Origin of the sequence: Paenibacillus sp. FSL H7-0735, assembly GCF_038008505.1 — a bacterium.
GTDB lineage: Bacteria > Bacillota > Bacilli > Paenibacillales > Paenibacillaceae > Paenibacillus_AQ > Paenibacillus_AQ odorifer.
On the sequence record NZ_JBBOZH010000001.1, the window covers coordinates 5,536,469 to 5,594,139 of the forward strand.

Here is a 57,671-nt window from a genome sequence, read left to right on the forward strand (position 1 = left end):
TGGAAGCGCCCACCTATCTGGCAGCACTACAGGTACTCGGTTCTTACCGGGCTGCTATTCATACGATACCAAACGACGAACATGGCATTCTGCCAGATCAATTGGAGGAGCAGATTCGGGTACATCGGCCAAAACTGCTCTACGCAGTTCCGACCTTCAACAATCCGTCTGGAGCAACCTGGAGTAAAGAGCGCCGCGAGCAGGTGGTTGAAATCTGCCGCCGTTACAGTGTTCTTATTCTAGAGGACAATCCCTATGGAGAAATAACCTTTGATGAAGATAAAACTCTATATCCCCCCTCACTAGCCTCCATCGATAGAAGCTTCGGCGGGGATTATTGTGTAGTCTACACAGGGACCTTCTCCAAAATCGTCGCCCCTGCCCTGCGCACGGGTTGGATTATCGGCGATTCCGAACTAATCAAGACCATCGCCAAGGCGAAGCAAGCAGCCGATCTGCATTCCAGCACCATCGACCAGCGTGCTTTAGATGAACTGCTGTTACATTTTGATATTGAGCAGCATATCCGCCTCATCTCAAGAGAGTATCATTCGCGTATGAAGCTCCTGTCCGCGGAGCTCAGATCACATAACTGGGAAGGAGCATATTTCCTTGAACCAAGAGGCGGCATGTTCCTATGGCTTACACTTTCCGAAGAGATTAACACTAAGGAATTACTCCCGCTGGCAGTGGAAAACGGAGTAGCGTTTGTTCCAGGAGAGGTATTCTATTCAGCGGAGCCTCACAAAAGCAAAATGCGCCTTAACTTCACGCATACGCCACCCGAACTAGTTCCTGTTGCTGTTCAACGTCTAGAGAAAGCATTGGTTCAATGGCAGCAAAATCAAAACATCGTTCGGTCGTGAATAACTGCTCATAATCAATAGCCACGATAGCTAATTAAAACGGCTTCTCCATCCTTTATTGGACGGAGAAGCCATTTTTTGTGAGCAGATTTCTGCGTCTTCACTTTTGCGCATTTGCAGAATGTTACCTTTACGCATTTCTGCAAATCAAATTTTCGCATTTCTACTTTTAGCGTTTTTGCAAATCTCATTTCGCAATTCCACATTGAGCGTTTCTGCTCAGCTTATTTCGTATCTTCACATTTCACATTCAGCGATTTTCACACGTCATATTTCTGATTTCCACATTTCAGCGCCTCTACAGATCACATTTTCCTATTTCCACATTCAGCAATTTTTGCTCGTCATATATCGCATTCCACATTTCAGCCTCTCTACACATCTCATTTTCGTATTTCCCCATTCAGCAATTTTTACACATCACATATCGCATTCCCACATTTCGCCGTCGGCATCACCAAACATCCTTTAGTTACTCAACACATCTGCCATTCAACTAATCCGATTTCACAGCGAAGTTACAGCCAGAGGTTACAATTGATATTTTGCTACTAACTCCAATCTTCCCGCAGAAGATTAGCCAAGCTCCGCATTGCGCAGTTTGCTAGCTACTAATCTAATTCTGGCGTCAAAGTAACTATGGAGTTCTGGAGTTCTGGAGTTCTGGAGTTCTGGAGTTCTGGAGTTCTGGAGTTCTGGAGTTCTGGAGTTCTGGAGTTCTGGAGTTCTAGAGTTCTGGAGTTCTGGAGTTCTGGAGTTCTGGAGTTCTGGAGTTCTGGAGTTCTGGAGTTCTGAGTTCGGGAGTTCGGGAGGTTCGTATCGGACCCCAGCGCTCTTATTTGCATCAATTCCGCTCATTTAGTTTGCTATCGGACTCCATAGTCACTATTGGATTCAAAACGCCCGATATCCACCCTGTTTATGCCGAATAACGGCTCTCCAGTCCGAAACTCCTCCAAAAAGGCATAAAATACACAAATAGCTGCATCTCGGTCCGTTAGCATATCAGCTCATCAGCCCATCTGCCATCTGCCATCAGTCATCAACCATCAGCCATCAGCCATCAGCTCATCAACCACCAGTCATCAGCCCATCAGCTCATCAACCACCAGCCACCAGCCATCAACAATCAGCTCATCAACCACCAGCCACCAGTCATCAGCTCATCAACCACCAGCCATCAGCCATCAGCTCATCAACCACCAGTCATCAGCCCATCTGCCGCTAGCAATTCTTTTAAAAAATCCAATTTCTGCATATCACGTTACTAAACACCTGCATTTTCACGCATTCACTGCTTTATATATTTGCCTTATCCGCATTTGTTTGCAACAAAAAAGGCGGCGTAGCCGGGTTACCGGGATACGTCGCCGTTTGTATGGTGTTGTTATTATAACGTTGCAGTTAGGAAAGTTTGCCGTAAGCCGGGTTCTGTGCTCGTCGTGGTTCGATCGGGAACTACCCTCCCACCATAAGCGACAATCATCTATCTAGGCCATACATTACTGCACAGCTCCAGCGACCAACCTAGACGCGCCTCAGGCTAAGGCTGCTTATTCAGCTGCGTCTCATTAGGTCTTGCTCCAGATGGGGTTTACCAGGAACGAAGTCACCAGCGTTCCTCGGGGTCTCTTACACCTCGGTTCCATCCTTGCCTGTGCCGCCCTAAGGCGGCCATCGGCGGTCCATTTCTGTGGCACTATCCTTCAGCTCGCGCCGACTGGACGTTATCCAGCATCCTGCCTTATGGAGCCCGGACTTTCCTCCCGTGACGTCTTCACGTCACCGGCGATTGTCTGTCAAACTTTCCGAACAACATTATATATTATACAGACATCACATGTCTGGCACAAGCGTTATTAAATGGCAATTTTATAGGAACTTAAATGGCTCCGTATTCACCTGCGAAGCATGTACAGCTGTATCATACTTATGCTCGGCCAATTTTCCAGCCATCCACTCCGCTACTTTCTCTTTCATGATCTTCTCCGCATTATGTCCCGGATCAATCAGAGTGATTCCGGCGAGCGCAGCATCCTGAACTGTATGATAATCCAGATCCCCAGTAACCAGGACATCCGCACCACGGAAAATAGCACTGTTATAATACTTTCCACCCGAGCCACCGAGAACAGCGGCTTTACGAATCGGACGGTCCAAATCACCTACAACCCGTACATGGTCTACCTTCAGACCTTTTTTTACCGTCTCCACGAATTGTCCAAGGGTTGTAGGCTCTTTGAGCTTTCCTACCCGCCCAAGTCCTAAGCTGCGGCCCTTAAGATCCATTGAATATAAATCATAGGCAACCTCTTCATAAGGATGGGCCTTAAGCATAGCCTGCACCACTTTATTGCGGATGGAGTGCGGGACGATCGTCTCAATACGAATTTCCTCGGCACGTTCCATCTTACCTTTTTCCCCGATATAAGGATCCGTGCCTTCTCCTGGAATAAAAGTACCGTATCCCTCGATATTGAAGCTGCAATGACTATAGTTGCCAATTGCCCCTGCTCCAGCATTCAGGATAGCATCCAGAACCTTCTGATGATGATCCTTCGGCACAAATACTACCAGCTTTGATAATTGCTCTGAATGAATGTCTTTGATGGGTACTCCGTTTTCTATGCCAAGAGCTTCAGCCATCCAATCATTCATTCCACCCTCGGTAACATCCAGATTCGTGTGGCTGATGTACACCGCAATGTCATTCTTGATTAATTTTTCATACATTTTGCCCGCCGGTGTGTCTGTCTGGATTCCTTGCAATGGACGGAAAATAATCGCATGATGCGCAATAATCAAATTGCAGCCTAGACGAATCGCTTCTTCAACTACCTCATCATTCACATCTAAAGCAACTAATACATTAGTTATTTCTTTTTGCAGCGTGCCCAGTTGAAGGCCAATTTTGTCCCAATCCTCAGCTAAATGCTTAGGAGCCAGTTGCTCCATATACTGAATTACTGTTTGTCCCTTGGCAAACATTGTAGCACCTCCGTAATTTCCCTGATCTGACCTTGAATCTGTTTCCGTTTATTCTCAGCAGATTCTAGTTCTGAACGTGACAACGATGTTAAAATGCCTTCCAATTTCTGAATCTCACCCTGCCACTTAACAAAAAACACAGCATTTGGCGCTTGAAGCAACCATGGTCCCATTTGCAGCAAGGCCTCTTGCCCAAGGACCTTAGTGGAATCCCCCAAGGTTAAGTCACGATATACACTTTCATTTGTAATTCCAGCGTCCGTATTTTCTGGTACAGCCGTCAATACTTCATATAGCTTCCCGTCTTCTTCCAAAATTCTCTCAGCTACGAGTACCCATTTATTATTTAATAACCAGCGGCGCAAAATATCCTCGCCTACATTCGGCTGAAGTAAAAGGGTTGTAACATCTTTTAGCTTACCTTGGCTTTGACCCCGGTCCAGAATCGCGGCAATTAATGCGCCTCCCATGCCAGCAATCGTGATACAATTGACTTCACCAGGTTCCAGAACCTCAAGGCCGTCTCCTCGGCGCACCGAGATCACCTTCCCTAGTCCAGCCTCTGCAACGCCCTTACAAGCAGCATCAAAGGGACCCGGGTTTACTTCACCTGCAATTGCAAACACAGCCTTACCGCTTTCGACAGCGGCCACAGGAAGCAAGGCATGATCGGAACCGATATCTGCTAATCTGCTTCCTTGCGGAATTTGCTCCAGCAATTGCTGAAGCCGATCTGATAATTTCACATTGTTCATGTTGCCACCCACGTTATCCATTTTTTTCGAAACCCGAACAACAAAGCTAACCCTGCTGCAATCTTTAGGATCAGCATCAATGAAATCCACTGCGGATAATCCTGTCTTAATAAAAGAGCGTCAAGCTCTGGCATGATCCAAAGCGATACTCCCACTGCAAAATAAACACTGGCAACACCGCTTACCTTATGATGCAAAAGCCAGCTTAACCATACCATCAGCACACACAATGGCAGCCATAGGAACTCCAGTTCAAATATAGAGGCCTCCGGGCTTCTTCCACCGAAGAACCCTGCATACAGTAATGCCCAAAAAGCAAAACCACAGTACTGCAACAAACCTATCCGGAGTAAAAATCCCAAAATACACCATAACAAGCCGCAGCACCCAATTAGAATAGGCCTCCAGAGCTGAGGATCCAGATCATGCAAATTAATCAGCCATAGCCCAAAACCAAGCGTTAAAACACTGCCCAGCCCCGCTAGGATAAGACTGATAACATTGTTCCGGTCCTTATAAACGGCGGAGTATCCATAACAAATAATTAATACAGATAGTGCGGTTGCAAGTTGCAAAGGCCAAGGAAAAACGCTAAAATAAAGACTAATCAAGAAAATCAAGGAAATAATTCCAAAAGAAAACAGCCAAATTTTGATGCTTCCCTGCTGTAAATTTCTCAGCGAAATTGGATTGTTATCCTTATTCGCATCCTCATCGTCATACAGATTGGTTAAGAAATCGCAATACTGCTCTGGCAGCAACCGGCTTTTTCTCCAATACTGAATCTCTTTTATAATGATGTCGCGTTTTTCCAAATTCACTGGTTCATCCTTCTTTCCAGATACACAAGGTCAACACATTTTTTACCAGCGTAAATTCAAATAAAAGAACCTCCTGCCACTGAGCAGCAGAAGGTCCAGTTCATGAAATACTATTCAAGGAAATCCTTAAGCCGTTTACTGCGGCTAGGGTGACGAAGTTTGCGCAATGCTTTGGCTTCGATCTGGCGAATCCGTTCCCGGGTAACACCAAACACCTTGCCGACTTCTTCAAGCGTTCTTGTCCGTCCATCATCAAGGCCAAAACGCAGGCGAAGTACATTCTCTTCACGCTCCGTGAGCGTGTCCAGCACATCCTCCAGTTGTTCCTTCAGGAGTTCATAAGCCGCTGCATCCGCAGGAGCCAATGCTTCCTGATCCTCAATGAAATCTCCCAGATGAGAGTCATCTTCTTCACCAATTGGTGTTTCCAAGGATACAGGTTCTTGGGCAATCTTCATGATCTCTCTAACTTTCTCAACCGTCAGTTCCATCTCAGCCGCAATTTCCTCTGGGGAAGGTTCGCGTCCCAGTTCTTGCAGCAATTGGCGAGAAACCCGAATCAGCTTGTTGATCGTTTCCACCATGTGTACAGGAATACGAATGGTACGCGCCTGATCCGCAATCGCACGAGTGATGGCCTGGCGAATCCACCAAGTAGCATACGTACTAAATTTGAATCCCTTATTATGGTCAAATTTCTCTACTGCTTTGATCAGACCCATATTACCTTCCTGAATCAGATCCAGGAACAGCATACCGCGTCCGACATAACGTTTCGCGATACTTACTACGAGACGCAGGTTCGCTTCTGCAAGACGGCGTTTAGCTTCTTCATCGCCATTCTTAATCCGCATAGCAAGCTCAACTTCATCGTCAGCCGACAACAAAGGAACGCGTCCGATTTCTTTTAGATACATACGGACAGGGTCATTAATCTTGATCCCTGGTGGCAGTGACAGATCGTCATCAAAGCTGAAATCATCGCTGTCTTTATCCTCATTATCCTCGCTTGGTCGGAGGCTGTTAACCTCTTCATCGTTCTCGTTTACAACCTCAATTCCCAAATCACTGAGTTGCTCGTAGAACTCCTCCATTTGCTCGGGGTCTTGATCAAACGGCGATAATTTCTCCATAATATCTTTGTAATTTAATGATGATCTTTTCTTACCTTGCTCAATGAGCTGATCCTTCACCTGATCCAAAGTAAATTCTGCTTCCAATTCAGTATGCTGATCGTTCGCCATAATTCGACTCCCTCCTCCCTAGGTACATCCTGTCAACATGTCATTGTCTCTCTAGGGCTATAATCTCACTTGCTATTTGTGCCGCACGCAAAAAGTCACCTGACTTTTCAGCCTGAATCATCTCTTCACGCTTCTGTTCCATTTTGCGTTGCAGTGGGTATTTCCGCACTTCACGAATACAATCATCTAGAACCTGCATATTCCAGTCCGGAGGGGTATCCATCATGGATATTGATGTCGCAGTTTTTTCCAGACGATCATCCTGAAGTGATGATAGAAACCGACTAATGCCGGGTGGTTTGCCTTGCGCGTAATAGGCATATAGATAAGCAGCAATTGCCGCATGATCAACGATGTTGAAATCTTCTCCGAGGCGTTCGCCCACATACGTGGCGGCTTCCGGGTCCTGAATCATAAAGGACAATAGACGCCGTTCCGCGACATGATAAGCGGGTAGTAAGGTCGGTGTCTGCACCTGCCCTTTTTTATGCCTACCATTATTCCACCTTTTGTCGTTATTATCCCCTTCAGGGATGTTTTTTTGCATCGATGCCCTAAGTAAATTACAATCCTGCTTCAAACTATCATATGAAAGTTCGAGTTCAGCAGCGATTTCCTTCAGATAAACCTCTCGCTCTGTTGAGGAATGCAGTGAAGCAATAACTTCTAAGGCTTCCTTGACATAGGCGATTTTGCCATCTTCCTCTAGGAGTATATGGTTTTTTTTCAGATATATAAGCTTAAATTTTATGGATGAAACTGCTGAATCAATAACCTGATCTTTAAATCTTTCTCCTCCATGCTTGGAGATAAATTCATCCGGATCCACCCCGCTTGGCAGTAAGGCGATCTTTACACGCAGGCCGCTGCCTTCAAGCATCGGAATGGCCTTCATGGCTGCTGCTTGTCCCGCCCGGTCACCGTCGTAAGACAGTATAATTTCATCAGCCAGGCTCTTCATAAGTGCCACATGACCCTCCGTCAAGGACGTTCCCATCGTTGCTACGCCGTTATGCACACCCGCTTCCCAGGATGAGATGACATCTCCGTATCCTTCAAACAGGACGATTTGTCGAGTTTTGCGAATGGATGCTTTGGACTGGTGCAAATTGTACAATATCCGGCTTTTGTTAAACAATCTACTCTCCGGAGAATTTAAATACTTAGGTTGACCCTCTCCAAGTATTCTTCCGGCGAATGCGATTACCTTGCCTGTACGGTTGGCAATCGGAAAAATAATCCGGCCACGGAAACGATCCAAATAGCCTTTGCCCTCACCGCGGGCTGACAGAAGTCCGCCTTTCTCCATTTCCGCAAGGTCAAAATTTCGCTTCTCCAAAAACTGCAGCAAAGTATCCCAGCGGTCCGGAGCATATCCGATCTGAAACTGGTCAATCATTTTATCACTGAAGTTCCGGCCTCTTAAATAGTCCATAGCGGCTTTGCCGTGTTCCGTATTCTTCAGCAAGTAATGATAGAACTTTGCCGACCATTCATAAGCTTGAATCAACCGGTCGCGTTCCGGATCAGGGGGAGACATCATACCTCCCTTACCTTCTGGAACGGGAATATCACTTTCTTCAGCCATTATTCTGACAGCTTCGGGGAAGGTTAATCCTTCGATTTCCATCCTAAATTTGATGGCATTTCCACCCATACCGCAGCCAAAGCAATGAAATACTCCCCGGTCGGGGGTAACAGTAAAGGAAGGGGTTTTCTCCGAATGGAACGGGCAGAGGCCCCATAAATATTTCCCCTGCTTGGACAAATGAACAACCTTACCGACTGTATCGACTATATCATGACGCGCAAGCACGCTTTCGATAACCTCTTCCGGAATATTGCCGTGTCCGCTAGCCACTTCAACCACCTTCATCTCTTAACAAATAAATATAATTCGCTATTGCTACACATTCTCCTGCAAAAGTATTAAAAGTTTTGTCAGTTTATGTTGAAAATAAGTTTTTTCTTCTGCCGTTATGGGTTTTGGACCCTTGGAATAATGTCCCCGTCTTCGTTCCACGGCCCTGGCATGTCTTCCCTCCAACATAAAATCCATCTTGGAATTGTCGTATTCCTGACCACGAAATGAAAGCACACTGCATCGTTTACCTAGTGCAAGTGCCGCAAGACCATAATCTTGAGTCAGTACCACATCTCCTGCAGTAATATGATTGGCAATATATAGATCGGCACTCTGATCTCCTCGATCCACCTGCACAACCGTTACACCCTCTTCAGCTTTCAGTGCATGGTCATAAGAAGATACCATAAGTACCGGAACACCAAAGGTGCGACCTACCTCAGCGATCTCTTTTTTGACCGGACAAGCATCCCCATCCACCACTATCGTTCTAGACTGGGACTTCTCCATGATCATCACCAATTTCCCGTGTAATATATATACGCCCTCTCCGCAAGAAATCCTTCTTTCTAAGCATAAATACGGAACGGATGTCAAATGACGCATTGGCACCGTTCCGTATATTTATACCCCAAACCAACATTCTATACCATAAGATTCAAATTTTCTTGATTAAAATTACCAGACAAGCTTCGCGAAATCAGCGAACGACTTGGAGTCAGCATCAATACCAGCAAGCAGAGCCAAACGGTTAGCACGCACTTGCTCGTCCTCAGCCATAACCATAACGGAATCAAAAAATGTTGTAACGGCGTCTTTTAGACCCGAAAGAATCCGAAGTGCTTCTTCGGCATTTTTTGCCGCCATAGCTTCAAGGTAAGGTGTGTGAAGCTCCTGCCATGTATTGAAAAGCTGCATTTCGGCATCTTCTTTAAGTAAAGCAGGATCAATCACTTCACTAGTTGCTTTACTTGCCAAATTACTGACACGAGTAAGCGAATCCACGGTAATCTTGAAATCTGCTTGGTCGGACACAGCAGCCATAAGAGCACGACTTCTGCCCACAACATCTACTACGTCGTCAAAACCAGCCGCTGTAACAGCGTCCACAACATCATAGCGTACATTGTCAGATAAAAGACGTTTTACACGCAGACCGAAGAACTCGTACAGGTTTATACGTAGTTCATCTCCAGAATGTTTCGTATTTCCTGAATTTTCATGAATTTCAATCGCCGCTTCAAAAATTTCACGCAGCGTAATTGGCAATTTATGCTCAAGCACAATTTGAACAATTCCTGCAGCCTGACGGCGCAGCGCATATGGATCCTGAGATCCTGTCGGGATGATGCCGATGGAGAAGCAGCCAACAATCGTATCAATTTTGTCTGCTATGCTGACTACTGAACCCGCTTCTGTTGAAGGTACAGTATCTCCTGCAAATCGTGGCTGATAATGCTCGAAGATCGCTTTTGCCACAGTCTCAGGCTCGCCTGCTTTACGTGCATAATCTTCACCCATTGTTCCTTGCAGCTCAGGAAATTCATAAACCATTTGTGTGACAAGGTCAAATTTACAAATATCCGCAGTGCGACTTACTTCGGACACAGCAGTAGCTGACAGTCCAAGCTTCACAGCCAGACGATCAGAGATTTGGCGAATACGGCGCACCTTATCCCCTACGCTGCCCAAATCTTCATGGTAAACAATGTTCTCAAGCTTGGCTAACGCATCGTCAATCTTCATTTTTTGATCTTCTTGATAGAAGAATTTGGCATCTGATAGACGAGCACGAAGCACTTTTTCATTTCCCTTAGCGATAACATCCAATGATTCTGCATTCCCGTTACGTACCGTTACGAAGAATGGCAGCAGTTTGCCAGCTGCATCAAAAACAGGGAAATAACGCTGATGCTCACGCATCGAGGTAATCAGCACATCCTGAGGAATCTCTAAGAAAGATGGATCAAAGGTTCCAAAGAGCACGGTTGGTGTTTCTACCAAGAACAGTACTTCTTCCAAAAGATCTTCTTTAATCGCAATTGTCCAGCTTTTCTCTTCAGCCAATTTGTTGATTTGATCCAGGATGAGCGTTTCCCGTTCCTTCACATCCACAAGTACATGCTGCGCACGCATGCTCTCCACATATTGTGCAGGCTCCGAAATTACAGTCTCTGTACCGAGAAAACGATGTCCACGGCTCACATTACCCGCTTTTACGTCCGTAATTTCCAAATCAATGATCTCTTTACCAAAAAGAGCAACCATCCAGCGAATCGGACGAACGAATTTAAAATCGTAAGCTCCCCAGCGCATATTCTTCGGGAAAGTCATCGCATTTACAATACCCAGAAGTCCTTCTGTGAGCAAAGAAGCAGTCTCTACACCCGCACTATTTTTTGTGGCATAAATATATTCCACGCCAGCTAGCTCTTTAAATGTAAATTGCTCTGGAGATACACCCTGACTGCGGGCAAATCCTAGTGCAGCTTTACTCCAGTCGCCGTTAGCATCCAGCGCGATTTTGCGTGAAGGTCCTTTGACCTCTTCACTAATATCCTCTTGCTTCTCAGCCGCGTCCTTAACAAATACAGCGAGACGACGTGGCGTAGCATATGCAGTAACTCCAGCATGGTTTATACGTGCAGAATCCAACCACTTGGACATTCTATCTTGCAGCTGTTCCATCGCAGCACGGATAAAACGTGCAGGAATTTCCTCCAGACCGATCTCAAACAGGATATCTTTAGACACGGTCAGCACCTTCTTTCTTCAGCAGCGGGAAGCCAAGCTTCTCGCGTTCCTCAAGATATGTTGCCGCTACGGAGCGGGCAAGATTACGCACTCGGGTAATAAATCCAGTCCGTTCAGTTACACTAATTGCTCCACGTGCATCGAGTAGATTAAAGCTATGTGAGCATTTCAACACATAATCGTAGGCTGGAAACACAAGATGCTTCTCCATCGCTCTACGCGCTTCCTCTTCATACATGTTGAACAGCGAGAATAACATTTTTACATCCGATACTTCAAAAGTGTAGGTAGAATGCTCAAACTCCGGCTGATGAAAAACATCACCATAAGTCATACCGCTTACCCATTCAAGATCGAACACATTTTCTTTATCCTGAATGTAAGAGGCTAAGCGCTCCATACCGTAAGTGATTTCTACAGCAACAGGATTCGCTTCGATGCCACCTACCTGCTGGAAGTAAGTAAACTGAGTGATCTCCATACCGTCCAGCCATACTTCCCATCCCAGACCTGCACAGCCCAGCGACGGATTCTCCCAGTTATCCTCTACAAAACGGATGTCATGCAAGAGCGGATCAATACCGAGTGCTTTCAAGCTATCCAAATAGATCTCTTGAATGTTATCTGGTGAGGGTTTGATGATTACTTGGAACTGGTGATGCTGATACAGACGGTTCGGGTTCTCTCCATAACGACCATCGGAGGGACGACGTGAAGGCTCTACGTAAGCCACTCTCCAAGGCTCAGGACCTAGCGAGCGTAAAAAAGTCATAGGGTTCATCGTGCCGGCGCCTTTTTCTGTGTCATAAGGCTGTACGATGATACAGTTCTGTTCAGCCCAGAACTGCTGCAGTGTCAAAATCATCTGCTGGAAGTTCATAATACCGTCTCCTTCGCTTTACAAGTTTTTTACAACAGCTTGCCTAAAACTTTCTACCATGGAGGCGGCACTTTTAGCTCCTGACAGCAACAAAAAGCCCCCGCCCCCATGCCTGATTAACAGACATAGGGACGAGAGCTTAACTTATTCTCCCGCGGTTCCACCCTACTTGATTTCATACCTTGTATGAGCAAGTTTGCTGCCAAGACAAGAACGAAATCCACTTTCACTCGCCGCATCCGTACTCCCGGGTGCCATGTTCATGAACGTTGTCCCGCCAGGCTTCCACTGCCCCCAGCTCGCTGAATAACGACAATACAGTCCACTACTTTCCCGATCAATGCACGCCTCTCCCCAATTGGAGCATAACGACGATCATATAATAAACTGATCCTATAGTAACGGAAAAATCAGTTTTCGTCAAATCTTGTACTTGTCGAGCTGGTCTAGGAAACTTTGTGACTTCAGCTTTAATCCGAGTTGCACATCCATAAAGGCCCGCATAATTTTTTTCAGCTCATCCCGGCTGCTTTCCTTTACATCCACATTGCCTAGTCTAGTTAGGTCAAGTCTGGCGAATAATCGCAGCAGCTTCAACGCACGAGCAGAGACCTCCATGGCTGGAGGGTCATTATGTTTACAACTGCGGCACAGTGCTCCACCAAGGCGAGGGCTGACCAGCAGTTGATCATCCGGCTTCTCGGCACCACAAATTACACAAGAATCGAATTCAGGACCATAACCGGCTGCCTGTAAGATTTTCATTTCAAAGACATTTATGATAACGCCGGGTTCCTTGTCCTCTTCAAGTGCATTAAGACAGGCCGTAAGCTGGCGAAACCAGAAGCTTCCCGTTTCCTCATCATGCAGAACACGATCAAGCAGTTCACACGCATAAGACGCATAAGCAGCTTTGATCAAATCCTCACGGAGCGGATGGTGAGACTTCGTAATTTCGCCAGAATTCAGTGTCCCAAGTCCTCCGTTATTTCTAAAAAAAACAAATTCCCCAACGGTGAACAGTTGGATCAATGCAGCATGGCGGCTCTTGACCTTCTTTGCGCCACGCACCAGAACCCCTACTTTTCCCGCGTTCTCGGTGCAAAGCGTAATAATTGCGTTCCCCTCGCCGTAGTCCATGCTGCGGATGACGATCCCTTCCACCCTGTGTAGCATGCCTCTTCCCCCAACCATTCGGCAAGCAACCAGTCCTTATTGCGCTTCTTCATCACAGGCCTTCTCTTCCTCCACTAGCTGTAATCCACTATCTTCAAGCGGATGGCCAGCTTCCTTATACAGCAGGTAAGCATCGACGTCTCCTGTCATTGCAAAATACTTCCACGAAAAGTTTCGCATTCGTATTCATCCTTTCTTGGGAAAGACGATGTCTCTTATCAAGAATTAGGATGGTGCGATGGAGCAGGTTCTATCCTTGCAATTCCTACCAAACGAGGAATAACGGAATTAACTTAAAGGTCTTTATGGAAGCCCAAATCCCGCAGAACGCGGTCCTGATTGCGCCAATCTTTTTTCACTTTTACCCATAGCTCCAGAAAAATCTTCGAACCCAGCAGGTTCTCAATATCTGTCCGAGCCCGTCTGCCGACCTCTTTCAGCATTGCCCCTTGCTTGCCGATAATAATTCCCTTTTGGGAATCACGCTCAACAAAAATAACAGCTGAAACATGTACTACTCCATTAGGCTCAACCTTCATATCTTCGATGGCTACAGCAATAGAGTGCGGCACTTCTTCACGAGTCAAATGCAGAATTTTCTCCCGGATTAATTCCGCGCAGACAAATTGCTCGGGGTGATCCGTGATTTGATCTTCCGGATAATACTGAGGGCCTTCCGGCAAGTACTTGGCAACCTGCTCTAACAGCGTGTTAACATTGCTGCCCATCTTCGCAGAAATCGGAATAATTTCGGCAAAATCATGCAGCTTGTTATATTGGGCCATAAGCGGGAGCAAAGCTTCCGGCTCTATTTTATCGATCTTGTTGAGCACCAGAATCACCGGTGTCTTCAGACCATTTAATTGCTCGGCAATGTAACGGTCTCCACCGCCCAAGCCCTCTGACGCATCCACAAGGAATAACACAGCTTCTACTTCACCCAGTGTACTCATTGCAGTCTGGTTCATGTAGTCGCCTAGCTTGGACTGTCTTTTATGAATCCCCGGTGTGTCCAGGAATACGATTTGTGAAGTGTTTGTTGTGTAAACACCATGAATTTTGTTTCTGGTTGTCTGTGGCTTATCCGACATGATGGCAATCTTCTGGCCAATGACCTGATTCATGAGTGTTGATTTACCTACGTTTGGTCTGCCGATAATTGCGACAAAGCCTGATTTGAATTTCATATTATCTTCCTTCCATACTTACCTTCTAGTTCAATCTTTTTCAATCATTCAATCTTTTTTTAAAAGCTTTTTCGCTCCCCCTGAATCTCCCTCAGCCAAGGGGGACCCCAAGGGCCGCGACCCTCTGGACACCCGAAAATAGGCGTACCCGCAACGTTCGACGGGATTAGAGGGACGGTTGTGCATGAGCGCTTTTGTCCCCTGTTGGGGACACGCTTCACTGTCGCTTATTAACACGGTTCGCATTAAGCTCACCATGGAGAAAAATTACTGAGATGCAGCTTACAAGCAGGGTTTCAAGTTACGATGGGCAAAGAATCGCTGGCGGCTTTTGCCGCGGCGCTTACCTCGTAATATTACTCTAATAACACATAGTTTGCACCAGTTTAGCCTAACTTGGTAGAACTAGAACACTTTTAATTGTATTTTGTACAACTAATTTTAGTTTGAGTTTATGTTTTGGTGCTTTAGTTGTATTCTGTGCAATTAAATCCTGTCTTAAGAGCCTAATATGGACTTTATCATAAATTTAATTGTACTATCTGCAACTAAATTCATTTTTGTGGGAAAGAGTAGCAATTTAACTGTACATTGTGCAATTAAAGTAGCAACCTTCGTCTAACTATGCCTAATTTGCCTTTATACGGGCACAGGCATTAAATCAAAACCTCATTTTATTCTGAAGCTTGTCCTTGCTTTAGATCTACGGGACCAAAAGCGCCTGGAAGCAATTCTCCCACCGTAGTCTCAACGATATCACCCTTCATGTTTCCAAGAATAACCTTCATATCTGGTGAACACAACTCAATCATTACTTGCCGGCACACACCGCAAGGTGAAACGGGGCCGTCAGAGTCAGCTACTACGGCAATTGCTTTAAAAGAACCAACAGCATGTCCATCCGCAATCGCACGGAATAATGCTGTCCGTTCCGCACAGTTGGTTGGGCCAAAAGCAGCATTTTCCACATTACAGCCGTGGTGAATATGACCATCCTGATCAAGAAGGGCAGCTCCCACTCCGAATCGGGAATATGGAATGTAAGCTTTAGCTCGTGCTTTAATCGCCTCTTGCATAAGAAGAGTAGAATCCATATTTTGTCCTCCTAAAGTTTTGTGAGTATTGACTTCGTTGATTTTTCTTCGCACAAAACTCACTTCGTAAGCATACGCTCTGTTTTGTTTATCGTAACTTCCTGTTATCACTTCAACAAAACTCACTTCGTAAACATCTAATTAGTTTCGTTTATCGTTATTTTCTCAGCATGCACTAAATTTTATCAGCGTACTTCATGAGATATATTCGGGTACATAACTCACTTCAAAATTATTCAGTAACGAAAGAGGCGGAATCGCAAAACGCGGGTCCGCCTCTCCCCTGAATTGATTTTGTATCCTGATTATGACATAAGTCCGCTAATCCAGTCCATCACAGGCTGGTAAAAAACATAGATCCCGACTAAGACAGCAAACACCGCCGTGAGAAGCACAGCTCCTGCGGCGGTATCTTTTGCTCTCTTAGCCAGTGGATGAATCTCTGGCGAGATCAGATCAACCGTCGCTTCAATTGCCGTATTGAGCAGTTCGGCAGTTAGGACAAGCGTGATCGAGAACAGCAGCAACATCCAACTGGCCAGCGGAAGTCTGAACACGGCAGCGGCAACTAGCACAACCACCGCTAAACAGCAATGCACCTTCATGTTAAGCTCGGATTTGAATGCCGACACTAAGCCTTGCGATGCAAACCGAAAAGAGTGCCAGAACTTCTTGTGCCCTACCGCCGTGTTCTTCACCATTAGCGCGTCAACCCAACCTGAGATAGTACTTTTTCTTGCTTGGACATCATTTCTGCTTCTGAGGTTTCATCCTGATGATCATATCCTAACAAATGCAGAAATCCGTGAACAAAAAGAAAACCAAGCTCTCGTTCCAGTGAATGACCGTATTCCAGCGCCTGCTCCTGCGCACGAGTTACGGAAATGATTATATCCCCAAGTACGTCTGGAACATCTTCCAGCGCCTCGCCTTCCTCTACCTCGTATATAATGTCCAGCTCGTCCTCTCCGCTTTCATTCATAGCAAAAGAAAGCACGTCCGTCGGACGGTCAATTCCCCGATATTCTAAATTCAACTCATGTATACGAGCGTTATCGACAAAAGTAAGAGCTACCTCGCCCCGATCGATCCCTTCCGCTTCACCTGCTTTTTGCAAAATACTCTCCAGCAGCGTAATGAGATCGTCCTTTATCTCGTATTCTTCTTGCTCGTTATCCCAAACGATCTCCAAACTCATGGGTTAGGTGCCCCTTCCTCTTTTTTCGGCTTACGCACATCTTCTGGGTATTCGATCCGTGAATGGAAAATTCCCATAACCGTCTCCTTCAGAGTCCGTGCAATAATATCCAATTCTTTAATCGTCAAATCACATTCGTCAAACTGATGATCATCCAGTCGACTTTTAATAATCTTCTCAATCATCGTTTCCACCTGCAGAACAGTTGGCTTACGCAATGATCTCACTGCAGCCTCGACACTGTCGGCAATCCCCACAACGGCTGCTTCCTTCGACTGGGCTTTCGGTCCAGGATAACGGAAATCTTCCTCGGTAAAATCAGCCTCGACACCTTTTTCTTCAGCCAGCTTCAGTGCCTTATGGTAAAAATAATGCAGGAACGTTGTTCCATGATGCTGCTCAGCAATGTCACGGATTGGTTTTGGCAGCTTATATTCTCGTTGCATTTCCACCCCGTCACGGGCGTGGGCAACGATGATAGATTTACTAAGCTTCGGTTCAATAGAGTCATGTGGATTTTCCATATTATTCTGATTCTCGATAAAATAAAACGGACGTTTTGTTTTGCCGATATCATGATAATACGATCCTACCCGGCATAATAAGCCATCTGCTCCAATTGCTTCCGCGGCAGCCTCCGACAGGTTACCTACCATTACACTGTGGTGATAGGTTCCCGGGGTTTCGGTAAGCAGCTTGCGCAGCAGCGGGTGGTTTGGATTAGACAATTCTACCAGCTTCAATGCTGATAGAATACCAAAGGTTGCTTCGAAGAAAGGCATTAGCCCAATCACAAGCACAGCCGTCAATAGACCCCCTGCAAAAGCAAAACCAACCGAATACAAGGTACCTACCTCTTTCCATGCCCCTCCGCCTAACAGTATCTGCATAAAAACTGTCAGACAGCCAAAAAGCGATACCATAATCCCGCCTTTAAGGAGCGTGGAGCGTTGACCCGCACGGTGAGTCGCAAAGATAGCCACGTAAGAAACCACGATGGCAAAGAAACCAAAGTTAAAATCAAAGATTGAGTTCTGCTGCACATTCAAAATAACACTCGCCAGTACACTGAATAGAATGGAGCAGAAATAGGCCAAAGGCATGTCCAGAAGCATTGCAATTAACATTGCGCCTATCGCCACTGGTGCCAGGAATCCGATATAAGATCGAACATCGGTCTGCAAAACAGCGGCCAGCCGCATAGAGATAATAGTTATAACAAATACAAGCACCAGCATCAATAGCTGAGAATTGTTGTACTTAAAGCCTGAGGTACCGCCAGAATAACGAATGAACGCAAGCAAACCGACGGAGAGCATCGCAGAGAGAATCAATAGGCCTAATTGGGGCCAGTAATTCACCTCATTGCTTAGTAGGCCATTCTCATCCAAAAGAGTGTAGAGCTCTGGAGTAATTAACTGCCCCTTAGCAACAAGCGTGTCCCCTTGCTCGATGAATACATCAGGTGTGTTCTCCCGAGCTTGTACCTTCGCTTCCTTGGTGGCATCCTCATCGTAGAACTTGTTACTTGTGATCACAAGACGTACAAGCTCCTGAACAACCTCACGCGCTGTACGCTGGCTTAGAGAACTAATACTGACCTGTTCCGCTACCTTGGCGCGAGCAGTCTGCGCATCCGTAATCTGATCATTCATCAGCCTAGTTACAATATCTCGGGCGACAGGCTTCATCTCGATAATGTCCTGAGAGGTCAGGCGCGGAATCTTAATGTAAGTCTCTTCCGGAATGACATAGGTCTGCTCTTTGATGACAGATTGCATTTCATCCAGAAGGTGATCTGAATAAGTAGCGCTGCCTCGATTGGAAGCTACGAAATTCAAGATGAAGTCGCTGGCTCTCTGCGGAATCTCATCACGATAAATCCCCGTCTTATCGCTTTGCGAAATCAGATCATCCTGATTGAGGCGATCTATCCGGTCCAGCAGTGAGGTCACAAGGTTGTCCGCCCTCATCGGGATAATTTTGTACTTGGGAGATACGCTTTCAGCCGCTTCCTCAGCCGCCTTTAACGTAGCTTTGGTGTCCTTAATTTGTTTCGGTGCCGTTATTTCCTTTGCACTGTAAGTATTCTCTTTAATATCATATTTCTTAGGTAGCAATTCTGGCGACAAGCTGAAGTAGAACACTAGTCCGAGTAACAGGAAAAGAGCATAGCGTGTCACTGCGCTATACTTCCATCCGTTGTTCGTATATACAAATCCGCTTAATTTAGATGGTTGCTTTGAAGCCATGAAGACAATCCCCTTTATTGGAGGTTTTCGGCAGAGCGGTCATAGGCAACGATAATTTTCTGCACCAGGGAATGCCGTACAACATCCTGTTCCGCGAAGTAGACAAAGCCAAGTTCTTCTATGCCGGATAAAATCGCTTTGGCTTCAATCAAACCGGATTTCTTGCCGCGGGGCAGGTCAATCTGGGTAACGTCACCTGTAATCACCATTTTGGACCCGAAGCCGAGTCGAGTCAGGAACATTTTCATTTGCTCAGGTGTGGTATTCTGTGCTTCATCCAGGATGATAAATGAATCGTCCAGTGTACGTCCGCGCATATAAGCCAGCGGAGCAATCTCAATCAATCCCCGTTCAAGCGCCTTAGCCACCTGATCGGGTCCCATAACGTCGTATAACGCATCATAAAGCGGACGCAGATATGGATCTACCTTTTCTTGCAAATCCCCTGGAAGGAATCCTAGACTCTCTCCTGCTTCTACTGCGGGACGCGTAAGAACAATACGCTTAACCGAACCCTCTTTCAGTGCCGTAACTGCAAGCACCACTGCCAAGTAGGTCTTCCCCGTTCCTGCAGGACCGATTCCGAATACAATATCACGCTTCTTGATCGTTGTCACATAATGCTTCTGGCCGACCGTTTTGACACGGATAGGCTTTCCGCGAAAAGTTGTAGTAATTTCTCCTTTGAACAAATCGAGCAATTGATCAGCACGAAAATCTTTCGCCAGTTCCACAGCGTACTGCACATCACGTTCAGTAAGTATGTAACCGCTACGAATGAGGGACAGTAGCACATTAAACAATTGCCCCAGCATGTCTACTTCCCGCTCAGCTCCACGAATCGTTAGCTCAGCTTCACGCGAATCAATAATGGCGGGAATTTCACTCTCGATGATTTTTAAGAATCCATCCTGCGGGCCAAACAGCGATTGCGCTTCTCCCGCATTTTGCAAAGATATACGAATGCTTGCAGTCTGTTCTGACAAGTAGCCTCATTCTCCTCAATTGTTTACTATTGGCAGTTCTTCGGAAATTTTTTCTTCTACTTCAAAGATCACTTTCATATAAACTTTACCATTCTCTTTCTTCTCATGCAAAACTTTTTGACTTTTGATGACGCTATCAACACCATATCGAGCTAAAATATCATTCTTAGCCCGCTCAATTCCCCTCGCAACTCCGGCTTCTGGAGTTATCGTATCCTTTGTTTCATTGATCTCCATTTCTTTCTCAGTCATCAGGCCCAGCGGCAGCTCAATAGAGCGCCAAGACAGCGGATCATGCTCTGTGAGCGTCTTTGAATTCTCAAAGGCGGATTTGCCATAACCCCACAGCTGAATAGCCCATTTCCCCAACACAAGATAAGTGCGATCCTTACGCTCCCCAGTGTAGGTGCTATTTGTTGTTTTAAGAGGGACCTCGATATTGTACTCATGCCAAACCAAGCCCTTAACCTCACCCTTGGCTACCACATACTCTACATTTTCTTCGTCTCCAAGAGCACCGGAAATCAGGATATCTCCTTTTTTCACACGCGAATTACGCGCAACTACCGGTCTGCCCTGTTCCGCATATATTTCTGTTACCACCGCATCTGTTCGGCTAATTAAATGGCGCTGGCTAAGCAAAGGTTTGATGTCGGGCTGTTTAGCCTCTACAACCTGAATTTTGATGCTCGTCCCCGTCCGTTGCAGCCCTATCCAAGAAACACCCGGTAAATGGGCCAGCAGCCCCTTAGAGAGCTTGTCCGGCTCCTCCAGACGCCATATCCACTGAAAAGGGTACACCCCCTCCTGGCGAGCAGCAGCCAATATATCCTCAGAGGCAATCTTTTCATTTCCTTCGACTCTAATACTCCATACCATCGTAGATAACATAAAAAGTGTAATTCCAAACATTAAAATACCTATGCCAAAAAATTTCCTTTTCCACAGCCGTGCCATAAGAAATGGAAGTCCGCTTCTACCGGTAACGTGCATACGACAGCCTGTCTTTTTTAAAATCGGCCGGAGGACATAAAAATCATCCAGAAGCAGCTTAAGGGAAGCGCCGCCCTCAGCGGGCCTCACATCCCAAATCATGATTCCTGCTTCAGAAATGAAATTAATAAATCGCTCCACCTGAGGTCCCGTCACATGCAGTGTAACGAACCCCCGCAGTGATGACAGAGGTGGCTCCTTCATGATCTCTCCTCGCTTTCGTTATATCTGATCTCCCCGATAACGCCTTCTACAGCCAATTCCTGGCCTAGAATATTTCGGATGACAAGTCCCTCGCCTTTGATTTCAAGCGATCCTTTAGCTAACGCGAGCTTAAGCTGACCAGAGGAAAAATGCAGCACGCCGCGATGGTTCTCAATATGCAGTTCCTTATTGCCGATCAGGGTGATCCGGGGCATTTCCTGTAATAAGTCCTGTGGTAGATCCAGTACCCCGTTTGTCCATCCCCGCAGCCTGCGGCCAATACGGGTCATAAGTAGACGTTCCCCCTTCCTGCCTTCTGTACACCTTATGCGGCAACGCTTTTTTTTATGAGAAGAAGTAACAAAGGAGGACCCTTCTAGTGTGAAAAAAGCAAAAAAAGCCCCGGCAACCTATCGTAAAGATAGGAAACCGAGGCTTTATTGTTACTATGATCCGTAAATATTATCTTCGGGTGGAATGCGGCTGGCGAGAACGCGGTGGTCCCAGAATCTCTGCCCAGACTACACCATTGCGCAGGTCGTCACGACTCCCTGTTCCATGTGTCTGGTCTGCCGCAGAGGGTGAGTTTGTGTTCTTAGTCTTATTTGATCTTTTGGAATCTGCACCCGCTATCCCGTCAAAAGCAGATTGAAGGCGCCGCACCTCTTCTTGCATTCTTTGTGTGCGTAATTCAACTCCGTCATCGGCATGCTCCAAAGACATTCCTTCTCCAGTAGAATAATCTGGAGTTGGTATATACGCAGGTTCTGGAAAGGCAGGAGAGGCATCATACTCCCGGTTATCCTCTGACATCGACTGCCGGGAAGAGGTGTTAACAGGAGCAGGAAATCCACTGCCAGACTCCGCTTGGCGCCCTCCATCGATATCCGGGCGCTTTACCCGGCGGAGCGGAGAATCCTCTCCGCCCCCAAAAGTGGGCATCCCCCCGCGAGGAGCTCCTTTGGGCTTGTTTTTAGTTGCTTTATTCACATTGGATACGATCGCGAATATAATAACCGCAATAATATAGATCCAGCTCATGGAGATTCACATCCCCTTTTATTTATTATTGTTAGGACGGTTATTGTCGTCCTGATCATTCATTTTGCCGAGAGATCCCCGCATTTGGGTATCTGCCTCGATGTTTTTGATATTCATATAATCCATCACGCCGATTTGGCCATTTCTGAGCGCCTCAGCCATCGCCATAGGCACCTGAGATTCAGCTTCTACAACAAGAGCCTTCATCTCTACTACGCGCGCCTTCATCTCTTGCTCGTGAGCGACAGCCATCGCTCTGCGTTCTTCCGCCTTGGCTTGGGCAATACGTTTGTCCGCTTCTGCTTGCTCAGTTTGTAGATAAGCACCGATGTTCTTGCCTACATCGATATCCGCAATATCAATGGAGAGGATCTCAAAAGCAGTACCTGAATCCAGACCTTTGGACAATACCGTCCGCGAAATCAAATCCGGGTTCTCAAGGACATCTTTGTGGGAATCACTCGAACCTACTGTCGTTACAATCCCTTCACCAACACGGGCAATAATCGTTTCTTCACCCGCACCACCCACGAGACGGTCGATATTGGCACGAACGGTTACGCGCGCTTTTACCTTAACTTCAATCCCGTTCTTAGCAACAGCCGCAACAACCGGTGTCTCAATTACACGAGGGTTAACGCTCATTTGCACAGCCTGCAGCACATCACGTCCTGCAAGATCAATGGCTGCTGCGCGAGTAAATTCCAGAGGAATATCTGCACGTTGTGCTGCAATAAGCGCATTAACCACCCGGTCTACGTTACCACCTGCGAGATAGTGACTCTCCAGTTGATTAATGTTCAGTCCAAGACCTGCCTTGGTCGCTTTAATCATTGGGTTAACGATACGACTTGGGGTTACACGACGCAGTCTCATCGCCACCAGTGTAATAATACTGATTCTAACGCCCGACGCTAATGCAGAAATCCAGAGCATAACCGGGAAGAAACTTAAAAACACGCTTAATACAATAATCACCACTACCGCGATAAACAGAATAGGAATCAAAGATGCTTCACCCATACTATATAACCTCCGTAAATTTATTCTAGAACTGTTATTGGTTCCAGTGTTTACCTTATTCCTTGATTTCTTTCACAACAATCCGTCCGCCCTCTACTTTAATAATAGAGACCGGTGCATTAGCACTAATAAAACTACCTTCTGTAACAACATCCACACGTTCGCCGCCTATCATAGCCGTTCCTGATGGACGAAGCGGAGTAATACTGGTTCCTGTAGCGCCTAATAAGCTAAGCTTCTCTTCTACGGGCACAAATCCCTGATCTTTAGTAAGGCTTTCCTTCAAAATAAATCTGTTCCAGATCCCTCGTTCTTTAAAAATGACCGCAACAATTACTACAACTATAGTCGCAGCTACGAAAGAGATACCTAGACTGAGAAGTGCATGCTTATAGCTGTAAGCAGCTCGTACGACACCCGCTACAAGGCTAACAGAGCCGAGCAGCCCCAATATTCCGAAGCTAGGCACAAAGAGCTCCAGCACAAGCATGACAAGCCCAATGATAAACAAGAGCCAAGTTTCCGCTCCGGCGAATCCTGCAACATAGTTGCCGAAGAAATATAACACAAAAGCCAATGTCCCGATAATTCCTGGCGCACCAAAGCCTGGAACAATCAGTTCAATTACAACGCCTGTAATCCCAATGAACAGCAGAATCGTCATAATAATCGGATTGGTCAGAAATTGCGACATTTTTTCCGCACCGGTATGCTCTACGCGAAAGATGTCGTCTGTAGTATATCCAAGCCAATGAATTGCTTCTTCAGAGGTATCTGTAATTTGATCAGCGTAACCAGCTTTTAAAGCTTCTTCACTAGACAAGGCAATGATTTCTCCCTGTATCTTAGTCACACCAAGCTCTGGCTTATCCACGACCAAATTACTATCCACCATACCAGCGGCAATGTCTGGATCACGCTCATTCAGAGCAGCAGCACCGATCATTTTAGATCTCCAGTAGGATATCATTTTGGCATCATCGACTTTTTGACCATTCATGTCTACCAAGGAAGCGGAGCCGATCATACTGCCCGGCTTCATGATTATTGCACCTGCATTAAGTGCTATGTAACTGCCTGCAGAAGCGGCATCACCTTTAATATAGGCAGCTGTTGGTATTTCACTCTCTCTTACCATCGTCCCAATCTCTTCTGCCGATTTCACCAGCCCTCCAGGTTTATCGACCTCTAGTAGAATAAGGACTGCTCCATAATTAGCGGCTTCTTCAAATCCTCTTTCCAAAAAGCTTTGCAAACCCCGTTCAATCTTTTGATCTACCGGAATAATAAACACGGGACCTTGTTTCAGCTCACTGTTCGTAACCCCCGGTGTTTTCGGGGCTGCCCCGTCAGCGCTTACATTCGTTGCAAAGGGTGTCAGGAGGAGTAACAGCAGGACCACAGGAATGCTAGCTAACAGTATTTTCCGTAATCTTCTCAATGATTTTACCTCCCTTCTTTAGCTTGACCCAGAACTCATAACCCTTAATACGCTGAAATTGGATTTACGTTTCATTACATAGAAAAGCACCCCTTTTGCAAGGGGTGCTAGTGCTATATTATTGCAGAAATTGCAGAACCGCCTGGTTCACGAGTTTACCATCAGCGCGACCTTTGACCTTAGGCATCAGTGCGCTCATGACCTTCCCCATTTCGCTCTTCGAAGAAGCACCGGTTTCCTGGATGGTCTGCTGTACAATTACTTTAATTTCTTCTTCGGAAAGTTGCTCGGGAAGATATTTAATAATAATCTCGATTTCTGCTTTTGTACTCGCGGCAAGCTCGTCGCGACCCGCTGATTCAAATTCTTGGAGGGCATCTTTGCGCTGTTTGATTTCACGACTAAGGATATCAAGCACTTCGTTGTCGTCCAATGTTCTCTTCAGATCTATTTCAAGATACTTTATTGTAGAACGAACCATTCGAATCGTGGAGAGCGTGAACTTGTCCTTACTCTTCATCGCTTGCTTCATATCTTCGTTCAATCTCTCGCTAAGATTCATGCGTGGGTAATCCTCCTAAAACTTTCTCTTACGAGCAGCCTCAGACTTCAGCTTTTTCTTAACGCTCGGCTTTTCGTAATGTTTGCGTTTCTTCACCTCAGCCAAGACACCATCTTTTGCGATGGAACGTTTAAAGCGACGAAGTGCAGCATCAATTGTCTCGTTTTTGCGAACTTTCGTTTCAGACACAGGTTTCCCCTCCCTCCGACCATACCGTCCAAGAGCATAACACGGTTTATCAAACTCCATTATAGGTCAAACGGAAATAACGTGTCAACCTTCGTGCTATTCTTTTTTCTGGCAAGTTCTTCAACATTAAATGATTATGCTATGCGTGGGAAGCTGAGTTTCCAGTGAGCGCACCCAGCTTGGCTCCACCCAGCAGGTGATAATGAAGATGAGGCACAGCTTGTCCACTATCAGGCCCGCAATTATTGATTAAACGATAACCAGACTCAGCAATCCCAAGGTCTTTGGCGATCTGTTGGGCTACACTGTGGATTTCAGCAATTAGCGGAAGATCCTCAGGTGTAACATCATTCATTGAAGCAATGAACTTCTTGGGAATGATCAACACATGTACCGGTGCAGCCGGCTCGATGTCGTAAAATGCAAGAATACGTTCATTCTCAAATACTTTTTTGGAAGGAATAGTACCCTCAATAATTTTGCTAAACACGGTCTCCATAGAGTGCTTGCCTCCTAAAAATTGGTGAAATTCCACTTCATCATAAGATAATCATACAGGATAATCATCAATTACGAAAGCAGCAAGCAAACTCAGTATAATCAGCACCAAACTGTATCTGTTACAGAATGAACCATTAAATAAATATATCAACACCGTTAGGCCTAAAAAAGACAAAAAAAAGAGAAACACCCTTCACAGCTTATAAAGCTGATTCGGCGGCGGACGTATGAAAAGGAGTTCATTCCCTGCCATACGTCCGCCGAGGTGTTTCTAAAGTAATGTCGGCTTAGCTGTATTATAACAGCGCGTTGATACTGTATCTGTGATAAGAATCACACACATTGTAGATCTTCACATTTTTTCCAAAAGGATCCGAGATCCCCCTCCACCCTGTTCAGCAGGTACTACTACCAGCTTGCGTGGCAGTCGTGCCCGAAGCTCTGGAACATGGCTGATAATGCCGACAGACAGTTGGTCGTTATGCAGTCTTTCCAGTGAGGTAATTACCGTATCGAGCAATTCCGGATCCAGCGTACCAAAACCTTCGTCCAAAAAGAAAAATTGCAATGGATACTGCCCCCGCAGCTGAATCTGTGCCGAAAGAGCAAGTGCAAGTGACAAGGAAGTTAAGAACGTCTCTCCGCCGGAAAGCGTGGAGACCGGTCTTCTTACACCACCGTTTCCATCATCACGGATTACAAAGCCACCGCCCGAATCAACCTCCAGCGCATAACGCTGTTTGCTCAGGAAACGAAGCCGCTGAGAAGCAGACTGGCACACCTGCATCAATTGTTCCTCCGCAATATACTCAACAAAAGCATTTCCACGTAAAACCGTCTGCAATTTGGACAAATGATCCTGTAGGGAAGCATGTTCTAGCCGCTGGGCTTCAAGCTCCATCCAGCGAATATGCCGATGCCGCAGATCCTCTAGATCTCGCTCTGCACGCGCTCTTGCTTGCAGAGACATTTCATCCTCTGACTTACACGCGCTTAAGCTCTCCTGGCTAACTTGCCATTCCTCTTCACTTAAGCTGGCTCCATCAAGCTTCTCTTCAATATTGCGCAGCTGCAATGAGACTTCAGCTTCTTCAGCACGATGGGCACGTACCCGAGAAGATGAAATTTCCCGCTCTTCAGGTGCGAGAGCTGCTCCTTCAACCTCAGCGGCCGAACTAAACGGTGAAGAGGTTAAGCTTTGCTCCCACAGATGGCTTGAAGTCACATAATGCTCTCGAGCAGATTCTGCAGCCTGGCGGGTAATCGCTGCCTCCTTGATCTCATGCTGCGCTTTTTCCGCTGCCGTGAGATGTAATCGTTGGCTGGTCTCCACAGCTGCTAACAATTCCTGCAGACGACGCTCACACTCTGCTAGAAGTGGGGCAGCAGCGCGGCCATTAGTCCACTCTAGAAGACGCCGTTCTTTTTCACGCTGCAATTCTTCTTTGCCTTCCATCTGTGTATTCCACTGAGTAAGCTCTTTATCGAGTCCGGTGATAGTTTCCTGAAGATTCTGTACCGAAGCGCTTTTCTCATCCAGAAACTTGACACTGATTTCCAGTCGGGATCTAATTTCCTCAGCTTGAGCATCCTTGGCTAACAGCTCACGATAAGCTTTTTCTACCTCTTCCGGTGCCAAATCAGGGAACTGCTGTACCCAGTTCTGCCGCAAAGCGGTTAGTTGGCCACTCAGTTCCTTGGCTTTGGCGGTAAGACCTTCTACCCAGCTTCGCTCACCTTCGGCACCTGCTGCTTCTTTGAGGCATAGCTGCTGAACTTCCTGCATCGATTGCTGCCACTGTATCGCTGTACGGCGCAGTTCTCCAGACTGGCTTTTTAATGCTAAAAATGCAGCATCAAGTTCTGCCAAAGCTTTTTCATCTGGGATGGACATATCGGTAGAGGAAACCTCTGTAGTACTGACTTCTGAACCTGCCGCTGCAGGATGATTTACCGTATCAAAAGCTCCATCACCAAACACCTGCTCCAGCCAAACCAGGTCCTGCTCCCTTAAACCACGGAACATATGGCGTGCTTCCAAAGCACGTCTGGACAACACCCGAGCCTGTTGAAGCTTTGACTCCAGTTCCTGTTGCTCTAGGTTATCCTGCAATACAGCAGGGGCCGGGTGGTGTTCGCTGCCACATACAGGGCAAGGTTGTCCTGCTTCCAATTCTTTAGCCAATCCAAGCGACAGTCTGTGCAACTCATGCCCCTTGAGGGCTGCTTCCAAAGAACTGATATGTTGCTCCAGGCTTTCTGCTGCGGTGCGCGCAGCTTCTTCTGTCGCCAGCAGCTTCTCTTGATGCAGCGCCGCCTCGCGGATCAGCTGCCCGCGAGAAGCTTCCTGCTGCTCGCGGCGGCCCTCGGCCTCCGCGAGTCGCGCCTGCGCAGCCGCGAGTGCAGCGGCACGCTCGCGGCGCTCCTTCTCCGCCTTATCCCACTGGGATTCGGCGGAGTGCAGCCCTTGCAGTCTCTGCATCGCTTCTTGCAGAGACTGCCGCTCCTGGGAGCGGACACCGAGCGGCTGCAAGCTCTGCTGCAGCTCTTGCTGGCGCTTTTGGCCCTTGGCCAAAAGCTCACGCTCCCGGGCCATGCCCTCCCGCAGCTCCGCCAGCTTGCGGGAGGCCTCTTCGCGGCGCTCGCGCAGAGCCGCGAGTTCGCGCCGCAGGGCGCCGAGCTCGGACTCGAGCTCGAGCGCGCGGCGGTAGGTGTCGGCCCCCTGCCGGAGGGCCGGCTCTTCCGCCGCAAGCGCGGCCTGCGCAGCAGCCGCGGCCGCAGCGGCACGCGCCGCCTCCTGCTCGGCAGCGGCGGCCAGCACCTCTTGACCCTCCGCGCGGGTCAATCGGCTCTTGAAGGCTTCTTCCGCGCTTCGCCATGCTTTCAGCGCGGGAAGCCTAGCCTCGGCCTCGTCAGCTTGGCCGAGCTTCCGTTCAAGGAGGAGAATCTCCTCCTCCTTGGAAAGCAGTCCCTGCCGCTGCAATTCGCGGCGGGTCCGTTCCTCTTGCAGCTCGCGAATGCGCGTGAAACGCTCCGCGACCTGCAGCGCCGCCTCCAGCTTGCGGCGGCATTCCGCAGCATGTTGGGCTGCTTGTTCGAGGCGCTCTGCCGCTGCCTCTACATCCTCTTTGCCTGCGCTGCCAAGCCCCTGCTGCTCCGCTTCGAGCGCGCGGAGCGCAGCCTCATTCTCCTTCACCCGCCGGCTAAGCTTCAACGCAAGCTGATCGCCATACTGTTCCAAATGGAACAGGCGCTGCAGCATTTGTCGGCGGTCTACGCCCCGAAGCGATAAGAATTCGGCGAATTTCCCCTGCGGCAATACAACTGCTCGCGTGAAGTCATCCATTTTGAGTCCAATATGCTCTTCCACACAACGTGTAACATCTGCGAGTTTATCCGCCATAACGTTATCCCCGTCAGGTGTGACTTCAATGAAACGGCTAATGGTGTTGCTGACTGTTTGCTCACCAGTCCGCTTGAACTTACGTTCAACACGATAACGATGTACCCCAGCGGAAGAAGTGAGCTCAAAGGTAAACGCCACGCTGAGTGAATCCTCAGAGTGATTCATAATCCCCTGTGTCCCGTTAACGGCGCGCTCTACTTTCCCGTACATCGCCAAAGTAATAGCATCCAGCAAACTGGACTTGCCGCTGCCCGTAGGTCCAAAAATCCCAAACAGCCCGGTCTCACACAGACTTTCAAAATCTATTTCCTGCATTTCTCTATAACTCTGCAATCCTGCTACTTTTAATAAAATAGGCTTCACCTTAGTTCTCCTCTCCTTCCTCCGGCTGCTGCCGTTCTTCTTCGGTTAGCTGTAAGAACAGCTCAATCAAACGATCCTCCGGCTCCGCCCCGCCCGTCTGGCGCTGATAGAATTTACGGAACAATTCCTGTACAGGCATACGTGAACGGGAAATCTGTTCAAGCTCCAGCTCCATTTGCGGATAAATCGGACGAATATGAATGATCCCCTCACGTGATTTACGCAGGCGCTGAATATCATTCATCGACATAGCTTCACTGAGCCGAATCTCCAAATCTATAAAAGCAGAAGCATCTCTACCTTCATCCAACCAGTTATATACCTCTTGCAATCCACCCGTAGAGCTCCATCTTACAAGTGGGCGTCCACAGCGAAGATAGATTTCTTCGAAGGTCGGCTCACCGCCCGGCGCAATATCAATCAGCGTCACCGACTTGGCTTGTCCTGCTTCAGAAAAGCTATATGCCAACGGGGATCCGCTATAACGGATCATCCCTTCCCCTTTAACACGCTGAGCGCGATGAAGATGGCCTAGGGCAGTATATTGCGCTCCACAGGATAAAGCAGAAGGGTCTACAGTGTAAGCCCCGCCCACCTGAATCGGGCGTTCCGAATCACTCTCTACACCACCCAGCACATAAATATGGCTCATCGCCAAATTTACGGTTTGTCGGGTAAATTCCCTTCCCAACAATTGCATAAGTTTGCCTACCCGTGCGCTGTAAGCTAATCGAAGCTCCTCTTCCCCGCTGTCCCCAGCAAGCAACTCACCGAGACGTGCCTCAGAGGGATAGGGAAGGGCTGCGATTTTGGCAATCTCACCCGTGCGCGCAGCATGAACTGTCACTGGCTCTGAGGTTGGAAGTCCTACCAAGGTAATCCCCTGCCTTAATACAAGCGGGGAGACTGAAGATACGCGCTCCGGTTGGTCATGATTGCCGGCAATCACCACAAGGGGCCTGCCCCCTGAAGATAGCCTGGCAGCAGCCTCATAGAATAATTGCTCCGAAGCCGCTGGTGGATTAACGGAATCGTACACATCTCCCGCCATCATAATCAAATCCACCTTATGAAAATCGGCGATCTCCACCAATTCATCTATGAACTGCTCTTGCTCCTTCTGGCGGCTTCTTCCCTCCAGCGTACGGCCCAAGTGCCAATCCCCCGTATGCAATATCCGCATCTTCGTCCTCTTTCCCCGCTCCTATGCGGCAATGAATAATTTATAATTTCACAGCATGATCGCCGTCAAAAAAGTACAGCCAAATCTCGCTGATCGGTTCTCCCAAAATATCATGTAATGCCTTGCTGTATAACTCTAGCTGAAAACGATATTTTTCCTTAAGTGCTTCTAGGCCGCCCTGATGTTCTAATACAGAGTCCGTCTTATAGTCTAGCAGAATAATCCGGTCCTCTTCTCGGAACAGGCAGTCAATGACCCCTTGAATTAGCACAGCCTCACTAAAGCCTTCCTTATTGTTCTCAGGGGTAAGCTCCGAGACGGCTTCATTCATATAATCGAGCCCTCGATAAGCCTCACCTGCGGGAACCATATAACTGAATGGCATTTCTCTAAGCTTCCAAGAAGAAGCTATTAATCTACGTCCAAGTTCATTAGTATAAAAAGCTTCTATCTGATCGGGAGCTACAGCCTCCACCTGCTCAGCAGTTAGAATAGCCACTCTCTGAAGTCGGGCTAAGGTTTCTTCCACAACCATAGGATCAACTGAACCCTCCAGCGGAATATGCTGCATGACTGTATGGTATGCTGTCCCGCGTTCCGCTGGGGTCAGACTGCGTTTTTCCATAAATTTCGGACGCCGCAAATGAAGACTGTCCGCACCTGCAACACTTGGACGTTTATCGTTTTCTATTGAGGTTGTAGAATTGCCTTCTTCCAGCAGATCAAAAGAGGGCTGCTCCTGTAATGACAACAACGCTTTTAACTCCGTAACAGAAGTTTTAGCCGGAATACCTGAGGCTGCCGCATACGGATAATTCCATTCCAGTCTTCTAGCAATTTCATCGCTAGTCTCTGTTTCATATATATTTACAGATTCACCCTTATGCAGTGCTTCGAGTACAGCTTGCCGTTCCTCTACCTTATCTTCAGTCTGATCCGTTGGCAGGAACGCCCCAGAATTAAGTTCGGAAGCATTTTGCACACTGATGCTCCAGTTGGACACATCATTGTGCAGCACCGTGGAGACGGTACCTTCTGAACCGCCCAGCTTACGAAGAATCGCCGCAGCAGGGTGCCGGATCAATGCCGGTCCAACCCAATCCAAATAGCTGCGCCCTCGGGCCAGCAGATGGTCTGCAAGCAGCAGCTCATCCCGGTTCTGTACGCTGCTCCAGCTAGCGATTTTGCGTGGCAAATCTCTTACGGTGCCCACTAGAATCATTTTATCTCTCGGACGAGTTAACGCCACATATAATACACGCATTTCCTCAGCTAATAACTCAAGCCGTGTACGCCGGTTAATAGCCAGATAAGGAAGTGTTGGGTAACTAACTCGCGTTTCCCGTTCCACAAAACGTGGCCCAAAGCCAAGCTCTTTGTGCATAAGAAATGGCGAATGCAAATCTTGTCGATTGAACTGTTTTGCCATCCCGGCTACAAAAACAACAGGGAACTCCAGACCTTTGGATTTATGGATGGTCATGATTCTGACGCCATTGCCTTCTTCACCGCCACCGCCAGCTACACCCAGATCTCCGCCATTCTCACGAAGCCGTGAAATGAACACCAGAAAACGGAACAATCCGCGTGCTGCGGTGTCATTCTCAAATTGCACAGCCCGATCATACAAAGCTTTAAGATTGTTCTGGCGCTGCGAGCCTCCAGGCAGTCCTCCAACCCATTCCAGATAGCCGCTCTCCCCATAGATACGCCAGATCAGCTCACTGAGACTACCTTGTCTAGCCGCATTTCTCCAGCTTTCCAGCTGTTCTAGGAAATGTTTAAGCTTGCGCTTCAGTTCTGGACTGATCTGCGGCAGATCTTTATCAGGTAAAACATTATTTTCGACGGTGCTTGCGGATTCAATCACATGAGCCGAGAAGAGGTCATACTCTTCTTCAGCCTCTTTTGCATCTTGCATATCCACCGCCATCTGTACTGCTTGAAAAAAAGGACCCTGACTACACATACGCACCGTAGCCAATTCTTCTTCCGTTAATCCGACCACAGGTGAACGAAGTACGCCAGCCAGCGGAATGTCCTGCTGAGGATTATCAACTATTTTTAAGAGGGAAAGTGCAATTTCCACTTCTGTAGCTTCAAAATAACCTTTATTCAGATCACCATAAGCAGGGATTCCTTCCATCCGAAGCTCTTCGATGATTAGAGGGGTCCAGATTCTTGCCGAGCGAAGCAGGATCACGATATCACCGTAAATAACCGGGCGCATAATCTTGAGTCCTTTATCGTAGATAAGCAGTGGCGATCCACCGGTCATCCCCGTCATTTGTGAAATACGCCGGGCAATTGCCCGCGCTTCCAGCTGCGCCGTCTCGCTCTCAATGGCTTCACTCTCCTGAAGTGGCGCCTCACCGTCTTCAGAGGTCTCTTCTGACTTCCCTGCTGCCGAACCACGATCAATCAATAATAACTCCGGTGCAAAAAAGATATCAGGCCCCTTCTCTGCTGCACCTGGGAAATTCGCTCCGTAAACAAGCTCAGCGCGTTCATCATAATTAATCTCCGCTACCGTCTCATTCATAATCTGCCGGAAGATCATATTGACGGCATTTGCAACCTCCATGCGACTGCGAAAATTACGGGCCAGATCGATGACCGAACCGCTAGATGATTCATTAGTAATTTCAGATAGATCATCGATTTGGTGTGAGCCAAAGCTGCGGTATTTATCCAGGAATAGCCCCGGCTCCGCCAGACGGAATCGATAGATACTTTGCTTCATATCTCCGACCATAAACCGGTTACCGGGTGTTTCACGGGATATTAGCCGCACAATCTCCTCTTGCACACTATTCGTATCCTGATACTCATCCAGCAGAACCTCATCGAATTGAGCACGGTATTCCATAGCTGCATCAGAAGGCAGGGAATGACCGGGCGTAGAGTCCGGATGGCGTAGAATTTGCAGACAATAATGCTCCAAATCACTGAAGTCGACTAGACCTCTTCCTGCTTTTTCAATTCTATAACGTTCACCGAATGCTATCACTGTCTCTGCAAGCTCTGCCATCAGTGGAGCCGCTTCGTTCAGCTCTTTCAAAAAAACCTCAGGCGGACGGCCAAACAATGCTTTCTGAAGATCTAAAATACTCTTCTTCACACTGTCGCGCAGTTCCTTCACCATCTCCTGCAGTCCAGGATCTGTCGAATCCTTCTTACAAGCCTTTAATTTCCCAAAATATACTTCCATGAAAATATCATATAATTCTGCCCAAGGTCGTTCGTTTACGGCATCCTGCAGTGCATTTACCATCTCAAGATCAGCGGTTAAATTCTCAGCATAGGGTGCCGGACCGCCCGGCTGCAGTGCAATCTCCCGGCCTTGAATCAGCTGACTGGCTGCGCCCGCAAGTGTCAGCTTCGCTTCTTCAAGAATGCTCAGCACCCATGGCGTTCCACCCAGACTTTCGGTGTCTGGCAATGAGAAATCAGCTGCAGTATCACGGAGCCATTGCGCAGGCCAAGGATGGCTGCGGGCATAATCATGCAATCGCTGTATGAGCGCATGCACTGCATCATCACTGCGTTCACCACTGAACCAATCAGCGAGCTGCACAAATATACTATCCTCGCCATCCGCACCTGCTTCACCGTACTTTTCCTCCAGCAACTCTTCGAGCAGCTCCTGCCGCATCATCTCCGCTTCATGCTCATTTAATATGCGAAAACCCGGATCAATCGGAATCATTTGATAATAACGCCGGATCACTTCCAGACAGAAGGAGTGCAACGTTGTAATCGAAGCTTTGCCCAGCAGGGATAGCTGACGGCGCAAATGGTCGTTCTCCCCATTCTCCTCCAGCTCCCGATCAAGGGCTTCCCTGATCCGCTGCCGCATTTCGGCAGCCGCAGCTTTGGTAAACGTAGCTACTAATAGCCTGTCTACACTGAGGCCGTTCTCTTCCTTACTGATTTTTCGAATAATCCGTTCTACCAGCACCGCCGTCTTACCGGAACCTGCTGCCGCAGCAACGAGGATGTCATCACCGCTCTCCGCAATGGCGCGCCACTGGTCATCACTCCATATACTTCCTTCCGGTTTCGCTTCTATTTCAACCTTCATACTCAAGGTGTAGTTCCTCCTTTGCGGGACAGCAGATCCCATATAACGTCCTTCCCTGGCTTACCCAGATTGTTATAGCTGTTGCCTTCCACAGCTTCATCGAACTGGCAGACAGGTCTAAAGGAACAGAATGTGCAGGCGGTCTCCTGCCCAATTCGGTACGGCTCAATCGCCACATCACCTTCTGTAATCCGTGTCCCGATATCCGAGATTGTCCCTCTAACGGAGGATAATAGATGACCCCACTGCTCTGGTGTAGCTACTGAAGCACTGCTATAAAAGCTGCCGTCAGCTTTTACTGCTACAGGCACGATAGAAGAATACCCTTTGTCTAAAGTGGTATCCATCAGGGAGACAACCTCACGATCTGCTGTAAGCAGTCCTTTCATCTTGAAGCGTTTCAACAGCTCTTGCTCAGCCTGTTCCTTGTTCATCCCATTGGATGAGGTCAACAACGGATCATGCACATGGAAATAAAGTGTGCCGGCTGGAAGTGCCGGCTGCCCCAGCCATTGCTCCGAATATGTTAGCAGCACATCCAAATAAGTCAGCATTTGCAGCGATAATCCATAATACACCTCATGCAGCTTGAGATCCTTTTGGCTCGATTTATAATCAATTACCCGCAGAAGAATTCCGTTCTCTCCACGGGCCATATCTACACGGTCAATCCGGCCAACAACCTCCATCACGCAGCCATTTGGCAGCGTAATCCTTAAAGGCGGCAACTCCTTATCCGGTCCAAAGTCCAGCTCCAGCCCTACTGGCTCAAAGCTGCCCCGGCGGGCATGCTCGCCCAGAATCACAGAAGCACGTCCAACAATATTCTTAAGTTTACGGGAGATGTACCCGTAACGTTTGGAGCTCATTAGGATTTCACCCTGCAACATCGGAGATAGCCGCTCTACTGTCTCACTGGCCTCACGCCGACATTCATCCGGAGACAAGCTGCCCCAGCCCCGTCCCTCTTGTTTCAGTCTTATCGCCATATCACTTAACGCAGCATGGAACAGCTGTCCAATATCAGGTGCTTGCAGCTTATATAGCTGACGCTCCTTCAGTCTTAGTCCGTAGGACGCAAAATGGGAAAATGAGCACGCAACAAATTTCTCCATCCGGGACACACTGCCCCGCAGTGTTGAGCCACCATACAATCTGAGGCTTGTGCCACGCTTTAGCTTCGTTCCCTCATTACGATAGAACAGTGAGCTTAGCAAACGTTCCAGTTGAAATTTACGATCTTCGTTCTTAGTAAACCAGTTATACACATCCCACCATAGCTCCGGAATTTCTGTCCCCTGGCGCCACTGCCGCAGCTGCATAATCAATGCGCGAAGACTCTGTTCTGGTTGACCAATGAAACCGAGATGAATAGAATTTCCGACTTCTGCCGGTAGTCCCGCAGGGGGAAGTGCTGACAAGCTATGCTCTTGAACCCTTGGGAACATTCTATGCAAATGCCGGATAACCTCAGAGGGAAGGAGAGCTTTGCCCTCATCATCTGCTGTAGCGTAGCTAATCCAGAGCTTTCGGCTTCCTGTCGTTAGCGCATTATAGATCAGAAACCGCTCGTCCAGCAGTTTACGAGAAGCGCCGGGAGCAAGCTCCATTCCAGCATTCTCTAGTACGGAGCGTTCACCTTCCGAGAGAATTCCATCTTCCTTAAACTGCGCAGGCACAACACCTTCATTAAATCCAAGCAAAAAAGCGTATTTAACCCCCGTTGGGCGAGTCCGATCCATATTGCCGACCAATACTTGATCCAGTGCGGGCGGAACTAGTCCCATTTTAAGCTCAGCAAGTCCTGTCTCTAGAACTCCGGTGAACACTTCAAACTCAAGTCTTTCATTGCCCATCATTTCTACTATCTGATCTAGCAGATCAAGTACCGCACCCCACAACTGGCTATGTTCCCTAGCCTTCTCGGGTTGGCCCTTCTCCATAGACTTAACACTGAGTTTCTCCAGCTTTCGTGCAACATCCGTCTCTTCAAGCAGCTTGTACATTGCCGTACATAGTTCAAGGCCGCTACGGCTTTTCTGGATTCGTTTCTCAAAAGCAAATAATGGTCCTGTTATACTAGCACGGCATCGTTCCATAGTAGCAAGCAGTTCATCATCCATCTGTCTGCCGCCTTCCAGCGACAAGCTAGGAATACCTTTCCATGAGCGGCCATCCGTCCAGCGATACCCTTGAATCCCACAAGCCAGCACATAGTTTTCTAAAGCATCCATATCCTCACGTGTAATACTACCGTCTAGCGGAAGCAAAAGCTCCGTCTTTACGCAACGGAATACATCCTCGTAACGCCAGCGACGACGCACTACATCCAGCGCGGAACGTATAAATTCCACTAGCGGATGATGCAGCTCATTTACCTTCTGGTCCAGAAAAAATGGCACTCCGTAATCTTGGAACAACGGTTGGATCAGCTGCTCGTAATCGCCAATATTGCGCATCAATACAGCCATTTCGCCATATTTTGCACCTTCATCACGCGCCAGTCTAGTCATTTCGCGCAGTGCTCCCTCAACCTCTGCTCTGTGCGAAACTGCGGCGCCTATGGATATAGCCTCTCTTGCCAGTTCATCCGCACCTATCCAGGCCTTCCGGCGATCATATCCCCGTTCAAGGTGAGCAAGTACTGGACTTTCTTCAAAACGCGGAAGAACCGTTGGCTCCAGCAGCTCGTCCCACACATCAATGCCCAGCTCTTCAGCTATTCCACGCAGTTTAATGTAAGTAACCGCAGTGGGGTGAAACAATTCAAGCTCATTCAACTGATCTCCATATGGGTAAGGACGATCAATTGTAAGCGAAACGGTCAGCTTCGAAGCTTGCTGCATCAATTCTCGAAGCACTACGAATTCCTGCGGAGTAAATCCATGGAATCCATCTACCCAAATCTCCGCCCCGCGAATGTAGGAGGAATCAGGAATATGCTCAGCCAGTTCTGCTAAACGATCCTCTTCATCGATATAGAGACGTGACATTTCCTTCTCTAAATCGCTGAATACCAGCTGCAAATCATCCAGCTTACCCTCAAGAATAGGACTTCTTGCAATAGCTCCTCGCATAGCGGACAACTGCTCTTCTAAATCAGTGGAACCCAAACAGCAACGCTTCATCTCCGTGTGCAGTTGGTTCAGACGTTCCACAAAACCCGGTCTGTCTGCTGAGGCACCGAACAATTTCAGTTCCTCTTTGCGACGACTGATGATTTTGTAAATTAACATTTTCTTACCTTCATCACTGATTGGCAGACTTGCACTGCCACCAGTTTCCTGCTTCACACGATAGGCAAGCCGCGAAAAACTCAGTGTCTGCGCCCGAAGGCTTCCCTTCACATTCCCTACGGTCAAAAGCCCCCGTTCTGCTCCAAAAGAACCTTGCTCTGGCACAAGAATAATAATCGGCGCACCAAGCGGTTCCTTCTCTAAGGAAGAAGAGATAGATTCCCATATTTTTGTTGTCTTGCCACTGCCCGAGCGGCCTAGTAAAAAGGTTACCGACATAAATGATAGACTCCTTCCGTAGCGGAGAAAATATATAAATTACAAGGTGAAATATCCACCTATTGATTACACTCCAATTAAAAAAGTTCAGTGATTCCTCGTCCCTTCAGTATATCATAACCACACTAATCGGAACATGTGTTTGCTAGTATTTTCTAATGTTTTACAAAGGATAAACAACTACGAGTACAAATATAAAAAAGCAAACCTCCGGATTTTGGCGGCTTGCTTTTTAGAGTATTTAGTTTGTTTTTAATGCCAGATGTGCAACGTTAGATTAGAGCTGCCAATGTCGGAGCATAGGGTCAATGTTAGACTGTTCGGTGTTCGGTGTTCGGTGTTCAGTGCTCAACGTTCAGCGTCCAGCATCCAGCGTCCAGCATCCAGCGTTCGTCATTCGGCATTCGGCATTCGGCGTTCAAATTGCACATTTTCGGCTAGGCTTGTTTCATTAATTACTTACGGACCCAGGAGCCGTTATTCGTGGATTCAGTGCTGTTTTGGCAACTTTTCGGACCCCATTGACGCTATTCTTCGAAAATGTGTTGCATTACGGGTGTTTTAAGAGCAATAGCGCCTTTGGGGTCCGTAAGAATTCAATAATAGGCTGTTTACGCTAAATAGAGTCATCTGAGTCCGTTGGCAACTACTTGCCTTACAGTCGACTCACGGCCACCCTACGTCCAGCCCTTTTATCCTATTTGTTACTTGGCACTGTAAACCTTTTTGACCTTCAGGCTTATTTTTTACTCCGCACTTCAAAAATCGCAAACTTCAGATAGTGTCCTTCATTAACGCCAAGTATTTGTGGGTGGTCTTTGCCTGCGGCCCGCCATTCCACAAGTCTCAACACCTTGCCAGCATCTTTAGCTGCATCGGCAATCGTTTCGAGGAACAGATCTGGCTGCATATGGTAAGAACAGCTTGCGGTAACCAAATAGCCGCCTTCGTTCACCAGCTTCATCCCGTGCAGATTGATATCCTTGTAACCACGGCAAGCGCCAGCTACTGCACTTTTGGTTTTGGCAAACGCCGGAGGGTCCAGGATGACTACATCCCAAGTTCTTCCTCCACCTGCTGTCATCGGCTTGGATGTGTCGGTTTTGGCTGTTTTGCCTCCGGATTTAGGATTTGCAGCTGCTGCTGCTGCCTCTGTTCCACTTGCAACTGTCGCCCGTTCAGAACGTTCCTCTAGTCCTTTAACCTGATTCCGTAAATATGCAAAAGCATCATCCACTACGAATTCAACACGATCGCTAAAGCCGTTCAGCTCCACATTCACTTTGGCACTCTCAATGGCATGCGCTGAAACATCGAGGCAGGTTACTTTTTTCGCGCCATACTTGCAGGCATGCAGCGTGAAGCTGCCCGTATGTGAGAAGCATTCCAGCACTGTCGCACCGTCCCAATAAGGGAACGTTACATGTTTACCGCTCTTATTAACTGGCAAGGTCTGTAGCGAACCCTCCTCAGTTTCGATTTCCTGCAGCGTAATGCCGCTTCGTCCCCCCCAACCTTTCATGAGCGGAGCAATAGAAGCTCTATTCTCACGTTGGTCAAAGAAGTAGCCAGTCTTCTGGCCTTCTTCAATATCAACGACCAGCTTCAGGCCATTCTCACTCACAGTTACATGCCGTGGACACTCCCCATACAGCAAACCCGTTGTCTGCTCCATACCTTCAAGCTCGCGCACACTAACATCACTGCGCTCATAGATTCCGCGCGGTGCCATAACCTGCACCAATGCTTCGACGATTTCTGCACGCCGCTTGTCCATTCCGAGCGTAAGCAGCTGCACAACCAAAATATCTCCGAATCGATCTACAATAAGCCCCGGCAAAAAGTCCGCTTCACCATAAACTAAGCGATAAGCATCCGCACCCGGAAGGAACCGATTTCTGTGTTGCTGACAATTCGCAAACCGTTCTGCAAAAAAGGCTGTGTCCATGATCGCAAGGGGTCCCTGTGATACAATTCTTACCCGAATCTGTGACGCTGGATTGTAATATCCCACGGCCAAAAATCGGCCCTGATGATTAAGGACATCTACTAATCCCCCCGCTTCCGGATTTCCTTCTACCGATGCGACTTCACCTGCATAGACCCATGGATGGCCCTGTTCCAGTCTTTTTTTGCGATTGCGTTCTAAAATAACCGATGGCAATGACTTCAACTCCCTGTTTTTCTAAAAATGTTTTTATACATGTCCCATGCAATACATTCATATATTGGTGTACAACCCTCGTCCAAAGGAGTATGCCCTATGTTCAGTGATTTGCTGTTCCCTATCATATATGGTCTTGTTATCTTTCTAGCCGGCATGAAGCTGATGGAAACGGCGTTGTCCAAGCTAGCAGGCCCTCTATTAACTACAAGTCTAAATAGAGCTACCTCAACACCTATTAAAGGAATGATTGCCAGCAGCCTGTTGTCCGCCTTACTCCAGAGCAGTACTGCTGTAACGGTGTTGACTATCGGCATGGTCAATGCCGGCCTGCTCACCTATGCCCGCACACTTGGCATTATCTTGGGCAGCAACATCGGCACCACATTAACTACAGAATTGATCGGACTTCAGATCAATACCATGGCCACGCCCTTGCTGGCAGCCTCGCTCAGTCTGTGGGCAGCGGCAGTTATTGCAGGCGAACTGCCGCCTACATCGCGAGTGGCAGAGCTCTGCCACAAAATATCCCCGCCACTGCAATTTATCAGTCTGGCTGTATCAGGCTTCGCCCTCGTCCTATGGGGGATCGCTGTCATGCAGTCTATCGGCGGAACACTTCAGGAAAGTGGCTTATTCCTCTGGTTCCTAAACCATGCCGCTACAAGTGCCCTATGGGGGCTCGCCGCTGGAGCGTGCCTAACAGCCCTGCTCCATAGCAGCGCTGCTGTCATAGCTATGGCTATGAGCATTGCCGCCTCGGGTGCCATGCCGCCTGAGCTAGGTATAGCCATTGTGCTGGGCGCCAACGTAGGCACCTGTGTCACAGCGGTCATCGCTTCCATCGGCGGCACGCCATCCGGCGTCTTCGTCGCTTGGTCCCATGTTGCGCTTAATGTAGGCGGTGCACTACTATTCTTGCCCATGATCGGGCTGCTACAAGCAAGTGCAGCATGGATTGGTGGAGGCCCTGCTTCACAAATCGCCCACGCCCAGACCATTTTCAACGTAGTCTGCTCACTTCTAGCACTGCCATTATGTTACCTGCCTATATGGACAAAACTGGAAAAACGTCTTCAGTCTTAGCTTAAAGGTACCGTTTTTTTATACCCCAGCTTTCCACAACTGTACTATTATACTTCAATCGAAAATATTATAAAACCGCGAACCGTCGTAAAAAGTGATCACCGTCGAGAAAATTCCAATCAGCGCAAACAAAGCCAATGCAAAATAATCGTCTCTCGTGAACGGGCGACTGCTATACCAAGTTCGTTTTGTCTCAGTGCCAAAGCCGCGCAGCTCCATAGCGGTACTGATATTTTCAATTCGCTCGATACTAGTCAAAATTAGGGGCATCAGAATCGAAATGATATTTTTTAGCCGCTTAGGCAGCTTTTCTTTTCTGGAAAGATCTATTCCCCTTGCTTGAGCAGAAAACGATATATTCTCATAATCTCGTTGAATATCCGGAATGTACCGCAGAGCCAGCGATACAGAATATGCAATTTTATAGTTCACTCCAACTCTGTTTAAGGATGCTGCAAATTCACTGGGATGGGTCGTTAGAAGAAACAATAGTGCCATTGGAATGACCACTGCATATTTGAGGGCAATATTGAATTGATAGAATAGCTGCTCCCAAGTTAACGTATACCGGCCTGCAATGTGCATAATATCATGACGTGTACCGTAAACACGTACGCCCTCCAAAGGAGAAAAGATAAAGATAGCTATATGATTAAGCAAAAAGAAAATCAAGATGAAATATAATACGAAAGCATAATCCTGAAATTGGACTTTGGAAATTCTAAAGGCAAGCAAACTAAATAACAGCATCACAATTAGACATCTTGTATCATATGTAATCATCCCCGTCACAGACCACACTACAAATAAAATCAACTTAGTAGCGCCGGTAAGACGGTGAATAGGTGAATCCTGCTTCGTAAATGTTAACATTTTGGCCTTCATCCGCCTCGGCTCCTCCTATCATACGCAATGAACCTTCTAACGAACTCCTCAGGTTGTTTCAGTTCAGCTTTTACAGCTAGGGCAAAAAGCGAGGTTTCTTTCAAGTTCGCTTTTTTTACCACATCAGTATTCGTTAATATTCTCTCAGGGCTATCATCCGCAAGCTTCACGCCATCAGCTAACACTATAGCTCTATCGGCATATTCCAGCATCAAGTGCATATCATGCGTGATCATAATGACCGTCATCCCCTGCCCCCGCAGCATCAAGAGAAATTCCATCATTTCGTTATAATGCCTGTAATCCTGAGCAGCAGTCGGCTCATCCAAAATGATCACTTCCGGCTCCAGTACCAGAATGGCGGCAATCGTGACCCGTTTCTTCTGGCCATAACTAAGCGCCGAGATAGGCCAGCTGCGAAAAACATAAAGTCCGCACACCTTCAAGAGTTGATGGACACGTTCACGAACTAGCTCCTCAGAGCAACCTCGGAGTCTAAGTCCTAGAGCGACCTCGTCATATAAAAGTGTCTTAGAAATCATATGATTGGGATTTTGCATGACAAAACCGATCCGCTCTGCCCGCTCCTTAATCGTGTCCTGAGCAATATCGCGCCCATGCATCCGTATTGATCCGAAAGTAGGTTTATAGAAGCCACAAATAAGCTTGGAAACTGTAGATTTTCCAGCTCCATTTCGCCCCGCTATACAGACCATCTCTCCTTTATGAACACAGAGATTGAGCTTATCTAGCACCTGCTGATTTTTTTCGTATCCAAAAGAAATATCGCTAAGCTCGAGGATGGGTGGGCTATCCAGCTTATCCTGCCGTGCCTGATTGCACTCATACCAGATCTTAAGTTTATTAGAACACGCCTCCAACTGTATATCGTTCATATGCTGCGGATTCATATTTTCTGTAATCGAACATCCGGCATACTTTAAAGCCGTTAAATAGAGAGGTTCCCGAATGCCAACTTCTGAAAGTAGGGTTGTGCTCAACAGTTCTGCAGCCGGCATATCCGCCACAATACATCCTTCATGGATCACAATAATACGATCCACTGCCCGATGCAGCACCTCTTCAAGACGATGCTCGATCATAATAACGGTTTTACCTGTCTCTTTATGCACTCGATCAATAAGCTCAATCGCTTTTATACCGGTATAAGGATCTAAGCTTGCCAGCGGTTCATCAAAGAGCAGGATGTCCACATCACCTACCAGAACACCTGCCAAGGTCGTTTTTTGCTTTTGTCCACCCGATAACTCTTGAGGAGAAGAAGCCAGAAATTCGTGGATATCCACCGCTCTTGCGGCAGCCGCCACTTTACTCTTCATTTCTGTCTGCTGAACCACATGGTTCTCTAGACTGAAGGCGATATCCTCACCAACCGTTAATCCTACAAATTGTCCATCCGGGTCCTGCAATACAGTACCCACCTGATTGGACAGCTCTGCAATACTCAGATCCTTCTGCTCCTGGCCCATAATCCGTAATGAACCTGATATTTCCCCACTGTAAGCAAAAGGAATGAGACCATTAATACAATGAGCAAGTGTACTTTTCCCAGAACCTGAAGGCCCCACGATAAGCACCTTTTCCCCTTCAACATTCGTTAAGTTGATCCCCTGCAGTGTGGGTTCCTGCTGCGCCCGATATTGAAAGCTGAAATCCTTAAATTCAATCATTACTTTTTTCATCCGAGACCTTCCTCTGGGTTAATGTGAAGAGAAAAAAGCCGGTGATTTCCACCGGCTTTTTTAGCTTGGATTTGTATTCCACTCAAGCTTCTCTAGTTAAGCTGCCCTGTTTCGTTCTTGTCTTAGCATACGCAATGGCTAGTAAAGATCCGATCACTGCCACCGAAGCTATATTTAATGCACCTGCGGTCAGTCCTTGCGTAAATACTTTATTTACGGGTTCTGCATAGATCAGAATATCCAACACCGGGGCTACAAGGAACCATGCTACAGCATTCGCTGCAATCTGAGCCAGATTAAAGCGTATTATTTCCTTTCGTCCGAATTCCCCGTCATGAATAGCGATTCTAGCTACTAACAAGCCAATAACCAGCCCTACAATGCCAGATGATATGACCCAACTGAACCATGGCGATCCATAAGATATCGTATCCTTCAGGGTATGCCCGATCAGGCCTATAAATAATCCGGCAAACGGACCGTACAATAGGGAGAACAATGCCAGTAATGCGTATGTAGTCTCGATGTTAGTGTTTGGAATACCCGAAGGAATCGAGCCGAATCTCCCCAATATAACGAATAAAGCAGAACCAATACCAATCGCTACAATCGTCTTGATCGACAACACCTTTTGTTTTGCCATGTTCTCATCTCCCCCAACGCATCTATTATGTTTTATGTGATTATACATCGGAATAGTCGGAATTACTATAGAATCCAAATAAAAAAATCTGCAAAGCAACATAATGTTGGCTTTGCAGATTCATAGTTGATTATTCAGATCCTATTTTCTATTACTTCACTGTCACTGATACTGTAACTGTCTTGCCGCCTAGCTTTCCTTTAATGGATGTCGTTCCTTTACTCACAGCTACAATCTGACCGCTAGCAGATACTCTCGCTACAGAAGGCTTGGAGCTGGTCCATACCGCACTTCCAGTAACAACAGCAGTCTTACCAGTATCATACTGTGCAGTCACGACTACATTCTGAACGGCTCCCGGAGCCATTTTCAGTCTGCTTTCATTAACGGTTAGCTTTGTCAGTTTAGGAACTACAGTAATTTTGACACTAGCAGCAATCCCTTGGTAAGATCCTGTCAGCGTAGCAGTACCTTCTGTTACTGCTTTAACGGATGTAGCTTTAACCGTAGCAACCGCCTCATTCGAGGACTGCCAATTCATACTGCTGGAGACATTCCCCGTTTTACCATTAGAATAATAAGCCGTTACCTTTATCGCTTTAGAGCCTTTAATGTTCATTTCGATAGCAGTAGGTTCTACAACAAGCTTAGTAACCTTTTGTTCAATGGTAACTGGGATACTGATGGTTTTATTAGCGTAAGTTCCCTTTAAAGTAGCAGAACCCTTCACCAGTCCTTTGATTACCTTACCGGAAGTTGTTGTCTTGATAATCGCATTCGTACCGGTAAGCTCCCATTCCATAGTTCCAGTAGCATCAAGTTCACTGCCGTTTTCCATCACAGCTTTCACTTCAGGAACAGCCTTCTCTTCACCAGTAACAATCACCAGATTTTCTTCTGGTCCAAGCAAGACAAGGACTTTATCTTTCACTGTAACCTTTACTTCAACACTTTTTTCTCTTACAGCTGTTTTTGAAGTCGTTGGGTTTTCTGATTTTATTTTACCGATAACCTTCACAATACCTGCCGATTCAGCTACAATTTTACCGTCTTTAATGGTGGCAATCTCATCATCCGCAGAGGTCCACTCGATATCACTGCTAAGATCTAGCTTTGTTCCGTCAAGCTTTGTACCGTTTACTTTTGGAAGGCTTACGGTGTCATCTGTGTAAAGCTCCAGTTCCGTCTTGTCGGCTTCCAGTTCTGTAATCGTAGGATAAACTGTCAGCTTAAAGCTTTTATTAATTCCTCTGTACTCTGCTTTAATAACCGAAGTTCCCACTGCTTTAGCAGTCACTGCCGCGGTATCGCTACCAGGCGTAACGGTTGCCGCCAATTGGTTATCCGAAGTCCATACTGCGCTGCCCGAAATATTCGGAGTAGAATTCGCAGCATCGCGAACCTCAGCCTTAACGTTCAGGGTTTCACCCATAAACAGGAATTGATCTCCTGTAGGAGTAAGTAGTAGCGCTTCATAAGGAGCACGTACATATACGTCTACAGTTTGTGTAATCCCCAGATAGGATACTGTAATTACAGCTTTACCAGCAGACAACACTTTGATCTCGCCTTTGTCTACTGTAGCTACACTAGCACTAGAAGAGGACCATTCCGCTTTCGCTGAAATATCATTTGCGCTGGATTTTGTAGTTTCTTTAGTCTCTGCAACCAATTTCAAAGGTGCATCTCCAACTAGCATCTCTAGTTCTTTAACGATTTTGTCGTCATGTTTAAGCTCAATTTCAGAATAAGGCAATTTCACTACAGCCTTAAAGGTTGCTGTTAAGGTCTTGTATTTGGCAGTGATCGTTGCTGTACCTTCACCAGCCAAAGTGATCTTACCTTCTGCAATGGTCAATACGCTTGTGTTGGAGCTGCTCCAAGTAGTATCAGCCGTTACATCCTTAGCAGAAGTCGCTGTTTCTCCACCAATCGCATTGGCTTTGACCAGCAGTTTATCCTCATCATCACCCAATTTGTAGTTCCCTTCAGAACTATATTCGAGCTTCAGTTCTTTAACAGGATGTGCTACCTCAACTTCAATGGTAGCAAGTGCATGATTATAAGTCGCTGTAATAATAGCTTTTCCACTGTCTATCGGAGTCAGCAGGCCATTTACTACCTTTACAGCGTTTGTGTTAGAAGAATTCCATACCACTGCACCTGTCACATCTCTTTTAGATGAGGACCCTTCCACATTCGCATATACCTTAAGTTGCTTTGGCGTTTGTCCAACCGTAAGCTCTACTTTAGCTGAGCTTTCGAATTCAATCGAGTTGATATCGCCGGTCGCTGCAAAGACACTTACCGGAAAAACCGCAGTAGCTAACAATATCATGATGAGGAGCATTTTCGTCATTTTCCTGTACACAGTCATTTGTTCTCTCCCTTAGGCTATAATGTCGTTCGGTGGTTTATCCCCACACTCTTTTACTTATATCGACAATTGTACCCTAAGTGTTTACCCCCTGGCTCTATAAAGCGAAATTCGGGACTTTCAGACTAGATAATACGGTAAAGGTTGATCAAAATATTAGGAAGTAATATGCTAACTACTAAATTCTTTCTTGAAACAAGGGGGCTACGATGAGTGCAGAGAACGTCCAACTAGAAGCAATCCCGTCTCCTAAACAGGAAGATAGCTTCCTTAAAGGGGTAAAAGATTGTATTCCCACACTACTAGGCTACTTAAGCATCGGACTTGCGGCAGGCGTTGTTCAAAAGACAGCCGGACTCAGCATTGCTGAGATTGCCTTAATCAGCTTGATTCTTTACGCGGGCTCAGCTCAGTTTATAGCTGCTGGAATGATAGCCGTTAGCAGCTCGCCTGCGGCCATTATCATTACGATATTTATCGTGAATCTTCGCCATATTTTGCTTAGTGCAGCTCTTTCTCCTTATTTCCGCCATCTTTCCCCACTGAGAAATATGCTGGTTGGTTCTTTATTGACTGATGAGACCTTTGGAGTTGCCATCAATCAAGCTTTGAATAAGCAGCAAATCAGTGAAAAATGGATGCACGGTCTAAATCTCACAGCATATTTAAATTGGTTTCTTGCGAATGTAGCGGGAGCTTTTTTAGCCCAGTGGATCTCAGACCCTGATCAATTCGGTTTGCAGTTTGCCTTACCTGCGATGTTTATTGGCATTCTTGTAATTTCCATGATTGACCGTAATAAAATCAAACTAGATTTGGTTGTCGCAATCCTTGCCGTAATCATAGCAGTAGGAAGCTCTTTCCTATTCTCCAGTAGTGTTGGAGTGATTATCGCTACAGTTATTGCGTCAACGATAGGGATGGTGTTTGAAAAATGGAAGTGAGATGGGATGTATTTCTGATCATTCTAGGAGCAGCTTTTGTGACCTTTATTCCCAGGGTGGTTCCGCTTATGATCCTTAGCCGGTTTGAATTGCCAGAATGGGGAATGCGCTGGTTAAATTATGTTCCTATCTCTGTTATGGCGGCATTAATAGGTCAGGAGATATTTTTGAATGATGGAAAATTTTCGTCTTTAGCTAATAACATTGAGCTTTTTGCGGCATTGCCTACTTTTTTGGTTGCGATAAAAACCCGGAGCTTGCTAGGCACTGTACTGGCGGGGATTGTTTCAATCATGATCCTACGGATGTTTTTTTGATCCACTTCTACGCGTATGAAGTCGCTATCGGACCCAGTTGACCTTATTCACAGCTTTATCCCACTTTTGGAACACTAACGGACCCCATAGTCGCTATTGCCATGAAAAACACCTATTATGAACCACTTTCTGAGGAATAGCTGCACTGGAGTCCGAAACTAAGCATAAAAGGCAAAAAAATTGCAAATAACGCCATCTGGGTCCGAAAGCATCAGGAGATTGTTATGAATTGGTGGTCTAGGCAGCAGCAACTAAAAAACAGAGCAGCCCTTCCCCACTAACGGAAAAATGGCTGCTCTGTTGTCTTTTTACTAATATCTATTTAACGGATATTTATTGCTTAACGAACAGCCTGCTGAAGCCCAGTCTGACTAACCCCGATCAACTCACCGCGGCATTCGTTCACGCCAGCTTCCGTTATCTTCACCTGACAAAGTTCTCCTTGGAGTGAATCTTCACCATCGAAGAACACCTGCAAATAGTTGTCGCTAAATCCATGCTGGATATTGCGCCCCGGAGCCCCTTTTGCGGCTCTTTCCGGAATAACACTTAATGTCTGACCTACAAATTTGCGAGCATAGGCTATTTGCATTTCTTCTGAAAGATCAATCAGTTCCTGCACGCGTACATTTTTGATTTCTTCGTCGATCTGATTCTCCATCCGCGCTGCTGGAGTGCCCGTCCGCTTGGAGTAAGGGAATACGTGCATCTCGGAGTAATTAATAGCTTTCATGAAGTCGTAGCCGGCACGGAACATTTCATCGGTCTCCCCCGGGAATCCAACGATAACATCCGTAGTAATCCCGACATCTGGCATCGCCTGACGGATCAGCTGCATTTTGGCGTAATATTCTTCTGTCGTATATTTACGGCGCATTGCTTTCAGCACATCATTATGTCCGGCTTGCAGCGGGATATGCAGATGACGGCACATTTTAGAGGAACGGTTCAGCACCTCCAGCAGCTTCTCATCGATCTGGCTGGCTTCGATAGAACTGATACGTACCCGCTCCAGTCCATCCACCTTATCTAGATCCCACAGCAAATCGGCTAGACGGTAATTATCAAGATCATCACCGTAACCACCGGTATGAATACCCGTGAGAACAAATTCTTTATACCCTGCTTCTACTAATTGATGCGCCTGGGTTACGATGCTTTTGGGATCACGGCTGCGGGAAAGTCCACGTGACCATGGAATGATGCAGAATGTGCAGAAGTTGTTGCAGCCATCCTGAATCTTCATAAAAGCACGCGTCCGATCCGCAAAGCCAGGTACATCCATCTCTTCGAATTCACGTGTCTTCATAATATTACGAACAGCGTTGACCGGCTGACGTGAGGCTTCAATGTTCTTCACATGCGTCATGATCTGATCGCGGTCCTGGTTACCAATAACAAGATCGACACCAGGAATATCAAGAATCTCACCAGGAGAGGTCTGTGCATAGCAGCCAGTAACCGCCACGATAGCCTCCGGATTGCGGCGAACGGCACGACGAATCATTTGACGGCTTTTTTTGTCACCTGTATTAGTTACAGTACAAGTATTAATCAGATATACATCGGCAGGTCCCTCGAAATCGACCTGCTCGTAACCTTCATTTTTGAATAGCTGCCAGATGGCTTCGGTGTCATAAAAATTCACTTTACAACCTAAAGTATAAAATGCTACGGATGGCATCTCTTAAGCTCCTCCCATTTCTCCAGATTCATATAAAATACAAGCAGCGGCAACCATGCCCGCTGTCTCACAGCGCAGAATACGCCGTCCTAGTCCTACGGAAACCGCACCAGCTTCTTCTGCCTTTTGGCATTCCTCTGGTGTAAAGCCCCCTTCAGGACCTACCACAATCAATACCTTCCCACCAGCCTGCGGTGAAAGCGAGGATAACCAAGGGGCAACACTGCTGCGAAGCTGCAAGCCTTCTTCTTTTTCATAACAAAAATAAATTGCATCATACTCACTAAAAGTCTGGAGCAGCTGCTTCCAGGATAACGGTGAGCCTACAGCCGGAACGATGTTCCGGTGTGCCTGCTCGGCAGCTTCTTTACAAATTTTACGCCAGCGGTCCAGCCGCTTACTTTCCTTGCGTTCATCGTACTGTACAATCGTGCGCTCCGACAGAAAAGGAATAAAACCAACGGCTCCAATTTCTGTACACTTTTGAATGATAATTTCCATCTTATCAGCCTTGGGTAAGCTCTGAGCCACTGTGATTTTTATCCGCGGTTCATGCGTCATCTCCAGGGTTTCCAAGATATTCACTGTCACTTCCCCAATTTCGATCTGAGCAATCTCCACTAACGCTTCACGGGAGACGCCATCGCTGACAATAAGCTTGTCCCCAGCCTTACCGCGCATCACTTTGGCAATATGCCTTGCATCTTCTCCGTCAATTCTAACGTTATCCGTACCAAACTGCTCCGGTGTAACAAAATATCGCTGCATCTCTTCATCATCCTGTTCATGAATTCAGTAAGAAGAAACGGTAAAGACGCCTTAATTAAGACGTCACCCGTTTCTTAGAGAAATATAACTATGGATCAGGCGAAATTTAACTATCCTATTTTTCAACAAATTACATAATACAATGTTTAAGCAGGGTTGACCAGACTTCAGTCCCTACCTTAGCTGCCAAACATTCTTAGGAATAGCTGCACAAATGTTCTCGACATTTCACTAGCCCAGTGGCCAAGAGGATCAATGGTATAGGTTCGTAACCCTGGAATAAACAGAATTAATAAAAAGATAAATACAGCCCATTGCTCAAATTGCTGTAATTTGCCCCGAATAGAGCGAGGGGCAATATCCTCCACAATCCGGTAGCCATCCAGCGGAGGCAATGGAATCAGATTGAATAAGAATAGAAAGAAGTTCCATTGAATAAAGGTGCCAAAGAACAAATACACTGCCTCTAATACGCGGTCATTGGAGATCGACTCTAATACACCAGTTGCCGCAAGCACCCCATATATTAAAGCACCAATAATCCCTAGTAACAGGTTACTGATTGGGCCCGCAGCAGACACAATGACTCCCATCAGACGGGGGCGGCTAAAGTTATCGCGGTTTACAGGAACCGGACGCGCCCACCCGAAACCAGCAACCAGCAGCAGTAAAATACCAAAAAAATCGAAGTGTACAGCAGGGTTAAGCGTCATGCGTCCTAATAATCTAGCGGTAGGGTCACCGAACTTATTGGCGAAATAAGCATGACTGAATTCATGTACTGTAAAAGCAATTAAAATCGTAATGAGCAGAAAAGGAAGCTGATCCAGATCTACACGTATTATACTTTGCAATATATCCATTTTTACCTCTTTCCGGCTGTAAATGCCACCCAATCTTCTTCACGGGATACTTCCATAATCTCAAAGCCGGACTCTTGTAGTGCGTTAGCCACAAGTCCTTCTTTATCCTTGTAAATACCAGAGGTAATATACAAGCCTCCTGGCTGAAGTGCACGATACACGTCATCCGTAAACAATACGATGATTTCTGCCAAAATATTCGCAACTACAATCTTCACTGGGAGTGTAACGCCAAGACTATCCTCTGTTACTTGCTCACCAGGTGTTCCCTCAAGAGTGTGACCCGGTCTAGCGGATGGCCACATTTCTCCAGCAGCTGTGTCAGCTACGCCTTCACCGCCTAGCAAGGAGAGCAGGTCGCTTTCTTTTACCGTAATGAACTTCTCAAGTTTGTTCAGTGCTACATTCTCGCGCGCACTTTCAACAGCTACCGGGTCCAAATCTAACGCCAGCACGGATTTCGCACCAAGCAGCATCGCACCTACAGCCAATATTCCTGAACCCGTACCGACATCGATCACTTCTTCGCCGCCGCTAATATTCTTTTCAAGCGCACGCAGGCACAAAGCTGTTGTAGGGTGAGTCCCTGTACCAAATGCCATACCAGGGTCCAGCTCAATGATTGCTTCATCTGGGCGCTCAGGCGTATATTCCTCCCAAGTTGGTTTAATCGTGAGACGATCCGATACCCTGAGCGGTTTAAAATATTGCTTCCAAGCATGCGCCCATTCGTCTTCATCTACGGTTTTCCAAGAAATCAGCGATTTGCCCGGATCAATACCGTACTCACGCAATTCTGCTACCCGTGGAGTCAGTTCTTCTATAACAGCATCCATATCCGTGGAATCGGCATAATAACCTTTGATTACCGCTTCCCCTTCTGGGATATCATTCAAGGGTTGGTCGTATAATTCACCGTAACGCGTATTCCGCTCTTTACTGAGTGTTCCGGATTCTTCAATAGAAACCCCACCCGCTCCTGCTTCATATAAAAAATTCGAAATCATTTCTTGTGCATCTTCTGTTGTATGTATCGTCACTTCATGCCATAACATCTTTATGTGATCCTCCTAAAGTTTTGTGAGCGTTAGCTTCATTGATTGACTTCGTGCAAAACTGGCTTCGTAAGCATAGACTTAGTTTTGTGAGCATTCGCTTCATAGTATAACATTTCTTCTTGGGGTAACGCCAAACTACAGATCAACGCTCTGCCATGCCCGTGCTACTCCTGCAAAAGCAATCGAGCGAATGATCATCTACCATCCCCGATGCCTGTATAAAAGCATAACATATGGTAGAGCCGACAAACTTCATGCCTCGCTTTTTTAATGCTTTACTCATTGCGTCAGACTGAGCCGTCGAAGCAGGGACATCCGCACGTGTCTTCCAATGGTTAATCGAAGGTGCACCCCCCACAAAACTCCAGAGATAATCTGCAAAGCTGCCTGTTTCCGCACTAATTTGCAAATATACGCTTGCATTACGAATGATAGAATCAATCTTTAAGCGATTTCTAATAATCCCGGGATCGTTCATCAGCTCAGCAATTTTCGGCTCATCATAATGCACAATCTTTTCCGGATCAAATCCATCAAATACCTCTCTGTAATGTGCCCGCTTTTTTAAGACGGTGTACCAGCTTAATCCTGCCTGCATGCCTTCGAGCATAAGTAATTCAAACAGCTTCCGGTCATCATACAGAGGTTTACCCCACTCTTCATCATGGTATGCGATATATAAAGGATCCTCATTAACCCAAGCACAGCGAGTGATTTCCATCCTTTTCTCTCCTTTACGCTAATCCTCCCTGAGTCCACTCAGCATCTACTCACTGTAAACGAAAAAAAGGGAAGAACACAAGGTTCCTCCCTAAAAAAAATTTTCTATGGCCGCAGCTGCACTCTTGTTTCTTTATCCGGATCGTCAGTCGTATAGAAGAATATATAAATAGAAGCTTCTGTACCTTTGAAACCCTTGTAAACATCAATGGCCTTATTGTTTCCATCCCCCGTGAAATTAACGGTCAGAGGTTTACCTAAAATACGCTCTTTCCCCAGTCCGATATGGGTCTGGTTAATTCCACCGAAGCGAGCATCTTCACTTTCAGTCTCTACATAAAGATCGGCACCCTGCATATAGTACGTCCATTTTACCGGATAACCACTAAGCTGCTGGATAAGCGTCTGTTTCTTATCAGATATATTCGTCAACAGAAGTGGTGTTTTTTCGTCCTTGTTAATTTTATAGCTGCCGTGCTGAGTCACCTTGTATTTAGCAACAAAGGTAATTGGCGTCTCTTCTGTGATTTCAAGGTCAACTGGCCGCTCAAAACGAAGCACTGTTAATTCCGGCTCACCTTCTGGAGATCTCCAGAAATTGCCCTCCAGCGTCTTGCCTGCTACTTCAAGAGTAGACTTTTGATACGGGAAATTGTTGCCTTTCTCTTTACTTCTAATGGCGATTCGAATTTGAGTAGGCGTCACTACCATTTTCTCCAGCGTGTAATTAGGTTCGCCCTCTTCTAGCGGCAGATTCAATGAAGTATTTATGGTTCCGCTCTCCATCTGCTTTTTGCTTAATTGAAGATCAAAAGCTAGTGGCCCCTCAACCTTTTTCTCTTGTTTCATGTACTGCAGCTTGTAATTCACTTCTCCGCTGGAAATATCAGCCGCCTTAAAATATTGCTGGGACGTATATTCCCCGTTTTCTCCCGGTGTACCGAAAGCACCTCCTGCCAGCGAATTTATGAGCGTTCCGTTTTTGTAAGCGACTATATTTGGAAAGGCCCATTCTTTTGTTTCTGGCTGATCAAAAATGATCGCTGAAGAGAATAATATTTTTTCTTGTCCTTGGGTAAAAGGTTTCACCTCTATGCTGCGCATCCCTTCCTGTCCAATAGGAAACTTTTGTGTCTCCTGCGATTGGATATCCAGCGGTAAATCTAACTCCTGTGTGCTAAAGGCTTGCAGATTATCTGCAACTAGTTGCACATTCACAGTATCCTTTTTCGGTGTCCAATCACTCTCGAAATATCCGTTGTAATGTTGATTTTTCTCATCCCATAACACATAACTGAACTCACTGGGACCATTCGCCCCATCTGCGCCCTTCAAAGTCATTCCTTTAACATTCCAATTTTCATTTTCCAAGCGTTCTCCTACATCCAAAGTGAATAAGATAACCGTCCGATTCTCATCCACAATCGCTGTATGTAGCTTCAGAGTTACTCCATCCTGTGTCACCGACTGGTTCAGTTGTTGTCCGAGATTTTGGGCCAGCGCTGCTTGAACGCCTCCTCTCCCATGGAGCAAATTATCCCAATCATAATGCACTGCCGCATATACGGGTGCCGCTGCAATAAGTACTGAAAATGAAGCAACCACAGCTATTTTACTCCAGTTTCTCCCTCTGTTCCCGCTACCATTGGCCATACGAAGTTGTAGGGGAGTCATTGTACTGTTTTCTTGCTCTAAACGTCCCCACATGCGTTCAAAATCTGGATAAGGCACGCCTTTATCTTCATTTAAACGATGCTCCAGCATATTTTCTAACTTTTTCAAAAGCTTCGCCCTCCTTTAGTTCAATTTGAACCCCAGCCTCCTGCAGGATTCTCCTCATTACCGTTAGTCCTTTATGCAGCCTAGATTTGGTCGTTCCAAGTGGAATGGACAGCAGATCCGAAATTTCAGCCAGACTGAAATCATGCATATACCTAAGTGTGAGCACCATCCTAAGTTTGATAGGGACCTGGCTCATATATTGCGCCCACTCGACCTCCGTCTCACGCTGCTCAATCTGCTGCTCCACAGCTGTTTCTGCCGTTTTATTAAAGAAATGAAGGTTGTCCGTTATCTTCTGTTGCAAGGTTCGTTTTCGTTTCAAATGATTGAGGCAATGGTTGACCGTTATTTTCATAATCCAAGCCTTGATATGCTCCACGTGCTCACGATTACTGCGAAATACGGTAATAAAGACATCCTGAGTCAAATCCTCTGCATCCGCCGCGTCATGCACCATATAGTAGCAAGTCCGGTATACATCTTTATTGTAGGTTTCAAATAACTCCCGGTTACTCTCCAAATCTTGCGCCCTCCTTTCTTGACTGAGATATCTATATGACAACCAATCCTTGGAAAAGGTTCGTTTTTCTGAGCATAAACTATCGCTACTCTTAAAGACATAGGGAAAATCAAACGGGCTTAATAATCTGAATGAAGCAAATGGAGGAAGGACAATGACTCTATTAACTACGGGTCCGATAGAAAACAATGTTAACTCAGAAAACAACACAAGACTTACACAACAGGTCACGGTCAAAATTGCTAATGGTAGCGGTCAGATTGCTTCCACAGTTCTGATCGAAGGCTACTACATGAATGAGAAAGAATTCAATATGTATGCGATCTGCTAGATGTGATGCCAAATCAAGTAATAACTAAAAATTATTTTGCGGATTTTGATACTTTCGAATTTTTTTCACAACTGCTAGTTTGCCAGATCATCCAATTCAACTCTCATTTTTGGGTAAAGACAGTGCAGAAAGATTAGTAGCCCCGCATCGATTAGTTACAGCAGAATTACTTGGGTATGATGGGGCAACTGGCGCGACAGGCGCTACTGGGGTGATGGGGCTAAAGGTGGGACTGGCTCTGATGGGGCGATTGGGGACACGGGAGTTACTGGAGTGACGGGAGCTACGGGCGCGACTGGAGTCACTGGCACGACTGGTGCTTCTGGTAACACCGGAGTTAACGGAGTCATCATAAATCATAGATATATGATTCCTACCTTGATTGTTAACAAAATCGGATAATACCAACAATTAAAAGGGTCTATCTCTCGCAAGTAGGAGACCGACCCTTTTTTGCTGATATTCAATCTATCAACATACATACTGCTGCTAGAGAATATCCATAACTTCACGCGCTTGTGTGTCGAGATTTTGTGCAGATGAAGCAATCTTCGAAAAATCCTCCAACGCCACCAGAACCTGCTGCTGACTATCTTCTATATTTTCTTGCACTTGATTTGTACCTATAGAGATCTTTCCAATTTCCAGCGTGATCGCATCCACACTATCCCGTACCTTTATGATCGAATCTTGTACCATGGAAGATAACTTACTTACTTCTTTTGCCACCACGTCAAAACCTCGGCCATACTCCCCGGCATGCGCTGCCTCAATAGCAGCATTTAGGGCTAATAATTGCGTTTGCGAAGCAATATCGCGAATCGTTTGCACGATGCTATGAATCGATACAGCTTGCTTTTCAAGATTAGCTAGAGTATGTGTATTTTCTATCGATACTTCGGCGATTTTGTTGATGCTTCGTAATAATTCTTGACTGCGCTCAATACCTAAATCTGCTCTTTGATTCAAGCTGTCTGCCATCTCTTGCATCCGTAGTACAACATTACTCATGTTGCTTTGTCTTTGGGTGATATTAGTTGCTATTTTAGATACTCCGATGACTTGTTCATTGCTTTCATCAAACACTGGCATGTAGGTGGCTTCAAGCCAAACCGCATTTCCTTTCGAATCCATTCGTTCGATCTTATCCTGAAAACTCTTCCCTGTAAAAAGATCCTGCCAAAACCGTTCGTAACCTGGGCTATCTGCGAAATGTGGAAAACAGAACTCTTTATGATGCATTCCGTACATTTCAT

Annotated in this window: 49 protein-coding genes and 1 other RNA gene (2 of these 50 running past the window's edge); 7 read left to right on the plus strand and 43 right to left on the minus strand. The window is 46.7% G+C overall.

Annotation, left to right across the window (positions count from 1 at the left end; translation table 11 throughout):
• Positions 1-866: the 3' portion of an aminotransferase-like domain-containing protein gene (locus tag NSS82_RS25175; RefSeq protein WP_038572889.1), read on the plus strand. The gene continues 355 nt to the left of window position 1, outside the view; only the last 866 of its 1,221 coding nucleotides appear in the window; its start codon lies off the left edge, out of view; the stop codon is at positions 864-866.
• Positions 867-1,442: 576 nt separating this feature from the next.
• Here NSS82_RS25175 and NSS82_RS25180 read toward each other — a convergent pair.
• The 31 genes from NSS82_RS25180 to NSS82_RS25330 all read right to left on the minus strand — a co-directional run bounded on the left by NSS82_RS25180 (position 1,443) and on the right by NSS82_RS25330 (position 40,734).
• Positions 1,443-1,724, minus strand: coding sequence for a hypothetical protein (locus NSS82_RS25180; RefSeq protein ID WP_341109905.1), 282 nt, complete (start codon positions 1,722-1,724; stop codon positions 1,443-1,445).
• A gap of 547 nt (positions 1,725-2,271) precedes the next feature.
• Positions 2,272-2,674, minus strand: an RNA gene (gene rnpB / locus NSS82_RS25185) — RNase P RNA component class A.
• A gap of 64 nt (positions 2,675-2,738) precedes the next feature.
• Positions 2,739-3,854: a Nif3-like dinuclear metal center hexameric protein gene (locus NSS82_RS25190; protein ID WP_076098536.1), complete on the minus strand. Its 1,116-nt coding sequence runs from the start codon at positions 3,852-3,854 to the stop codon at positions 2,739-2,741.
• Positions 3,830-4,609 (minus strand): tRNA (adenine(22)-N(1))-methyltransferase, encoded by a 780-nt coding sequence (locus tag NSS82_RS25195; protein WP_440971519.1) that lies wholly within the window; start codon positions 4,607-4,609, stop codon positions 3,830-3,832. Before NSS82_RS25195 ends, NSS82_RS25190 begins: the two co-directional genes overlap by 25 nt.
• Positions 4,606-5,430, minus strand: coding sequence for a hypothetical protein (locus NSS82_RS25200; protein ID WP_076272664.1), 825 nt, complete (start codon positions 5,428-5,430; stop codon positions 4,606-4,608). The genes NSS82_RS25195 and NSS82_RS25200 overlap by 4 nt, the downstream gene beginning before the upstream one ends.
• 110 nt (positions 5,431-5,540) lie before the next feature.
• Positions 5,541-6,674 carry an RNA polymerase sigma factor RpoD gene (gene rpoD, locus NSS82_RS25205; RefSeq protein ID WP_036683799.1) on the minus strand — a complete coding sequence of 378 codons (1,134 nt, stop codon included), beginning with the start codon at positions 6,672-6,674 and terminating at the stop codon, positions 5,541-5,543.
• 40 nt (positions 6,675-6,714) lie between these two features.
• Positions 6,715-8,550 (minus strand): DNA primase, encoded by a 1,836-nt coding sequence (gene dnaG, locus NSS82_RS25210; protein WP_232061436.1) that lies wholly within the window; start codon positions 8,548-8,550, stop codon positions 6,715-6,717.
• Between the two features lie 30 nt (positions 8,551-8,580).
• Positions 8,581-9,054, minus strand: coding sequence for a YaiI/YqxD family protein (locus NSS82_RS25215; RefSeq protein ID WP_036683807.1), 474 nt, complete (start codon positions 9,052-9,054; stop codon positions 8,581-8,583).
• Positions 9,055-9,216: 162 nt separating this feature from the next.
• Complete coding sequence (glyS, locus tag NSS82_RS25220; protein ID WP_076272665.1) at positions 9,217-11,292, minus strand: glycine--tRNA ligase subunit beta; 2,076 nt, start codon at positions 11,290-11,292, stop codon at positions 9,217-9,219.
• Positions 11,285-12,172 (minus strand): glycine--tRNA ligase subunit alpha, encoded by an 888-nt coding sequence (glyQ, locus tag NSS82_RS25225; RefSeq protein ID WP_036683820.1) that lies wholly within the window; start codon positions 12,170-12,172, stop codon positions 11,285-11,287. Before glyQ ends, glyS begins: the two co-directional genes overlap by 8 nt.
• 420 nt (positions 12,173-12,592) lie before the next feature.
• Entirely contained in the window at positions 12,593-13,348 is a 756-nt protein-coding gene (recO, locus tag NSS82_RS25230; RefSeq protein ID WP_036683821.1) for a DNA repair protein RecO, read from the minus strand.
• A 36-nt stretch (positions 13,349-13,384) separates the two neighbouring features.
• On the minus strand, positions 13,385-13,528 hold the full coding sequence (locus tag NSS82_RS25235) for a YqzL family protein (protein WP_076098533.1): 144 nt from the start codon (positions 13,526-13,528) through the stop codon (positions 13,385-13,387).
• Between the two features lie 113 nt (positions 13,529-13,641).
• Complete coding sequence (gene era, locus NSS82_RS25240; protein ID WP_036683823.1) at positions 13,642-14,535, minus strand: GTPase Era; 894 nt, start codon at positions 14,533-14,535, stop codon at positions 13,642-13,644.
• 674 nt (positions 14,536-15,209) lie between these two features.
• Complete coding sequence (locus NSS82_RS25245) at positions 15,210-15,671, minus strand: cytidine deaminase (protein ID WP_425311698.1); 462 nt, start codon at positions 15,669-15,671, stop codon at positions 15,210-15,212.
• 263 nt (positions 15,672-15,934) lie between these two features.
• Complete coding sequence (locus tag NSS82_RS25250) at positions 15,935-16,330, minus strand: diacylglycerol kinase family protein (protein ID WP_036683827.1); 396 nt, start codon at positions 16,328-16,330, stop codon at positions 15,935-15,937.
• Positions 16,330-16,827 carry an rRNA maturation RNase YbeY gene (ybeY, locus tag NSS82_RS25255; RefSeq protein ID WP_076103762.1) on the minus strand — a complete coding sequence of 166 codons (498 nt, stop codon included), beginning with the start codon at positions 16,825-16,827 and terminating at the stop codon, positions 16,330-16,332. The genes NSS82_RS25250 and ybeY overlap by 1 nt, the downstream gene beginning before the upstream one ends.
• Positions 16,824-19,079 carry an HD family phosphohydrolase gene (locus NSS82_RS25260; protein ID WP_036683831.1) on the minus strand — a complete coding sequence of 752 codons (2,256 nt, stop codon included), beginning with the start codon at positions 19,077-19,079 and terminating at the stop codon, positions 16,824-16,826. The genes ybeY and NSS82_RS25260 overlap by 4 nt, the downstream gene beginning before the upstream one ends.
• Positions 19,080-19,093: 14 nt before the next feature.
• Positions 19,094-20,065, minus strand: a complete 972-nt coding sequence (locus NSS82_RS25265; RefSeq protein ID WP_036683834.1) for a PhoH family protein — start codon at positions 20,063-20,065, stop codon at positions 19,094-19,096.
• A gap of 15 nt (positions 20,066-20,080) precedes the next feature.
• The gene (gene yqfD, locus NSS82_RS25270) at positions 20,081-21,262 is read right to left on the minus strand and encodes a sporulation protein YqfD (RefSeq protein ID WP_036683842.1); all 1,182 of its coding nucleotides are present in this window, start codon (positions 21,260-21,262) and stop codon (positions 20,081-20,083) included.
• On the minus strand, positions 21,259-21,552 hold the full coding sequence (yqfC, locus tag NSS82_RS25275; protein WP_076098530.1) for a sporulation protein YqfC: 294 nt from the start codon (positions 21,550-21,552) through the stop codon (positions 21,259-21,261). The genes yqfD and yqfC overlap by 4 nt, the downstream gene beginning before the upstream one ends.
• A gap of 172 nt (positions 21,553-21,724) precedes the next feature.
• A complete protein-coding gene (locus NSS82_RS25280; RefSeq protein WP_076098529.1) occupies positions 21,725-22,303 on the minus strand; it encodes a hypothetical protein in 579 nt (192 codons plus the stop codon).
• Between the two features lie 18 nt (positions 22,304-22,321).
• On the minus strand, positions 22,322-23,326 hold the full coding sequence (gene floA, locus NSS82_RS25285) for a flotillin-like protein FloA (RefSeq protein WP_036683849.1): 1,005 nt from the start codon (positions 23,324-23,326) through the stop codon (positions 22,322-22,324).
• 55 nt (positions 23,327-23,381) lie between these two features.
• Complete coding sequence (locus NSS82_RS25290) at positions 23,382-24,767, minus strand: NfeD family protein (protein WP_076272666.1); 1,386 nt, start codon at positions 24,765-24,767, stop codon at positions 23,382-23,384.
• A gap of 118 nt (positions 24,768-24,885) precedes the next feature.
• On the minus strand, positions 24,886-25,329 hold the full coding sequence (locus NSS82_RS25295) for a GatB/YqeY domain-containing protein (RefSeq protein WP_036683862.1): 444 nt from the start codon (positions 25,327-25,329) through the stop codon (positions 24,886-24,888).
• A 15-nt stretch (positions 25,330-25,344) separates the two neighbouring features.
• Positions 25,345-25,518: a 30S ribosomal protein S21 gene (rpsU, locus tag NSS82_RS25300; protein ID WP_036657994.1), complete on the minus strand. Its 174-nt coding sequence runs from the start codon at positions 25,516-25,518 to the stop codon at positions 25,345-25,347.
• A gap of 139 nt (positions 25,519-25,657) precedes the next feature.
• Positions 25,658-26,017 (minus strand): histidine triad nucleotide-binding protein, encoded by a 360-nt coding sequence (locus NSS82_RS25305; RefSeq protein WP_036683863.1) that lies wholly within the window; start codon positions 26,015-26,017, stop codon positions 25,658-25,660.
• A gap of 354 nt (positions 26,018-26,371) precedes the next feature.
• Positions 26,372-29,788 (minus strand): AAA family ATPase, encoded by a 3,417-nt coding sequence (locus NSS82_RS25310; RefSeq protein WP_076103759.1) that lies wholly within the window; start codon positions 29,786-29,788, stop codon positions 26,372-26,374.
• 1 nt (position 29,789) lies between these two features.
• Positions 29,790-30,971, minus strand: coding sequence for an exonuclease SbcCD subunit D (locus NSS82_RS25315; protein WP_076103757.1), 1,182 nt, complete (start codon positions 30,969-30,971; stop codon positions 29,790-29,792).
• Positions 30,972-31,011: 40 nt separating this feature from the next.
• Entirely contained in the window at positions 31,012-35,055 is a 4,044-nt protein-coding gene (gene addA, locus NSS82_RS25320) for a helicase-exonuclease AddAB subunit AddA (RefSeq protein ID WP_076272676.1), read from the minus strand.
• Positions 35,056-35,057: 2 nt separating this feature from the next.
• Positions 35,058-38,570: a helicase-exonuclease AddAB subunit AddB gene (gene addB, locus NSS82_RS25325; protein WP_076103755.1), complete on the minus strand. Its 3,513-nt coding sequence runs from the start codon at positions 38,568-38,570 to the stop codon at positions 35,058-35,060.
• Positions 38,571-39,309: 739 nt separating this feature from the next.
• Positions 39,310-40,734, minus strand: a complete 1,425-nt coding sequence (locus tag NSS82_RS25330; protein WP_076272667.1) for a class I SAM-dependent rRNA methyltransferase — start codon at positions 40,732-40,734, stop codon at positions 39,310-39,312.
• Between the two features lie 99 nt (positions 40,735-40,833).
• Here NSS82_RS25330 and NSS82_RS25335 point away from each other — a divergent pair, with 99 nt between their 5' ends.
• Complete coding sequence (locus NSS82_RS25335; RefSeq protein ID WP_038572907.1) at positions 40,834-41,820, plus strand: Na/Pi cotransporter family protein; 987 nt, start codon at positions 40,834-40,836, stop codon at positions 41,818-41,820.
• 54 nt (positions 41,821-41,874) lie between these two features.
• On the opposite strand, the gene NSS82_RS25340 is transcribed toward NSS82_RS25335, so the two are convergent.
• The 4 genes from NSS82_RS25340 to NSS82_RS25355 all read right to left on the minus strand — a co-directional run bounded on the left by NSS82_RS25340 (position 41,875) and on the right by NSS82_RS25355 (position 47,410).
• Positions 41,875-42,705 carry an energy-coupling factor transporter transmembrane component T family protein gene (locus NSS82_RS25340; protein ID WP_076272668.1) on the minus strand — a complete coding sequence of 277 codons (831 nt, stop codon included), beginning with the start codon at positions 42,703-42,705 and terminating at the stop codon, positions 41,875-41,877.
• Positions 42,702-44,408 (minus strand): ABC transporter ATP-binding protein, encoded by a 1,707-nt coding sequence (locus NSS82_RS25345; RefSeq protein WP_076272669.1) that lies wholly within the window; start codon positions 44,406-44,408, stop codon positions 42,702-42,704. The genes NSS82_RS25340 and NSS82_RS25345 overlap by 4 nt, the downstream gene beginning before the upstream one ends.
• Positions 44,409-44,490: 82 nt before the next feature.
• Positions 44,491-45,051: an ECF-type riboflavin transporter substrate-binding protein gene (locus tag NSS82_RS25350; RefSeq protein ID WP_036683889.1), complete on the minus strand. Its 561-nt coding sequence runs from the start codon at positions 45,049-45,051 to the stop codon at positions 44,491-44,493.
• A gap of 151 nt (positions 45,052-45,202) precedes the next feature.
• On the minus strand, positions 45,203-47,410 hold the full coding sequence (locus tag NSS82_RS25355; RefSeq protein WP_249267745.1) for an Ig-like domain-containing protein: 2,208 nt from the start codon (positions 47,408-47,410) through the stop codon (positions 45,203-45,205).
• A 227-nt stretch (positions 47,411-47,637) separates the two neighbouring features.
• Between NSS82_RS25355 and NSS82_RS25360 the strand changes: the two genes are divergently transcribed.
• Positions 47,638-48,372, plus strand: a complete 735-nt coding sequence (locus NSS82_RS25360; protein WP_036683898.1) for an AzlC family ABC transporter permease — start codon at positions 47,638-47,640, stop codon at positions 48,370-48,372.
• Entirely contained in the window at positions 48,363-48,689 is a 327-nt protein-coding gene (locus tag NSS82_RS25365) for an AzlD domain-containing protein (protein WP_036683900.1), read from the plus strand. The genes NSS82_RS25360 and NSS82_RS25365 overlap by 10 nt, the downstream gene beginning before the upstream one ends.
• A gap of 340 nt (positions 48,690-49,029) precedes the next feature.
• On the opposite strand, the gene mtaB is transcribed toward NSS82_RS25365, so the two are convergent.
• From mtaB to NSS82_RS25400, 7 genes are all read right to left on the minus strand, one after another.
• Positions 49,030-50,373, minus strand: a complete 1,344-nt coding sequence (mtaB, locus tag NSS82_RS25370) for a tRNA (N(6)-L-threonylcarbamoyladenosine(37)-C(2))-methylthiotransferase MtaB (RefSeq protein ID WP_038572916.1) — start codon at positions 50,371-50,373, stop codon at positions 49,030-49,032.
• A gap of 3 nt (positions 50,374-50,376) precedes the next feature.
• Complete coding sequence (locus NSS82_RS25375; RefSeq protein WP_076103752.1) at positions 50,377-51,141, minus strand: RsmE family RNA methyltransferase; 765 nt, start codon at positions 51,139-51,141, stop codon at positions 50,377-50,379.
• A 179-nt stretch (positions 51,142-51,320) separates the two neighbouring features.
• A complete protein-coding gene (locus NSS82_RS25380) occupies positions 51,321-52,004 on the minus strand; it encodes a site-2 protease family protein (RefSeq protein WP_036683904.1) in 684 nt (227 codons plus the stop codon).
• 2 nt (positions 52,005-52,006) lie between these two features.
• Positions 52,007-53,059 (minus strand): 50S ribosomal protein L11 methyltransferase, encoded by a 1,053-nt coding sequence (prmA, locus tag NSS82_RS25385; RefSeq protein ID WP_076272670.1) that lies wholly within the window; start codon positions 53,057-53,059, stop codon positions 52,007-52,009.
• A gap of 145 nt (positions 53,060-53,204) precedes the next feature.
• Entirely contained in the window at positions 53,205-53,783 is a 579-nt protein-coding gene (locus NSS82_RS25390; protein WP_036683910.1) for a DNA-3-methyladenine glycosylase I, read from the minus strand.
• A gap of 104 nt (positions 53,784-53,887) precedes the next feature.
• Positions 53,888-55,564, minus strand: a complete 1,677-nt coding sequence (locus NSS82_RS25395; RefSeq protein ID WP_143761258.1) for a DUF4179 domain-containing protein — start codon at positions 55,562-55,564, stop codon at positions 53,888-53,890.
• Positions 55,524-56,084, minus strand: coding sequence for an RNA polymerase sigma factor (locus NSS82_RS25400; RefSeq protein WP_036683913.1), 561 nt, complete (start codon positions 56,082-56,084; stop codon positions 55,524-55,526). The genes NSS82_RS25395 and NSS82_RS25400 overlap by 41 nt, the downstream gene beginning before the upstream one ends.
• A 154-nt stretch (positions 56,085-56,238) precedes the next feature.
• On the opposite strand from NSS82_RS25400, the gene NSS82_RS25405 reads away from it, so the two are divergent.
• The 3 genes from NSS82_RS25405 to NSS82_RS25415 all read left to right on the plus strand — a co-directional run bounded on the left by NSS82_RS25405 (position 56,239) and on the right by NSS82_RS25415 (position 56,817).
• Positions 56,239-56,415: a hypothetical protein gene (locus tag NSS82_RS25405; RefSeq protein WP_155986568.1), complete on the plus strand. Its 177-nt coding sequence runs from the start codon at positions 56,239-56,241 to the stop codon at positions 56,413-56,415.
• 79 nt (positions 56,416-56,494) lie between these two features.
• Complete coding sequence (locus NSS82_RS25410; protein ID WP_341109906.1) at positions 56,495-56,692, plus strand: hypothetical protein; 198 nt, start codon at positions 56,495-56,497, stop codon at positions 56,690-56,692.
• Positions 56,689-56,817 carry a hypothetical protein gene (locus tag NSS82_RS25415; RefSeq protein WP_268748658.1) on the plus strand — a complete coding sequence of 43 codons (129 nt, stop codon included), beginning with the start codon at positions 56,689-56,691 and terminating at the stop codon, positions 56,815-56,817. Before NSS82_RS25410 ends, NSS82_RS25415 begins: the two co-directional genes overlap by 4 nt.
• An 87-nt stretch (positions 56,818-56,904) precedes the next feature.
• Here NSS82_RS25415 and NSS82_RS25420 read toward each other — a convergent pair whose 3' ends face one another.
• On the minus strand, positions 56,905-57,671 hold the 3' portion of the coding sequence (locus NSS82_RS25420) for a methyl-accepting chemotaxis protein (RefSeq protein WP_076272671.1). The gene runs 145 nt beyond the window's last position; only the last 767 of its 912 coding nucleotides appear in the window; the start codon falls outside the window, past its right edge; its stop codon occupies positions 56,905-56,907.

Excerpts from the sequence above, each read along its gene's own strand:
- yqfD (WP_036683842.1), bottom strand. The coding sequence starts at position 21,262 with ATGAAGGAGCCACCTCTGTCATCACTGCGGGGGTTCGTTACACTGCAT.
- rpoD (WP_036683799.1), bottom strand. The coding sequence starts at position 6,674 with ATGGCGAACGATCAGCATACTGAATTGGAAGCAGAATTTACTTTGGAT.
- NSS82_RS25365 (WP_036683900.1), top strand. The coding sequence starts at position 48,363 with ATGGAAGTGAGATGGGATGTATTTCTGATCATTCTAGGAGCAGCTTTT.
- NSS82_RS25235 (WP_076098533.1), bottom strand. The coding sequence starts at position 13,528 with ATGCGAAACTTTTCGTGGAAGTATTTTGCAATGACAGGAGACGTCGAT.
- NSS82_RS25335 (WP_038572907.1), top strand. The coding sequence starts at position 40,834 with ATGTTCAGTGATTTGCTGTTCCCTATCATATATGGTCTTGTTATCTTT.
- dnaG (WP_232061436.1), bottom strand. The coding sequence starts at position 8,550 with ATGAAGGTGGTTGAAGTGGCTAGCGGACACGGCAATATTCCGGAAGAG.
- NSS82_RS25345 (WP_076272669.1), bottom strand. The coding sequence starts at position 44,408 with ATGAAAAAAGTAATGATTGAATTTAAGGATTTCAGCTTTCAATATCGG.
- yqfC (WP_076098530.1), bottom strand. The coding sequence starts at position 21,552 with ATGACCCGTATTGGCCGCAGGCTGCGGGGATGGACAAACGGGGTACTG.
- NSS82_RS25250 (WP_036683827.1), bottom strand. The coding sequence starts at position 16,330 with ATGGTGAAGAACACGGCGGTAGGGCACAAGAAGTTCTGGCACTCTTTT.
- mtaB (WP_038572916.1), bottom strand. The coding sequence starts at position 50,373 with ATGCCATCCGTAGCATTTTATACTTTAGGTTGTAAAGTGAATTTTTAT.
- NSS82_RS25350 (WP_036683889.1), bottom strand. The coding sequence starts at position 45,051 with ATGGCAAAACAAAAGGTGTTGTCGATCAAGACGATTGTAGCGATTGGT.
- floA (WP_036683849.1), bottom strand. The coding sequence starts at position 23,326 with ATGGGTGAAGCATCTTTGATTCCTATTCTGTTTATCGCGGTAGTGGTG.
- NSS82_RS25340 (WP_076272668.1), bottom strand. The coding sequence starts at position 42,705 with ATGAAGGCCAAAATGTTAACATTTACGAAGCAGGATTCACCTATTCAC.
- NSS82_RS25280 (WP_076098529.1), bottom strand. The coding sequence starts at position 22,303 with ATGAGCTGGATCTATATTATTGCGGTTATTATATTCGCGATCGTATCC.
- NSS82_RS25190 (WP_076098536.1), bottom strand. The coding sequence starts at position 3,854 with ATGTTTGCCAAGGGACAAACAGTAATTCAGTATATGGAGCAACTGGCT.
- glyQ (WP_036683820.1), bottom strand. The coding sequence starts at position 12,172 with ATGAACTTCCAGCAGATGATTTTGACACTGCAGCAGTTCTGGGCTGAA.
- NSS82_RS25195 (WP_440971519.1), bottom strand. The coding sequence starts at position 4,609 with ATGAACAATGTGAAATTATCAGATCGGCTTCAGCAATTGCTGGAGCAA.
- NSS82_RS25295 (WP_036683862.1), bottom strand. The coding sequence starts at position 25,329 with ATGAATCTTAGCGAGAGATTGAACGAAGATATGAAGCAAGCGATGAAG.
- NSS82_RS25315 (WP_076103757.1), bottom strand. The coding sequence starts at position 30,971 with ATGCGGATATTGCATACGGGGGATTGGCACTTGGGCCGTACGCTGGAG.
- era (WP_036683823.1), bottom strand. The coding sequence starts at position 14,535 with ATGAAATTCAAATCAGGCTTTGTCGCAATTATCGGCAGACCAAACGTA.
- prmA (WP_076272670.1), bottom strand. The coding sequence starts at position 53,059 with ATGTTATGGCATGAAGTGACGATACATACAACAGAAGATGCACAAGAA.
- addB (WP_076103755.1), bottom strand. The coding sequence starts at position 38,570 with ATGTCGGTAACCTTTTTACTAGGCCGCTCGGGCAGTGGCAAGACAACA.
- addA (WP_076272676.1), bottom strand. The coding sequence starts at position 35,055 with ATGAAGGTTGAAATAGAAGCGAAACCGGAAGGAAGTATATGGAGTGAT.
- NSS82_RS25405 (WP_155986568.1), top strand. The coding sequence starts at position 56,239 with ATGACTCTATTAACTACGGGTCCGATAGAAAACAATGTTAACTCAGAA.
- ybeY (WP_076103762.1), bottom strand. The coding sequence starts at position 16,827 with ATGAGTTTGGAGATCGTTTGGGATAACGAGCAAGAAGAATACGAGATA.
- NSS82_RS25375 (WP_076103752.1), bottom strand. The coding sequence starts at position 51,141 with ATGCAGCGATATTTTGTTACACCGGAGCAGTTTGGTACGGATAACGTT.
- NSS82_RS25360 (WP_036683898.1), top strand. The coding sequence starts at position 47,638 with ATGAGTGCAGAGAACGTCCAACTAGAAGCAATCCCGTCTCCTAAACAG.
- NSS82_RS25380 (WP_036683904.1), bottom strand. The coding sequence starts at position 52,004 with ATGGATATATTGCAAAGTATAATACGTGTAGATCTGGATCAGCTTCCT.
- NSS82_RS25215 (WP_036683807.1), bottom strand. The coding sequence starts at position 9,054 with ATGATCATGGAGAAGTCCCAGTCTAGAACGATAGTGGTGGATGGGGAT.
- NSS82_RS25260 (WP_036683831.1), bottom strand. The coding sequence starts at position 19,079 with ATGGCTTCAAAGCAACCATCTAAATTAAGCGGATTTGTATATACGAAC.
- NSS82_RS25390 (WP_036683910.1), bottom strand. The coding sequence starts at position 53,783 with ATGGAAATCACTCGCTGTGCTTGGGTTAATGAGGATCCTTTATATATC.
- NSS82_RS25180 (WP_341109905.1), bottom strand. The coding sequence starts at position 1,724 with ATGAGCGGAATTGATGCAAATAAGAGCGCTGGGGTCCGATACGAACCT.
- recO (WP_036683821.1), bottom strand. The coding sequence starts at position 13,348 with ATGCTACACAGGGTGGAAGGGATCGTCATCCGCAGCATGGACTACGGC.
- NSS82_RS25355 (WP_249267745.1), bottom strand. The coding sequence starts at position 47,410 with ATGACGAAAATGCTCCTCATCATGATATTGTTAGCTACTGCGGTTTTT.
- NSS82_RS25305 (WP_036683863.1), bottom strand. The coding sequence starts at position 26,017 with ATGGAGACCGTGTTTAGCAAAATTATTGAGGGTACTATTCCTTCCAAA.